The following is a 57,671-nucleotide window of genomic DNA, read 5'->3' as shown; positions in this document are numbered from 1 at the left end:
TTGAAATCAGGAGCTCATATTGTAGTTGGTACCCCAGGACGTCTATTAGATTTAATTAAGCGTAAAGCCTTAAAATTAGATCATGTTGAAACATTAATCCTTGATGAAGCAGATGAAATGCTTAATATGGGATTCCTTGAAGATATCGAAGCAATCATCAGCCGAGTTCCTGCTAATCGTCAGACTTTGCTATTTTCTGCTACTATGCCAGCTCCGATTAAACAAATTGGTGTTAAGTTCATGAAAGAACCTGAGCATGTGCAAATTAAAAATAAAGAATTAACTAACGTTAATGTTGAACAATTTTACGTTCGTGTTAAGGAACAAGAAAAATTTGATACTATGACACGTTTGATGGACGTTGATCAACCAGAACTTTCAATTGTATTTGGTCGGACAAAACGTCGTGTAGACGAGATTACTCGTGGTTTAAAATTACGTGGTTTCCGTGCTGAAGGTATTCATGGTGACCTTGATCAGAATAAACGTTTACGTGTTATTCGTGATTTTAAAGGTGACCAAGTTGATATTCTAGTAGCAACAGACGTGGCTGCGCGTGGATTAGATATTTCTGACGTTACTCACGTTTATAACTACGATATTACTCAAGATCCAGAAAGCTATGTTCACCGTATTGGACGTACTGGCCGTGCTGGTAAATCAGGTGAATCAATCACTTTCGTTTCCCCAAATGAAATGGGTTACTTAAGCATGATTGAGAACCTCACTAAGAAACAAATGACACCACTTAAACCAGCGACAGCTGAAGAAGCTTTTCAAGCTAAGAAGAAAGTGGCTCTTAAAAAGATTGAACGTGATTTTGCAGATGAAACGATTCGTTCTAACTTTGATAAATTCAAAGATGATGCCATCCAGCTTGCTTCTGAATTTACACCTGAAGAATTGGCTTTATACATCTTAAGCTTAACTGTTCAAGATCCAGCTGATCAACCAGAAGTTGAAATCGCTCGTGAAAAACCATTACCATTTAAATATGTTGGTGGTGGCCATGGTGGTGGCAAGAGTGGTAAAGGCGGACGTGGTCGTAATGATCGTGGCCGTGGTGGAAATCGTGGTAGACGTGATGACCGTCGTGGTGGATCTCGTGATGATCGTGAAGGCGACCGTCGTAAAAATAAACGTGATAGCCATGACGCAAGTTCAACTGGCTCACGTAAACCTAAACGCAATGCAAAAGATTTTTACAATAAAGATACAAAATCTTCAAGTAAAGATAAGGGATTTGTTATCCGTAACAAGTCAAACTAATAAAATGAAAGTGTTGAGTGATCTCGGCACTTTTCTTTTTAGTTTAATTCCTTTTTTATTGATAATCTGTTATAATGGTTTCAACCATTTTTTGGTATTTTATGAAATTTAGGAGGACGATTGGGATGTCTAATGCCAATCACGCTGCTTTTGATAAAGCATCGAAGGCCGGTTTTATCATTGCACTTGGAATTGTTTATGGAGATATTGGAACGAGTCCTCTTTATACAATGCAATCCTTGGTTGAAAACCAAGGTGGTTTATCTAGTGTTTCTGAAATCTTTATTCTTGGTTCTATATCTTTGATATTTTGGACCCTCACTTTAATTACAACAATTAAATATGTTTGGATTGCTTTAAAAGCTGATAACCATCATGAAGGTGGCATCTTCTCACTTTATACATTAGTAAGAAAAATGTCTCCATGGTTGATTGTACCTGCAATGATTGGTGGAGCAACACTTTTATCAGATGGTGCCCTAACACCTGCAGTCACAGTTACTTCAGCAATTGAGGGACTAAAAGCTGTACCAGGAATCAGTAGTATTTATCAAAATCAGACCAATGTTATTATTACAACTTTACTAATAATATTAAGTTTGTTTAGTATCCAACGTTTTGGTACGAGTTTGATTGGTAAGCTATTTGGACCAGTCATGTTGGTCTGGTTCAGTTTCTTAGGATTAACAGGACTATATAATGCCTTAGGAAATTTAGAAGTTTTTAAAGCTATTAATCCCTATTACGCGATACATCTTTTATTAAGTCCAGAAAATCATCGTGGGATATTTATTCTAGGCTCAATTTTTCTTGCGACAACTGGTGCAGAAGCTCTTTATTCTGACTTAGGGCATGTTGGTCGGGGTAACGTTTATTTCTCTTGGCCTTTTGTTAAAATATGTATCGTTTTATCATATTGTGGTCAAGGTGCTTGGATTTTGGCAAACCGTAATAGTGGAATTGAATTAAATCCTTTCTTTGCTGCTGTTCCAGAAAGTTTCCGAGTATTTGCGGTGCTAATTGCTACGGCTGCTGCAATCATTGCCTCACAAGCTTTAATCACTGGTTCATTTACATTGGTTGCGGAAGCAATGCGTCTTAAAATTTTTCCATTGTTTAGAGTTACTTATCCAGGTCAAAACTTGGGACAACTTTATATTCCAGTTATTAACTGGCTCTTATGTTTTATCACCTCATGTGTGGTGCTTTACTTTAAAAATTCAGCTAATATGGAAGCAGCTTATGGCTTAGCTATCACTATAACTATGTTGATGACAACCGTACTCTTAAATTATTACTTAATTAAAGAGGGGATGAACTCGGTAATAGCTCATGTTATTATGTCATTCTTTGCACTGATAGAATTCATTTTCTTTGCAGCTTCAGCTGTTAAATTTATGCACGGTGGTTACGTAGTTGTTATCCTTGCCTTAGGAATTGTGTCAGTTATGTTTATTTGGCATAAAGGGACAAAAATTGTCTTTAAATATGTTAAATCACTCAATCTATTGGATTACAGAGATCAAATCAAAGCCTTACGTGATGATAAAGCAATTGATCTTTATCAAACAAACGTTGTTTATTTGACAAATAGATTACAAGACAATATGATTGATAAATCCATTCTTTACTCAATTTTGGATAAAAGACCAAAACGTGCTAAGGTGTATTGGTTTGTTAATGTTAAGGTAACCGATGAACCATATACTGCTAAGTATAAAGTTGATATGATGGGAACAGACTACATGGTGAAGGTTGAACTTTTCCTAGGATTTAGAATGCCTCAGTCTGTACCACGTTATCTTAGAACAATTGTTCAAGACTTGATGGAAAGTGGTCGCTTGCCTCAACAAGTTCAAGAATACTCTATTACACCAGGTCGTAAAGTTGGTGACTTTAGATTTGTTATTATTGAAGAACGTGTATCTAATGCGCGTCAATTAAATGGCTTTGAACGCTTTATCATGCAAACTAAAGCAAGTATTAAACATTTCACTGCTACGCCAGCTCGCTGGTTTGGTCTTCAATACTCTGAAGTTAAAGTCGAAGTGGTTCCATTGATTCTTTCAGATATTTTGAAATTACCAATTAAAGAATTTCAAACACCAAAAGAAATTAAATAAAAAAATTGAGAGTTTAGCTCTCAATTTTTTTATGTTCATTAATATAGTTTAATTTTTGTCGTCTTGACTTTCGTTTTTTGAATAATGCTTCAGCAGACATTGCTTCTTGTTTACTGGCAAATTCTTCCACATAAAGTAGCGTTACTGGTAAACGGGCACGCGTGTATTTTGCCCCTTTACCAGCATTATGTGTTATTAATCTTTTTTCAACATCAGTCGTATAACCAGTGTACAAGGTATGGTCTGCACATTCTAAAACATACATGTAAGCTTTGGGGATTTCCTCGTTAGAGATCATTTTTCTCCTTATTTGGTTTTCCAAAATATATCTTATGGATGTGATCAGTGTAGTCGCCATTGTCCTCATGGACAATAAGGGGAGGAAGAACCTTCATCCCTTCGATAGAACCATCTTTAATTGCCTCAATTAACAATATATTTGCTTCTTTGCCCACTTTAGGGTAAACAAATTGAATGCGTTTAGGAGCTAAACCATTGCTTCTCAAGGCATCAATAATTTCAATGAAACGGTCAGGTCGATGAACCATTGCTAATCGACCATTTGACTTTAATGCATGTCGACTGATCTGGCAAATTTCTTCTAAATTAGTAGTAATTTCATGTCTTGCTAGCAAATAATGCTCAGAAAGATTCTTTTTAGATGATTCTTTAGCTTTGAAATAGGGTGGATTGCAGAGAATTAAATCGACACCTGAACGAGGAACATAATTCAATAGATTTTTTAAATCATCATTGACCATTTTCACCTGGCTTTCCAAGTTATTTAGAATTATCGACCGTTGAGCCATTTCAGCTAACCGATCCTGCAGTTCAACCTCAATAATTGGTGCATTCGTTCTTGTACTAGCAAAAAGGCCAACTGCTCCATTTCCAGAACATAAATCAACAATTAATCCTCTTGTTGGAATTATAGGAAATCTGGATAGGAGTACACTATCAATTGAGTAACTGAAAACATCTTTATTTTGTATGATTTTTACGTCTGTGGAGAAGAGTTGATCGATGCGCTCTCCATCCTTTAGTTCTATTTTATCCATTCATTTATTATATCAAAAAAGAATCTAGTCTGATAGCCACTAATGGTATCTAAAGAAAAATTAGGAAGAGAGATCAGACTTTCCGAAAGTTAGTATTCATGATACAATATACAAGATAGAAATTATAAAGGAGAATCACGTGTTCTATTCATACTTACGTGGCTTAGTAGTCTTTTTATTGTGGGTTGTTAATGGCAATACTCACTACCATAATCAAGAAAAAATCTTACCAGCTGATGAAAATTATATTTTGGTAGCACCACACCGTACTTTTTGGGATCCAGTCTATATGGCTTTTGCTGCTCGACCAAAACAATTCATTTTTATGGCTAAGAAAGAATTATTTACCAATCGTTTATTTGCTTGGTGGATAAAAATGTGCGGTGCTTTCCCAATTGATAGGGAACACCCAGGTCATGATGCCATTCGATACCCAGTTAATGTTTTAAAAAAGAAAGACAAATCATTGGTCATGTTTCCAAGTGGTAGCCGTCATTCTAAAGATGTTAAAGGTGGTGTAGCTGTAATTGCCAAGATGGCCAAGGTTCGAATTATGCCAGCCGCCTATGCTGGTCCGCTAACAGTTAAAGGGTTACTTAATAGTGAGCGTGTTGATATGAATTTCGGAAATCCAATAGACATTTCAGATATCAAGCGGATGAACGATGAGGGCATTGCAGAAGTTGCTCAAAGGATTCAAGCAGAATTTGACCGCATGGATGTTGAGATGGTTCCTTATCAGCCTGGAAAATCGCTTAATCCACTAACATATCTCTATCGTATTCCATTAGCACTTGTTTTAATTATTGTTTTACTATTGACGATGATTTTCTCATATATAGCAAGCTTCGTTTGGGATCCTGATAAACATAGAAAATAAAAATCATTCATTTGAATGATTTTTTTATTTTATTTACGAATATATATGTGAGGTGGATTATGAAAGAAATTCTAACAGATATAAAACAGTGGTATGTTAATCACTATATTCTAGGCAGAATCATCGCAATTATTGTTTGTATTTGTCTTCTTTTTTCTCTATCTCTTTTTGTTTTTGGGAATAGCACAGCCGATAAACAAAAAGAAGAAGACATGATTGAATTAAGAAAAGAAATTATAGAAGTTAAAGAAGACAAGGAGCAGAGCCAAGCAGAATCAAAGTCGACTGATACAAGTAACCAAATTATGGTTGATTTGAAAGGGGCTGTTAAGCAAGAGGGGGTCTATAAGTTACCAGCAGATAGTCGAGTGACTGATTTGGTCAAAATGGCCGGTGGGCTGACTCAAGATGCTGACAGGCAAGCCATCAATCTCGCTCAAAAATTATCCGATGCATCTGTTATTTATATTGCTAGATTGGGTGAGAATAAATCAGTTTTACCCTCATCGACAGTCCAAGCTGCAGACGCACCTAGTGATGATGAAAAGATTAATATAAATAGTGCGACAAGTGATCAACTAACTAAAATTCCAGGGATTGGCGAAAAACGAGCGCATGAAATTATCGAAGCTAGAGATAAAATGGGTGGCTTCAAAAGTCTGGAAGATTTAACCAAAATTTCTGGCATTGGTAAGAAAACACTTGAAAAAATGAAAGATAATTTAAGTATTGAATAAATACTTGCCGATTCCAGTTGCTCAGTTAGCTTTGATAACAATAATGATGTTTTACTCAATTAATTGTAGAAGTCATTTAGCAGTACTGCTTTTTATTTGTCTTTTAATATTACTAATCAACAATTATGGGAAAATAGTTTTTGTTAAAGTTTGTTTAGTTCTTACATTTTTTGCTTTCTACTTTCTTGTCAATTCTCACATTTCCGCCTACAAATTTAAGCATCAACCCAAAGTTATTTACCATATTCGGTTAATTCCTGATTCAATTAATATTAATGGAGACCTTTTATCTTTTGAAGGTGAAGAAAATGAAAATCGATATCAAATCTTTTATCAGCTGAAAACGAAAGAGGAATTCTTATTTTATCGCAATTGCAGTGATTATCTTGATATTGAAACGGAAATAAAATTAGAGCATGCTGATGGACAAAGAAATTTCAATGGATTTAACTATCAGAAGCACTTAAAAAATCATGGAATTTTTCGAATTGGTCGACTTAAAGATATTAAGAAAATGCGTATTTCAAAGGTCCGAAATCTATTTGAACACTTGGTGAAATGGCGAAGACTGGCTATTGTTACCTGTCAGCAGACTTATCCGGATCCAATGGCTCATTATATGACTGGCTTGCTATTCGGATTTTTAGATAAAAGTTTTGGACAGATGACAGATATATATAGTCAGCTAGGAATTATTCATCTCTTTGCCTTGTCAGGGATGCATGTTGGATTTTTCTTTAATAATTTTCGAAAAGTCTTAATCAAGATATCAATTCCACAAGAGTACTTCCCAGGAATTGAATTGCTCTTTTCAATTTTTTATGCTGCAATAACTGGCTATAGTATTTCTGTTTTAAGGAGTTTATCTCAAAGGAATCTAAGTAACTTAAAGGTTAGTAAGGAAGATAATATTGCATTTACAGTTTTTATACTTTTTGTCTTTTCTCCTAATTTTCTCTTAACTGTAGGAGGGGTACTGTCCTTAGCTTATGCATTTGTTATATCGATTTTGAACAATCGATATCATCATCACAAGTGTCGACAATTTATTTTCCCTCTTTCAATTGCATGTGCCGGTTTGCCATTCTTGACTTTTTACTTTTCGGTTTACCATCCAATATCTATTCTCTTAACCGCATTATTTTCCTTGCTATTTGATCAGCTCATTTTGCCGCTTTTAACAGTTGTTTATTTTTTGACTCCTATTTTACCTTTACGTACCTTGAACGGCATTTTTGAATCGATGGAAGTGGTTGTTCGCTGGTTATGTGAAAAATTTGGTCATGCATGGATTATTGGAAAACCAAATCAAATTCAACTTTTCCTAATTTTGGCTTTGCTAGTTATTTTATATGATTTTTGGAATAGGAAAAATGTGAGGTATCTCCTTATTTTTCTTCTTAGTCTTGTTTGGTTTTCAATTGCTCAGCCATTCAAAAATGAAATTACAATTGTTGATGTCGGACAAGGGGATAGTATATTGATTAGGGATATCTTTAACAAAACTATCTTAATTGACGTTGGAGGAGTCCATAAACAACAAGGAAAAATAGAATGGCAAAGAAGACATAATCTTTCTAATGCGGAGAAAACATTAATTCCATATTTGAAAAGTCAGGGTATTAACAAGATCGATCAACTATTACTAACGCATACGGATACAGACCATGTTGGTGATATGGAGGATGTTGTGAAATCAATTAATATTAAGGAAATATTGGTTAGTCAAGGTAGTTTAACGAATCAAGAGTTTGTAGACAGGCTATATAAGATGAAAAGAAAAGTGAAAGTGATTAAAAGAGGAGATGTTTTACCTGTTATGGGGAGTCAGCTTAGGGTTCTCTATCCTTTTAAAAAAGGGGATGGGAAAAATAATGATTCCATCGTATTGTATGGAAAATTGTTGAATAAGCGATTTTTATTTACTGGAGATTTAGAAGCTGATGGGGAAAAAGAAATATTGGGAAATTATCCCGATTTGAAAGCTGATATTTTGAAAGCTGGTCATCATGGGTCGAAGGGATCGTCTATTGAAGAATTCATTGATCAACTTTCACCACAAATAGCTTTATTTTCAGCTGGGAAAAACAATATTTATAAGCATCCACATCAAGAAACCATAAGTCGTTTTCATCGACGGAAAATTAATACATTACGGACTGACCAAAATGGAGCAATTCGATTTAAAGGTTTATTTAAGTGGACAATCGAATGCGTTAATCCTTAATCTAATTAGATGACAAATACTAACTAAATTTTGTTATAATATAGACATGATTGCAATTGAAGAGATAGAAAAATTAACCAAAGAGAAATTAGATTTAATTACAATAGTTACTGGTGAAGATCTTGGACAGTTTTCACAAATTAAGTCTGTCTTAATGGAAAAAATAGCCTACGATAAAGACGACTTAACCTATTCCTATTTCGATTTATCAGAAACTGACTACCAAGATGCTGAACTTGATTTGCTGAGTTTACCATTTTTTGCAGATCAAAAAGTAGTTATTTTTGATCACTTCTTAGACCTAACGACTGCTAAAAAGAATTATCTTAAAGAAAATGAGTTGAAATCATTTGAGTCATATTTGGAAAAACCTATGGATTCAACGCGTTTAATTATCTTTGCACCCGGTAAATTGGATGGCAAGCGTCGAATTGTTAAACTATTAAAAAGAGATGCCCAAGTCATTGAAGCAACTCAGCTAAAAGAAGCCGAGTCAAAGACTTATTTTCAAAAGTACAGTCACCATTTGGGCTTATCCTATGATAGTGGTGTATTTGAAAGATTACTTTTAAAATCAAACGATGACTTTAGTCAAATATTGAAAAATATTAACTTTCTAAAATCATACAAAAATGAAGGTCGTATTACTTTGTATGATGTTGACGAGGCAATCCCGAAATCCTTGCAAGATAATATCTTTGATTTAACGCGGTTTCTCTTACAAAAGAAAGTGGAAGATGCAATTAATCTTGTCCACGATTTAAGATTAACCGGAGAAGATGAAATCAAGTTAATAGCTATTATGCTTGGGCAGTTTAGACTCTTTTTACAAATTGCAATATTAAAAGGACAAGGAAAAAATGAACAACAAATTGTATTAGCTTTATCTGATGTTTTAGGTCGAAAAATTAATCCCTATCAGGTTAAGTATGCTATTAAAGATTCAAGAACTTTAAGTAAAACGTATCTACAATCTGCTGTGAAAGCACTGATAGAGACAGATTTCCAAATTAAAACTGGTACCTATGACAAGTCTTATTTATTTGATATTCTCCTTTTGAAACTGTTATCATAGCTATTCTGACAGCATTAGTTTTTCTTTATGGTCACTTAATCAAAATAGTTGAAAGCTCTCTCAAAATGAGATAATATAGACCTATAATAAAGGAAAAGAGGATTTTGACATGGCTATTATTTTACCAGAACTTCCCTACGCATATGATGCACTTGAGCCTCAATTTGACCAAGAAACAATGACTCTCCATCATGATAAACACCATGCAACTTATGTTGCAAATGCCAATGCTGCTTTAGAAAAACACCCAGAAATTGGTGAAGATCTAGAAACTCTTCTAGCAGACGTGGAATCTATTCCTTCAGATATTCGTCAAGCCCTAATTAATAATGGTGGTGGACATTTGAATCACGCACTATTTTGGGAATTATTATCTCCTGAGAATACTGAAATTTCTTCAGAAGTTGCATCTGCAATTGATGAAGCATTTGGTTCATTTGATGCCTTTAAAGAACAATTCACAGCTGCAGCAACAGGACGTTTTGGTTCTGGATGGGCATGGCTAGTTGTAAATAAAGAAGGTAAACTTGAAATTATGTCAACTGCTAATCAAGATACACCAATTTCATCAGGATTAAAACCAATTTTAGGATTGGATGTTTGGGAACATGCATATTACTTAAACTATCGTAATGTTCGTCCTAATTATATTAAAGCTTTCTTTGAAATCATTAATTGGAATAAAGTTGATGAATTATATCAATCAGCAAAAGCATAACATTATAAGCAAATTCTTTTGAATTTGCTTTTTTTATACTCTCTTGTAATATTTTTGAAATAATTTGTTGAAATTATGTCATATTAACTTGATTATTTATTAAATTATTATAAAATAATAGTGTAGGAGATATAAAATGTTAAATGAGAGAAACTATTTTTCTTTAAGAAAGACAATAGTATTACTATGTTTAGGATTGTTGGCTTTTTCAGGATTAGTATTAACAGGCTCTGCATTAGCCCAAAATACAAAAATGAAAGAGGAGAAGACAGTCAAAAAAACAAAGTCAAAACCAAAAAAAGTGAAAGAAAAAAGTCAAGCTGACAAAGATGCCACTATGGAAGTTGATAAAGATCGTATGAATGCTTTAGGGCTATACTACGATTACTCCCACCTTAGTTTGGAAGATACTGTCAAAGCTTATTTGGATGAGTTTGGGATAGCTCATGATCAAGTTGCTTTTTCATATAAAGATTTAGAATCTGGGAAAACAGCTTCTATGAATGATACGCAACCAATGACAGCTGGTTCAACCTATAAATTACCCTTAAACATGCTTGTTGTTGATGAGGTTGCTAAGGGCAAATATACCCTTGAACAACGATTTGACATCACCAATACAAACTATGAGTTACTTAATGAACACAATGCTTACATGGCACAATTCAATGGGGCAATGTCAATACCTGATATGCAAGAGTATTCCTTAGTTTATTCTGAAAATACGCCAGCCTATGCTTTAGGGGATCGCTTAGGTGGTATGGGAAAAGCATACACTAAACTTGGTAAGTATGGTAAATCAAAGGCTGAAATTAAAACGATTAAAGAAAAAGGAAATAAAACTACAAGTGATTACTATATCCAAGTGTTAGATTACCTTTGGAAACATAAAGAAAAATATAAAGATATTTTATATTATATTGGAGAATCTTTCCCTGGAGAATACTATAAAACGTATCTTCCAGCGGATGTAGTAGTTTATCAAAAACCGGGCTATGTTCGTGAAGCGTTAAATGTTGACGCTGTAGTCTGTGAGAAGAGTCCATATCTAATTGCTCTATATACTAGATATCTTGGGGGAAGCACGGAGGAATCTGACGAAATAAATGGTATCGGTTATGGACAATTAGTTTCCTTAACTTATGTCATTAATGAATGGCATCGCGTAAATCACAATAAAGTTGATCAGCCAACGCCAGCATTGGAACAAGAACCAGCTTCATTAGAGGAAGATCCAACACAAATAGTCTCATAATAAAAAACGATATGATTTCTCATATCGTTTTTATTTTTTAAAAAATACCTATTTTACAAACATTGCATCTCCGAAGCTGAAGAAGCGATATTTTTCATTGACAGCGTGCTTATAGGCTTCTAGAACAAAATCACGTCCGGCAAATGCGGATACTAACATGACAAGAGTTGATTTTGGTAAATGAAAATTGGTCGAGAAGGCATCGACAATTGTGAATTGATAGCCTGGTTTAATAAAGATATTTGTCCAACCAGAATCGGCTACAATTTCACCTTTGAATTTACTACCAATAGTCTCGAGCGTTCTAATTGAAGTAGTACCAACTGCGATCACTCGTCCACCATCAGCTTTGACTTGACGTAAGGTAGTTGCAGCTTCCTCAGAAAGACTATAAAATTCAGAATGCATATCGTGTTCATCGACATTATCAACAGAGACTGGTCTAAATGTACCTAACCCAACATGCAGTGTCAGATAAACTAGTTTGACACCTTTAGCCTCAATTTTTTCTAACAGTTCTTGGGTAAAATGCAAGCCAGCAGTCGGTGCAGCCGCAGAGCCATTTTCTTTTGCATATACTGTTTGATAACGTTCTGAATCTTCAAGTTTTTCATGGATGTAAGGCGGCAGCGGCATTTCCCCAAGGCTTTCCAAAACTTCCAGGAAAATCCCGTCGTAAGAAAATTCAACGATTCGACCACCATGCTCTAGTTCTTCAATAACAGTGGCACTAAGACGGCCATCACCAAAAGAGACTTGACTGCCAACTCTGAGTCTTTTAGCAGGTTTAGCTAAGACTTCCCATTGGTCACCAGAGGTATTTTTTAGTAGTAGTAGTTCAACATGACCTTTAGTGTCAGGTTTTTCACCATACAAGCGGGCGGGAAGAACTCGCGTATTGTTCATGACAAGTGCATCACCAGGATTAAGCTCTTTAATAATGTGATCAAAATGGCTATCAACCATCGTTTCTTTTTTATGATCAATGATTAACAGTTTTGAACTATCACGTTTTTCAAGCGGTGTTTGAGCAATTAACTCTTCGGGTAGGTCAAAATCAAAATCGTTTGTATTCATTTTTCTCCTTTGTGTAATGGCAAAGCTAAAATCTTATGCCTTGCAATAATTAGATCGTTAACTATTATATCACGTGAGGCTGGAAGCGTCATTAGATTAATTTCAAAAACATGAGTATTTGACTTGACAAAAATTGGTATATACCATATAATATAATTATAAAAGGTCTATACCAATAAAAGGAGTATGAAATGAAAGTTATTCGTGTACAAAATCAAGAAGAAGGTGGAAAAGTTGCCTTCACCTTATTAAAGGATAGTTTAGCAAAAGGCGCAAAAACTTTAGGTCTTGCAACTGGTTCAACTCCGGTAACCTTCTATAAAGAAGTTGTTGCTAGTGATTTAGATTTTTCTGAAATTACAAGTATAAACTTAGATGAATATGTTGGACTACCAGTCGAAAATGACCAATCATATGATTATTTCATGCGTGATCATTTATTTAACGAAAAACCATTCAAAAAGAATTATCTACCCAATGGTTTAGCAAGTGATTTAGATCAAGAAGTATCACGTTATAATGATGTTATTTCTGAATACCCAATCGATTTTCAAATATTAGGTATTGGACGTAATGGTCATATTGGATTCAATGAGCCAGGTACATCATTTGAAGAAAGAACACATGTTGTTGATCTTGAAGCTTCAACAATAGAAGCTAATAGTCGTTTCTTTGATTCCATTGATGATGTGCCAAAACAAGCTATCTCTATGGGTATTGCTTCAATTATGGATTCAAAAATGGTTGTCTTGCTTGCTTTTGGTAAAGAAAAAGCAGAAGCAGTGAGAGCAATGTTAACTGGTGACATTACTGAGGACTTACCAGCCTCAATTCTACAAAAACATCCAAATTGTGTTGTTATAGTCGATACGGATGCCGCTTCGCTTTTAAATTAATTAATTAATCTCGTTTCCCCTTGGGCTAAGATTCTCCTCTTAGCTCTTTTTTTGTTGAAATATGGTAAACTACCTCTATGAGAATAGATAAATTATTGGAAGAAGAAGGGATTGGCTCGCGTAATCAAGTCAAAACTCTTATAAAAAGTCAGCAAGTAAAAGTTAATGAAAAGGTCATAACGGATGGTAAAACTAATGTTGATCCTAGTTTGCAGGTAATTACTGCTTCAGGTACTCCCATTCAAGCTGAAGGCCATCATTATTTTATCTTAAATAAACCAAATGGGGTTGTATCCGCAAGAAGTGATGGACTTCATCAAACAGTTATTGATTGTCTATCTGTGGAAGATAGATATGCAAAACTCTATCCCATAGGTCGATTAGATCGTGACACTGAAGGGTTAGTCTTATTGACTGATAATGGACCACTTGGTTTTAGAATGCTTCATCCCAGCCACCATGTTTCTAAAACCTATCTGGTTCGTGTTAATGGCCAATTAAAAGATGATGCGCTCGTATTTTTTGAAGAAGGAATTGTCTTTCATGATGGGACTAAATGTAAACCAGCCCATTTGCAGATTTTGAAAAAAGATGAGAAATGTTCGGAAGCAGTTGTTACGATTTCTGAAGGAAAATTCCATCAAGTTAAGAAGATGTTTCTGGCTTATGGACTGAAAGTAATCTACTTAAAAAGAATTTCTTTTGCTGGACTTACCTTGGGTGAATTACCAGTTGGACAATACCGAAAACTGACCGAACTGGAAAAGACAGAAATAATTAAGTTTTTAGATTAACCTATTATTAGAAAAACATTCATGAAAAAAATCACAATCCTTGCATTAATACCCGACGGGCTATATACTAAGAAGGTATCATTTTTAAGGAGATTATTCATGAAAGATAAATTATCGACGAAATTGTCCATTCTGTCAATTTCAATTTTCCTCATGTCGCACCTAGCCATTGCGCCAGCTATTCCCAAATTATTTGAACTTTACCATGGTCAAAACCCACATATAGGTCTTGCATCTGTTGAGAGTTTAGTGACTATTCCAGCAATGATGATTACCATTTTTGTTATTCTTAGCAATTTAGTAGTTGCCAAAATTGGTAAGAAAAAGACAATACAACTCGGTCTAATCTTTATATTAATTTCAGGATTAGTCTCATTTATTACGACCAATTTCACAATTGTCTTAATCTGTCGCCTATTACTAGGAATTGGGATTGGTTTATATAATGCACTGTCAATTAGTATCATCAGTGACTATTATGAAGGTGAAACCAGAGCAAATATGATTGGTTTTCGGACAGCAACTTTAAATATTGGAAAAGCACTAACAACCTTTATTGTTGGATTAGCTTTGTTAATTGGAGTTAATTACACTTATCTTGTTTATTTATTGGTTATCCCAGTTTATTTCTTCTTTACGAAAATTGTTCCGGAATCAGACAAAGAAATTTTACCTTTAAAATCAGCAACAGTTTTTGATAAAAAAGCAATATTGTTAATGTTAGTAACTTTCTTTGTTGGTATTTCTTACATTGGTGCAACTATTAAATTACCTACACTATTGGTCAGTCATTATGGTTATTCTAGCTTTTTTGCAAGTAATTTATTATCGTTATTAGCTTTTAGTGGTATCTTTGTTGGTTTAGTATTTGGTCAATTGACCAAAGTCTTATCAGAAAAAACAATGCTAGTAATGATTCTCTTAATGGGGATTGGAAATTTCATCTTAACCCTTTCAAATCATAAATTTGTTTTCTTCCTTGCAGCGTTCTTAATCGGTGCAAGTTTTGTCGGAACAATGTCATCAGTTTTCAATTATATTGCAAAATACTATAGCCGTGAACATATCAATTTTGTAACTAGCTTAGCTATCACCGCTGGAAATATTGGTGTTATTTTGACGCCAGTAATTCTAACTAAACTGCCAGCGGCCTTTCATATGGAAGCCTTTATTACACCCTTCTATATAACTAGTGCCCTCATGTTTATCACTAGCCTAGTCTATCTTGCCTTACCAAAAAAATAAAAAGCTATGACTATAGCTTTTTTTTTTTTGTCATTTACGAATAATTAGATAAGAAACAGATTTGGAGAAATAATGTTAGTTGCAATTGATGATTTGGGGAATCGGCTCACCACCTTAGATAATTTACCCAAAACAGGTATCTATTACTGTCCAGTATGTAAAGGTCAAGTCTCTTTAAAGAGAGGAAAAGTGAAACAAGCACATTTTGCTCATAAGAATTTATTAAATTGTCCTAACAGCTCACTTAACGAATCAACGGAACATTTATTACTCAAGGCTAAACTCTACCAGAATCTTAAAAAGAGTGAAGAAGTGACGATTGAAACCTTTTTTCCAAGTATAAATCAAATTGCTGATTTACAAGTCAATCATAAATTAGTATTAGAAGTCCAGTGTAGTTCATTACCTCCAGATAGATTAGTGGAACGAACAAAAAATTATAGAGACAATGATCAATACATTATCTGGTTATTAGGTAAGAATCTATGGATAAAGCATAAATTAAGTTATCTTCAAAAACAATTCTTATCATTTTCTTGGTCGATAGGCTTCTATCTCTGGGAAATTGATCTAGAAAAAAATTGCCTAAGACTCTGCTATATGATTCATGAGGATTTAATGGGGAAGGTAACTTGTTTAACTAGAACTTGTCCTCTGGATGGGAACCTTATGTCATTTTTTAGAATGCCATTTCAAAAAATGAATCTAGAACCTATCAAGGTAAAAAGCGATAGCCATCTTCTGCAAAAAATTCAAAAAGCTTTGAAATATCGGAATAAGTATTGGATGCTTAGGCAGGAAAAAGCCTATCAAATGGGAATTAATCTTTTATGTTTGTCGGTTGAGGATTTTTATCCGCAATATAATCCACCTAAGTGTGAGCAAGGATTCTGTTTAATTGAGTCGGATTTAAAACCTTTTTATGATGCATTTGAGGCATATAATAAAGAAATTTCTAATAAAGACGTGCAAACGCTTCACCCTCCTAGCTTTTATGTTAAAATATGAGAGAACACAATTTTAGGAGGAACTTATGACAGACAATCGTAGTCATTTAGATGAAAAGTACACTTGGGATTTAAGTACAATTTTCAAAACAGATGAAGAATTTGAAACTGAACTAAAGGTCTTAAATCAGGATGCTGATGCAGCGCAAAAATATGCTGGTCATTTATTAGATTCAAGTAAAATGTTGTTTGAAATTACGAATAGTCAGCTTGAATTGGCGCGTCGCATTGAAAAAGTCTATGTTTATGCATCAATGAAAAACGATCAAGATACTACCGTAGCCAAATATCAAGAGTATCAAGCAAAAGCATCTAGTTTATATGCAAAATTTGGGCAAGTTTTCTCATTTTATGAGCCTGAATTTATGACCATGTCAACTGAACAATTAGATACTTTTAAAGCTGAAGAAAGTCAATTGGAACTTTACAATCACTACTTTGAAAAATTATTAAAATATAAAGAGCATGTTTTGTCTCAACGTGAGGAAGAACTTTTAGCTGGTGCACAAGAAATCTTTAATGGGGCAGAAGAAACATTTAGTATTTTGGATAATGCCGATTTGATATTCCCAATTGTGAAAGATGATAATGGTAAGGAAGTTGAAATCACACATGGTAACTTTATCAGTTTGATGGAATCAAAAGATCGTAATGTGCGCAAAGCTGCTTATGAAGCAATGTATAGTACTTATGAACAATTTCAACATACTTACGCCAAAACACTTCAAACAAATGTAAAAGTACAAAACTATCAAGCGCGTGTTCATAAATATGACTCTGCTCGCCAAGCAGCAATGTCTGCAAATTTCATTCCTGAAGCAGTTTATGACACTTTACTTTCATCAGTAAATAAACATTTACCATTATTACATCGTTACTTGAAATTAAGACAAGAAGTTCTTGGTTTGGATGAACTTAAAATGTATGATGTTTATACACCATTATCTGAGACAAATCTTGATATGACATATGATGAAGCAATTGAGAAAGTACAAACTGTTTTAGAAGTGTTTGGTAAGGAATATTCAGACCGAGTAAATCGTGCATTCACAGAACGTTGGATTGATGTTCATGTTAATAAAGGTAAACGTTCAGGTGCCTATTCAGGTGGATCATATGATACAAATGCATTTATGCTACTTAACTGGCAAGATAATCTTGATAACCTTTATACACTGATTCATGAAACTGGCCACAGCCTACATTCAACTTTAACTAGAGAAAATCAACCATATGTTTATGGTGATTATAGTATCTTCTTGGCAGAAATTGCATCGACAACAAATGAAAATATTTTAACTGAAGCTCTCTTGAAAGAAGTAGCTGATGATAAAACTCGTTTTGCCATTTTAAATAATTATTTGGATGGCTTTAGAGGTTCTGTTTTCCGTCAAACTCAATTTGCTGAGTTTGAGCATGCGATTCACCAAGCTGATCAAAATGGTGAAGTCTTAACAAGTGAATACATTAATAATTTATACGCCGAACTTAATCAAAAATATTATGGACTAGCTAAAGAAGATAATCATTTTATTCAATATGAGTGGGCTAGAATTCCACATTTCTACTATAATTATTATGTTTATCAATACTCAACTGGTTTTGCTGCGGCAAGCTATTTAGCAAATAAAATTGTCCATGGAAGTCAAGAAGATATTGATGCTTATCTGTCATATTTGAAAGCAGGAAATTCTGATTACCCATTAGAAGTCATTGCCAAAGCAGGTGTTGATATGACTCAAGAAGACTACTTGGATCAAGCATTCGCTGTTTTTGAAGCACGATTAACTGAATTAGAAGAATTAGTTGCTAAAGGCGCGCACAAATAAGTTCTGTATTTGTGATTAGTTTAACTATAACATAAGATAAATAGTGAAGTTTTATCATTTAATTTTGCTATTACAATATTGAAAAGAAGGTCATTCAATTGATAATAGTTTATTATACAGTTGAATGATTTTTTCATAAATAGAAAACGTTCTGAGTTTGAGGGGGAAATATGAAAGAATTTATTATTTTTGATATGGATGGAGTCATTGTTGATTCCGAATACACTTTTTTAAGCAGTAAAACACAAATGCTATTAGATAGAGGTATTGATACAGATGAATCTTATCAATACCAATTCATGGGAACCACATTTGAATTCATGTGGCAAAAAATGAAAACTGAATGTCAGCTAGATGATTCAGTGGAAACCTTAATTAATGAAATGAATGATCGTAGAGAAGAGATGATTTCTAGGGATGGCGTTAAAGCAATCCAACATACACCAGAATTTATCAAGTATTTACATGAAAAAGGCTACCCTTTAGCAGTTGCTTCTTCCTCACCCAGACAAGATATTGAGCGCAACTTAAAGGCGCTTAAACTTGACCATGTTTTTGATGTGTTAGTCAGTGGAGAAGAAGTAGAACACTCAAAACCTTCACCAGATGTTTTTGTGAAAGCTGCACAATTATTAGGTGCACCAGTTGAAGCTTGTATTGTATTTGAGGATACTAAGAATGGAAGCTTAGCAGCCAAGGCAGCGGGAATGACCTGTGTTGGCTTTGCTAACCCTGGTTATCCCAAACAAGACTTATCAGCTTGTGACAAACTGATATCCAGCTTTAAAGAAGCGTATGAAATGTTTTGATCGGTTTGATAATGTACGTGTTTTAATTTAAAACAAATAAATTGACAAAATGTAATAAGTTTTATAAACTAAAAACCTAACATTGCATAATTTGCTTCACTTTTATGTTCGGATTTATAGAAAGAGGTTTTTGGTGAAAAAGACAAATAGATATATCGTAGCTACTGCAGGAGTAGTTCTTCATTTAATGCTCGGATCGACTTATGCATGGAGTGTTTATCGTAATCCAATTATGATGGAAACTGGTTGGCAACAATCTTCAGTCGCATTTGCTTTTTCTTTAGCAATCTTCTGTTTAGGAATGTCTGCTGCCTTTATGGGAAAACTAGTTGAAAAGTTTGGTCCGCGTCTTACAGGTACTATTTCAGCAATTCTATATGCAGGTGGCACGATGCTTACAGGACTAGCTGTCGCTAACCACCAATTATGGTTACTTTACCTGGGCTATGGTGTTGTTGGTGGACTTGGTTTAGGAGCTGGTTATATTACTCCTGTATCGACCATTATAAAATGGTTTCCTGATAAAAGAGGCTTGGCTACAGGATTAGCAATTATGGGATTTGGATTTGCTTCATTACTTACAAGTCCAATTGCCCAATACTTAATTAATCATCGAGGACTAGTTAATACTTTTTATATATTAGGTTTAGTATATTTTGTAATTATGCTAATTTCATCGCAATTTATCAAAAAACCAAATCCTGAAGAGTTTCAACAATTAGTTGACAAAAGTAAGGATAAATCAGCAACTGATTTGACAAATGGAATGTCTGCTAGCCAAGCATTAAAAACAAAAGAATTCTATATTTTATGGTTAATTTTATTTATTAATATTGCCTGTGGACTAGGTCTTATTTCTGTAGTAGCTCCAATGGCACAAGATGTTGCTGGAATGTCTGTCGAAGCTGCAGCTGTAGTTGTTGGCTTAATGGGGGTTTTCAATGGTTTTGGTCGTTTATTATGGGCTAGCCTTTCAGATTTTATTGGCCGTCCCTTAACATTTGTCATTCTATTCATTGTTAATGTCCTCATGTCATTCTTCTTAATTATCTTCCATATACCATTTCTATTTGTCCTATCAATGGCAATTTTAATGACATGTTATGGTGCAGGCTTCTCTCTTATCCCTCCTTATTTGAGTGATATTTTCGGAGCGAAAGAATTGGCAACCCTTCATGGCTATATCTTAACTGCTTGGGGAATCGCTGCGCTTGTAGGACCAATGTTATTATCTATGATTTTTGAAATGACTAAGAGTTATACTAATACCTTAGTGGTCTTCATCGGCTTGTTTCTACTGGCTTTATCAATTTCTGTCTGGTTGAAGAATAGTTTAGCGACAGATAAAAAAGAAAGCTTAGTAGAAATAAAATAATTGATTGGAAAAAATGATAAAACAAGTATTCTTTGATTTAGATGGTGTTATCTTTGATTCTTATCAGATTTGGGATGATCTAGTTAATCATCTTCTTGTATTAAAAAGTCTAAGTCTCACTAATTAGATTCAGGACCAATTATGGTCACTATCAATGTCTGAGGCTGATACTTATCTTTCTGGTTTACTTATCTCCGAATTTCAGGCACAAGACATTGCTGATATAAAGCATCAATTATTAATCGATGGTTATGCTCATGTAACTTTAATGAAGAATGCTAAAAAAACAATCGAAAAGCTAGCTGAAATGGGATTTCAACTATACGCCATTACAAGTAACTACAAGCAGATCGCAGAAATTGGTTTGCGATCAGCTGGTATCTTTGATTATTTTACAGATGTCTTAAGTGTTATGGATACAGTTTTTGAGGATAAACATGCTGCCTATTTTCAATATATTGCAAATGAATATCATTTTGACTTAGAAAAAATTCCTTTAGTTGAGGATTCTATTTCAAATTTGAAATTAGCAAAATCTGTTAATATGAAAACAATCTACTATCAAAATAACTTGTATACCATAAAACCAGAGGATTATTCAGAGGTTGACATCATTTTGAATGATTTATCTGAATTACCTGCTATTATAGAAAAACATTTGTGAAATGAAAGCCTTGTCATTTTTCACAATATATGATATTATCTTTTTGTAAAATTTAATAGAACATTTGGGGTGCTGTTATGCTGAGATTATACCCATTGAACCTGATACAGTTAGGACTGGCGAAGGGAAATGTGTTTCACGAAACTTATTTTTGTCGTGGACTGAAGAAGAAGTTTATTTATCAAATTCTTTTTCAATGTAATCAATAGTTAAACTCCATTTATATGTAAATGGAGTTTTTTTGTTTTCCTAATTTTTATTATAAATTATATGCTTATGTTAAAAATAATGAGAGGAGTGATTACGCCTTAGATAATGTCTGGTAGTGAAAGAAAGCAAATTACTTTTATTATAAATAAAAGTGTTGTGATATACAAAAGAAATCGATACGAGGAAGAAAATGACGAATAAAGTTGTATTAAAAGATGTTTTACTAATTGCACTGATTGCAGTAATTCTAGGAGTAGTATAATTTTCAACGGGCTTATTTTCGAATATCCTAGTTCCATTTTTGGGACCAGTAGGCTGGCTAAGAAGTAATTTATGGTATCTGGTTTATGTCAGGACCAATTGCAATTTACATCTTAAAAAAACCGGGAACTGCCTTAATTACAGAGTTATTAGCAGCTTTAATTGAAGTACTAATTGGATCTGTCTTTGCTCCAAGTGGTTTAATTATTGTTTTTTACAGGGATTGGGATCAGAACTAGGCTTTCCCCTCTTAAAATATAAATGGTCTGATTGGCTACCATTTTTACTATCTGCCATTTTTACATCACTATTAAGTTACGCTTGGTCATTTTATACTAACGGATTATCTGCATTCTCTTTTAAGTACAATTTTACGATACTTATTATAAGAACCTTATCATCAGTTGCCTTCTTTTATCTCTCAAAAATGATAGGCCAACAATTAGAAAAAGGCGGAGTGCTCAACTCGTATCAAATGGATAGACGGGTAAATGAATGTTAACAATTGAAAATCTAACTTATTCATTTCCAGGAAGTAATCCTATTTTTGCGGATATCGACTTAATCGTGAATGATATGGAATCTGTTCTGATAAGTGGTTATTCACGGTGTGGAAAAAGCAGTTTGGCCATCTACTTGCTGTATTAAAAAAACCAGATCAAGGAAAGATATCATGTTTTTAGCTAGTGTTTGTTTTGTCAGTTTGCTGGTGCTTTTTTACCAATTCAGATAGAGGTAAGATGAAGGAGAACCATGTTAAAAGAAGTTATGCTTGAAAAGGCTAATAAATATATTGATATTATTTATCACAATCTATTTATTCAAGGAATTGTTGAGACAAATATTGACCCGAAAGCAATTTGTCATTATTTATAAGAGGATCATGCTTACTTGATAAATTTTTAGATAAATATGCATTGTGCTTAACTAAAGCAAATAGTAAAGATGATAAACGATTTTTCATTAATCAGATCTCAGCTATTTTGGATTATGAAATGGGGGCAGCAGAAGAGCCACACCAATCGCTTGCAAAATATACAGGGCAAAGCTATCAATCCATTATCAGTGGTAGTCAATGGTGCCCGTCGTTTGATCATTATATCAAACAGATGTAATATAATGAGCACGAATTTGGGATTGCTAGAGCATTATCAGTTATGGGACCGGGACCTTGTCCCTGGATTTATAATCAAGTAGCCAAAAAAATTATATCGGAGAATGAGATTTCAGAAGGGCATTTTTTTATGAATGGATACATTTTTATGCAGATGATTCTTCAACTGATGTCATCAAACATTATTTTAGGATGATTGATACTTATGCAGAATAATTATCAAACAGTAGTAAAATGCAACTGGTTGATAATTTTATTAAATCTCGCCAAATAGTTGCTATTGGTGGTATAGGTCAAAATGATATTGAACCAATAATTAAAGCAGGAGCAAATGGTATAGCAGTCATTTCAGCAATTGCTAGGTCTAAAGAGATTGAACAAACCTGCAAATCATTCAGAAGTCGATTGGATTTAACTTTAAAAAGTGAATAATTAGATAACAGGAAAGAATTTGATTAAGAGGTATGAAGGAGTATGTCTTCTTAATCAGATTCTATATTTTCTAAATTTCGATTCAAAGAAGAAATCCCTAGACAGCGCTCTTCTTGACACTGGTTGATTGTCTGTGATATGCTATTTTTATGGTAAATTCATATAGTAAGAATGCAAATCATAATATGCGTCGTCCTGTTATAAAGGATGACATTGTGCATTTTATGAGAAAACAACAAAAACAAAATACAGGATTTTTAGCTGAGCTCGAAGCATTCGCTCGGCAAGAAAATATTCCCATTATTCAGCACGAAGTAGTGGCTTACTTCCGATTATTAATGCAAAGCTTACAGCCTGAGAAAATTCTGGAAATTGGTACAGCGATTGGCTTTTCAGCACTTTTGATGGCTGAAAATGCACCGCAATCAAAAATAGTAACAATCGATCGTAACGAAGAAATGATTACTTTTGCTAAAGAAAACTTTGCAAAATTTGATAGACGTAATCAAATCCAATTACTTGAAGGTGATGCTGCTGACTTAATTACAAACTTGGATGAAGAGTTTGATTTTGTCTTTATGGACTCTGCCAAATCCAAGTACATTGTCTTTCTACCTGAAATTCTCAAGCATTTAAAAGTCGGTGGGATGATCGTTTTTGATGATATTTTTCAAGGTGGGGATATTGTAAAGCCGATTGAGGAAGTTCGTCGTGGGCAGCGGACAATCTACCGTGGACTGCAAAGACTGTTTGAAGCTACGTTGGACAATCCAGGACTGACCGCCACTCTTCTGCCTCTATCGGATGGTTTATTAATGGTCCGCAAAAACCAAGAGGTAATTGACTTACCAGATTAAGAAAGTTTTAAGAAAATATGTTATAATGATTTGGTTAAAGATAAAAAAGGAGCTAATAATTTAATGAAAAAATCTAATAAGTTAATTACTGGTTTTATTACACTTGCATCAGTAATGACATTAGCAGCATGTAATTCAACAAATGACAATACTAAACTGGTTTCAATGAAGGGTGATACAATCACTGTAACTGACTTTTATAATGAAGCAAAGACAACACAAGCTGCACAACAATCAATGCTCAGTTTAATTTTATCGCGTGTTTTTGAAGGCCAATATGGTAAAAAAGTATCTGATAAAGAAGTAGAAAAGTCATACAATAAAACTGCTGAACAATATGGGGCATCATTCTCTGAAGCACTTTCACAAGCTGGTATGACAACTGAAACATATAAAAAACAAATTCGTACAACCATGCTAGTCACATATGCAGTTAAGCAAGAAGCTGAAAAAGAATTAACAGATGCTAATTACAAAAAAGCCTATGATAACTACACACCTAAGATGACTACTCAAGTCATTACTTTAGATGATGAAGAAAAAGCTAAAAAAGTATTAGAAGAAACAAAAGCAGAAGGTGCTAATTTCGAAGATATTGCTAAAAAGAATACTGTTAATGAAAAGAAAAAAGTAGATTATACCTTTGATTCGTCTGACAAAAGCTTGCCAAGTGATGTTATTAAAGAAGCTAGCAAATTAAAAGCTGGTGAAAAATCAGAGTTAATTTCAGTAATGGACCCTTCTACTTATCAGAAGAAATATTACATTGTTAACATGGCTAAGAAAGAAGATAAGAAAGCTGATTGGAAAGAATATAAAACTCGTCTAAAAGAAATTATTTTGGATGAAAAAAACAATGATACTGCTTTCCAAAACAAAGTTATCGCAAAAGAGTTAGATAGAGCAAATGTCAAAATTAAAGATAAAGCATTCTCAAATATCTTATCTCAATTTGCTACTGATAAACAATCTGCTAATAGTGCATTGAAAACATCAGTTGATAAATAATCAGCTTTTGTTTGACCTTTGCTGAAAAAGACAGTATAATTAGTAAGTTAAGAATAATCTATTAAGATTTGAACCAGAAAAGTGACGGGTGATGCAAGTCATGGACAATCTGATAAATTTGCTACTTAACTATCAAATTGAATAATAACTAAAGATAATGACAAGCTCATTGAATAGAGGTGGTACCGCGGTTTTCGCCCTCTGTCCAATGGGCTTGTTTTGTTTTTAAAAATGTAAAGAAGGTAAACTTATGAAAAAATTAACATCAGCTGAAATTCGCCAGATGTGGTTAGACTTTTGGAAATCAAAAGGTCACTCAGTGGAACCATCTGCAAATCTTGTTCCTGTAAATGATCCAACACTATTGTGGATTAACTCAGGGGTTGCAACTTTAAAGAAATATTTTGATGGGTCTGTCACTCCAGAAAATCCACGTATTACAAATGCACAAAAATCAATCCGTACTAACGATATTGAAAATGTTGGCAAGACTGCTCGTCACCATACCATGTTTGAAATGCTTGGTAACTTTTCAATTGGTGATTATTTCCGTGATGAAGCTATTGAATGGGGATTTGAGTTGTTAACAAGTCCAGAATGGTTTGATTTCCCTAAAGAAAAACTATACATGACTTATTATCCAGCTGATACTGATTCTTACAACCGTTGGATTGCTCTTGGCGTTGAGCCAAGTCACTTAATTCCTTTGGAAGAAAACTTCTGGGAAATTGGTGCGGGTCCTTCAGGTCCTGATACAGAGATTTTCTTTGACCGCGGTGAATCCTTCGATCCCGAAAATATTGGTATTCGTCTTTTAGAAGAAGACTTAGAAAATGATCGTTACATTGAGATTTGGAACATTGTTTTGTCACAATTTAATGCTGATCCTGAAGTTCCTCGTTCTGAATATAAAGAATTACCTAACAAAAACATTGATACGGGTGCTGGTCTAGAACGTTTAGTAGCTGTTATGCAAGGTGCTAAAACTAACTTTGAAACAGATTTGTTTATGCCAATCATTCGTGAAGTTGAAACACTTTCTGGTAAAACTTATGATCAAGATGGCGACAATATGAGCTTTAAAGTTATTGCTGATCATATTCGTGCTCTATCTTTCGCAATTGGTGATGGGGCACTTCCTGGTAACGAAGGTCGCGGATATGTATTACGTCGCTTGCTTCGTCGTGCGGTTATGCATGGTCGTCGTCTAGGCATTAACCAAACTTTCCTTTACAAATTAGTAATGGTTGTTGGTCAAATCATGGAATCTTACTACCCTGAAATTTTAGAGAAAAAAGATTTCATTGAAAAAATCGTTAAACGTGAAGAAGAAACATTTGCTCGTACCATCGATGCTGGTTCTGGTCATTTGGATCAATTGTTAGCACAGTTAAAAGAGGAGGGTAAAGATACACTTGAAGGTAAAGATATCTTTAAACTTTACGACACTTATGGTTTCCCGGTAGAATTGACTGAGGAAATGGCAGAAGATGCCGGTTATAAGATTGATCATGATGGCTTCAAAGCTGCTATGAAAGAACAACAAGACCGAGCGCGTGCTGCTGTGGTTAAAGGTGGTTCAATGGGCATGCAAAATGAAACTCTTGCAAATATCACTGAGTTATCTGAATTTAACTATGATAGAGAAAAATTAGAAGGTCAGTTATCAGTAATTGTTGTGGATAATGAACGTAGTGAAGCCGTATCAGAAGGACAAGCCTTATTAGTATTTGACCAAACACCATTCTACGCTGAAATGGGTGGACAAGTTGCTGACCATGGTGTTATTTTAAATGATAATGGTGAAGTTATTGCTAATGTGATTGATGTACAAAAAGCACCAAATGGTCAAGCACTTCATACAGTTGAAGTTTTAGCAAACTTATCAGTTGGCACAAAATATATGCTCAAAGTGGACCACAAACGTCGCTTTGCAGTAGAGAAAAACCATACTGCAACTCACTTGCTTCATGCTGCTTTGCATAATATTATTGGCAAACATGCTACTCAAGCAGGTTCATTAAATGAAGAAGAATTCCTTCGTTTTGACTTCACTCATTTTGAGGCAGTTACTGCTGAAGAGTTACGTCGTATTGAAGAAGAAGTTAACCAACAAATTTGGAATGCTATTAAAGTTCAAACGATTGAATCTGATGTTGAAACTGCTAAATCAATGGGTGCTATGGCGCTCTTTGGTGAAAAATATGGGAAGTTAGTTCGTGTCGTTGTTATTGGCGATTATTCTGTTGAACTTTGTGGTGGAACACACGTTTCAAACACTTCTGAAATTGGTCTGTTCAAGATTGTTAAAGAAGAAGGAATTGGTTCAGGAACTCGTCGTATCCTAGCAGTAACAAGTAAGCAAGCATTTGAGGCTTATCGTAAAGAAGAAGATGCTTTGAAAGAAATTGCAAGTACTATTAAAGCTCCTCAAATTGAACAAGTCCCTACAAAAGTTGCAAGTTTGAATGAACAAGTACGTGAATTGCAAAAAGAAGTTGCTGAATTGAAAGAAAAAGCAGCAGCCGCTCAAGCTGGCGATGTCTTTAAAGATGTTAAAGAAGTTAATGGACATACTTATATTGCAACACAAGTTTCAGTTTCTGATGCAGGTGCTCTCCGTACTTTTGCTGACAATTGGAAACAAAAAGATTACTCTGATATCCTAATCTTGGTTGCAGCAATTGGTGAAAAAGTTAATGTCTTAGTTGCAAGTAAATCAAAAGAACTTCATGCAGGTAATGTGATCAAAGCTTTAGCTCCAATTGTTTCAGGTCGAGGTGGTGGTAAACCAGATATGGCTATGGCTGGTGGCTCTGATGCAAGTAAAATCAATGATCTACTAAACGAAGTTCCAAATCAGTTATAAGAAAAAAAGTAGAAAAGTTAAACTTTTCTACTTTTTTTTTGGGCAAATTTTTTTAAGAAATATATTGTAAGATATGCTGAGGCCATTGCCATAGCTACTGGAATTCCATTGATTAGTGGCTGTCCAGTAATTTCAAGTAAGAAAAGGACTGCTGCAATTGGAATATTATTGATTATAGCTAAAAATAAAGCTGCACCAATTAAGATTGCAAATTGGATGGGTATATGACTATGGAGAATCATATTTGATAATTGGGCTGTAAATAGTCCCAAAGCGCCGCCCATCATCATGGAAGGTGCAATTCTACCACCATAAGCTCCGGCATAAAAGGTAATATAAACTGCTAAGGCTTTTGCCAAAAAGAGTGGAAAAGCATATGTGGCTGAAAAGGGTTGGTTGAAATAGTAAATCAAACCTGCTTTGCCATTGCCTAAAATTTCAGGAAAATAAAGACTTAAGATAGCTACAAGGATGAAGGACAGTGGGACAAAAATCAAATAATTTTTAGATTTGGGATCTTTTTTAGGTGAACTTTCAAGTAAACTTTTGTAGGTGTAGATGATGATGGCTAGAAGACAGCCTGAGATTAGGGACCATATAAAGAGGTCAGTGTTCCATTCTAACTGCTGAATTTTATACTGAATCTCGCTACCAAATACTAAGTTTACAAAACCAACTGCAATAAAAGATGTTACACTGGCAGCATAAGCATTTTTCCAAGACCATGATAGGAGGACATTTTCCATGATAAAAATGAGGGTCGCTAAGGGAGCATTATAGACGGCACCCAAGGCCGCTCCAGAAGCACAGGCTAAGAGTAGGATGCTTTTATTTTTATCCAGCTTAATATAGGGTAACCAACTTCCAGTTATCGCCACAGCAGCTTCTCTGGAAGCACCTTCTCGACCTAAAGGTGACCCCATAGAAACGGTCGCCATCTGAAGCAGACCATGGAGAAAGTTGGCGCTGGGTTTTGGCTCCTTATCTTTATGAACTATTTCTGTAATTGTCGGACTTGGGTTTAAGTATTTACTTAAATAGTGCCAACCAAAGGCTGCCAGGAGCCCAGACAAGCAGACTGAAAAAAAACGTCGGATTGGATTGACATAAGAGATTTGGTCATCAAAACTTCCATGCGTAATTCCAAAGCTCAATCCTTGAATAAGTTCAATGAGAAAGATCATTAAACTGGCAGCAATAGCCGCACTTATTCCGGTCAGTACTAATAAAACAGTCCATTTTGTAAATTCTTTAATTTTTTTTGACATAGACCTATTATATCAAAAGGGGAGATGCATAGAAAGGATTTAGAAAAGTATAAAATTTTAATTATTCAAAATATCTCCATATTCCTAAAGTCAGATGAAAATTGCATTATAAAATTCTAAATGTTATAATGCTAAATGAAAAAGGAGAGTTATTATGAAAAAAAAGAAATCAATTTTCGGGAAATTACTTTTAGCATTAGTTGCTATTTTAGCAGTTGTAGGAATCTTTGCCTTTTATCGTTTTCAAACAGGTAGTATTGAAGGCAAATGGACGGCGACAGAACTTGGTGACCAATATTACAAAGAATTTTATAAATCTTTAGGCTCCTATGATAAAGAAATAGGTATTGAACCTAAAAAGATGGTCAAGGTACCTAAAGTTGTCATGACTGTTGAAGATGGAAAAGCAGAAGTAGTTGTAAAATCGACTTTTGATAAAAAATATCTAGTAAATGCTATTGTTAAGAAATTTGATGAAACATTGAAGAAAAGCTTCTCTGATAACAATGTTAGTTTAGATGATTTAGATGATGAAACAAGAAAAGCATTTGAATCTGCTCGACCAAAAACCCAAGAACTTGAAGATGAGCTAGATAAAGAGTTTCAAAAATCTGCTATCCAATCTAACGGCGAATATGACAAAGCAACTGGACAAATCTCATTTAAAGTCTTCTCAGGTGATGTTAACCAATTGATGCACACTGTTAAAGTAACTAGTGTCAATAAGGACGTCCCTGGAATTTCAAAAAATGATATCAACAAGAACTTACCTTATGAATTAAAAGACAAAAAATTAGTGCTGAAAGATTCTAAAGAATCAATCAATTTCAAAAAGAAATAAATAAAAACCTCAAGTAGTTAATCTACTTGAGGTTTATTAATTAATTGGAAACTATTTAATAAAGATTAAGCTTCTTTTCCGAAATCATAATCTGATTCCGTCATAGCTTCAACAGATCCGAGTAAGTATCCATTACCTACCTGTGAGAAAAAGTCATGATTTGAGGTTCCGGTAGAAATTCCGTTCATAACAATTGGATTGACATCATTTGCTGTATCAGGGAATAAAGGATCTTGACCTAGGTTCATCAAAGCTTTATTGGCATTATAGCGAAGGAATGTCATAACTTCCTCAGTCCACCCTACTTGATCATAAAGTGATTTTGTATAATTTTCTTCATTTTCATACAATTGATAAAGTAAATCATACATCCATTCTTTAAAATCCTCTTGTTTTTCTTCAGATAATTCATTGAATCCAAGTTGGAATTTGTAACCAATGTAAGTTCCGTGAACAGACTCATCACGGATGATTAATTTGATGATTTCAGCCACATTAGCTAGTTTGTTATTTCCTAGGTAATACAGAGGTGTAAAGAAACCTGAGTAAAAAAGAAATGTTTCTAGATAAGTTGAGGCAACTTTCTTTTGTAAGGCATCGCCGTTTTCATAGATGTCATTGATGATTTTAGCTTTGTTCTGTAAGAATTCATTGCTATTAGTCCAGTCAAAAATTTCTTCAATTTCTTTTTTAGTATTTAAAGTTGAAAAAATAGAGGAGTAAGATTTTGCATGAACTGATTCCATAAATTGGATATTGTTCAATACAGCTTCTTCATGAGGCGTACGAACATCAGCACGAATTGCTTCAACACCAGTTTCAGATTGCATGGTATCTAGAAGAGTTAGGCCACCAAAGACTTTTCCGACAAGGTCTTTTTCTTTGGCAGGCAATTTACGCCAGTCATCTAAGTCATTTGATAAAGGAATACGAGTATCTAACCAAAATTGTTCAGTTAATTTCTCCCATGTAGACTTGTCAATCACGTCTTCGATTTCATTCCAGTTAATTGCTTCATAATATGTTGTCATAGAAAAATGATCTCCTAAAGAGTAGTAAAGTGCGTTAATAATAACGAGATAAACCAGTAGAACCGACCAAAGTCCTACTGGTACAAATATGTTTCTATAAGTATTTTAGTACAGTTGAGAATAAATAAATTACCAACAAAAACAGACTGCCGTAGAGGTAATAGATACTTAAGCATCTATTGCTTCTATACCAATTAAATCACGCATGATTCACATTGATTTGCGCCAACTTCTTCACCATCGTCAGTAAATGTACGAATATAGTAAATGGATTTAATGCCTTTGTTAAAGGCGTAATTTCGGAGAATTGAAAGGTCACGCGTTGTTTGCTTGCTTTCAGATTTCCATTCATAAAGTTCTTTAGGTAATTCACTTCGTAAGAATAATGTTAGTGACAAACCTTGGTCAACGTGTTGCGTCGCAGCAGCATATACATCAATAACCTTACGCATATCCATATCATAAGCAGATGTGTAGTAGGGAATTGTATCAGTTGAAAGTCCATTTGCAGGGTAATAGATTTTACCAATTTTCTTCTCTTGACGTTCTTCAATTCTTTGTGTAATTGGATGAATAGAAGCGGAGCAATCATTGATATATGATATTGACCCATTAGGAGCGACAGCAAGGCGGTTTTGGTGGTAGAGACCATCTTTTTGAACAGCCTGACGTAAAGTCTCCCAGTCTGATGCCTGAGGAATAAAATGATCCTTGAAAAGATCCTTAACAAAATCAGTCTGAGGAACAAATTTACCAGTCACGTATTTATCAAAGTAACTACCATCAGCGTATTTTGAATTCTCAAAGCCTGTAAATGTGGTTTGTCTTTCACGAGCAATATTGTTCGATTCAACCAAGGTCCAGTAATTCATTAACATAAAGTAAATATCAGTGAATTCAACTGATTCAGGGCTACCATATTCAATATGATGTTGAGCCAAATAAGAATGAAGTCCCATTGCACCTAAACCAAAGGTATGTGCTTGTTGGTTACCATTTTTAATTGTTGGCACAGCTTCAATTTGTGAAGAATCCGTAACAAATGTTAGTGCACGTGTCATTGCTTTAATTGAAGCTCCAAAATCAGGAGATGTCATCATATTTAAAATATTAGTTGATCCAAGATTACATGAAATATCAGTTCCCATTTCAACAAATTCCTGTGCGTCATTAATGACACTAGGTTTTTGAATCTGAAGAATTTCAGAACACAAGTTACTCATGATAACTTTACCATCAACTGGATTTGCTTTATTTGCTGTATCAATATTAATGATATATGGGTAGCCTGATTCTTGTTGTAGTTTAGAAATTTCAGTCTCTAAATCACGAGCTTTAATTTTAGTTTTTGTAATTTTAGGATTAGCAACTAACTCATCATACATTGCAGTAATATCAATGTAATTATAAGGAATACCATATTCTTTTTCCACACTATATGGACTAAAGAGATACATATCATCATTATTACGAGCTAATTCATAAAATTTATCTGGAACAGTTAATCCAAGTGATAAGGTTTTAACACGAACCTTTTCGTCAGCATTTTCTTTTTTAGTTGATAAAAAGGCAATGATGTCTGGATGGAAAACATCTAAGTAGACAACACCAGCACCTTGACGTTGACCTAATTGATTAGAATAAGAGAAACTATCTTCGAATAATTTCATAACAGGAACAACACCTGAGGCTGCTCCAGCATATCCTTTAATAGGTGCACCAGCTTCACGCAAGTTAGAAAGTGTGATACCAACACCACCACCAATTCTTGATAATTGGAGGGCTGAGTTGATTGAGCGACCAATTGAGTTCATATCATCGGTAACTTGAATAAGGAAACAAGAAACTAATTCACCACGTCGACTACGTCCAGCATTTAAAAATGAAGGAGTAGCTGGTTGATAACGTTGATTAATCATTTCAATTGCGATTGATTTTGCTAATTCTTCATTACCATCAGCAAAATAAAGAGCATTAAACATGACACGGTCTTCAAGACTCTCTAAGTAATACTCACCATCGTTAGTCTTTAAAGCATATTGCTGATAAAACTTATAAGCAGCCATAAAGGAATTAAACTGGAAGTTTTCATTTTTGATAATACTAGCTAACTCTTCAATAAATTCTTTTGAGTATTTTGAGATAAACTCTGATTCAATGTAATCATGTTTTAAAAGGTACTCAATTTTTTTTGTAATTGAAGCGAAAGGCTTTGTGTTAGGGATTACATTTTCTTCAAAAAAAGCTTGTAATGCTTCTTTATCTTTATGTAATGGGATTTTACCATCGACTGGACGGTTTATTTCATTGTTAAGACGAAAATAAGAAATTTCGCCAATATCTTTTAAACTCATTTATTATTTCCTTAATTACTTTATTAGTTCTTTTAATTTAGCTGGTTGGAATCCAGAAAAGACAATATCGCCACTTTCAATAACAGGTGCAGAGGCAAATCCTAAACTTTTTACATACTCGACTTGTTCTGGCTGTTCATCAATGTTAATCTCTTTGTAGCTTGCTCCATTTTGATCAAGAAATTTTTTGGTCATTTTACATTGCATGCAGTTGTTTTTTGAATAAACAGTAATCATGTATCTTCTCCTTCAATTTTTTCTCAACTGAGAATTTCAATACTAATAGCATATAAAATTTAGAAATAAAAAGCAAGATTTTTCTCTGAAAAAAACACAATATTTTGGGGTTGCTTTTAATTCTAACAACTATATATTGTGTGAACCCTGTCAAATAAGGATTTGCCAATATCTTTTAAATTGAAAAAAAAAGGGATAATTTGATTAATTAAATGGTGGGCTGACATAATATCAATATAGAAAATATTTATAAGAAGTTGATAACATTTTTTCTACATTATTGTAAATCGAGATATTATTAAAACTCTCATTAATAGGAACACTATGGGAAATATGAGAATGAAATATAATTTATGAAAGATTGAAAATTTGGGAGAAAATAGCATAGCTTTTTTCCTAGAGTAGAGATTTAATCTTGAAAATTAAAACACAATATGCTATAATCTGTTATTGTAAGGGTTATCATCTGATAGCTCAAAAATACACAACTATTAAAGGAGAACCATACTATGGCTTCAAAAGATTTTCACATTGTTGCAGAAACAGGAATTCACGCACGTCCAGCTACTTTATTAGTACAAACTGCAAGCAAATTTGCTTCAGATATTACTTTAGACTACAAAGGTAAAGCAGTTAACCTTAAATCAATCATGGGCGTTATGAGCCTTGGTGTTGGTCAAGGTGCTGACGTTACAATTTCAGCTGAAGGTGCTGATGCTGAAGATGCAATCGCAGCAATCGAAGAAACAATGACAAAAGAAGGATTGGCATAATATTATGACAGAAATGCTTAAAGGAATCGCAGCCTCTGATGGTGTTGCTGTTGCTAAAGCATATCTACTAGTTCAACCGGATTTGTCATTTGAGACTGTTACAGTCGAAGATACAAACGCAGAAGAAGCTCGCCTTGATGTAGCATTACAAGCTTCACAAGACGAGCTTTCTGTTATCCGCGAAAAAGCAGTAGAGAGCTTAGGCGAAGAAGCAGCTTCAGTATTTGACGCTCACTTGATGGTATTAGCTGATCCAGAAATGATTAGCCAAATCAAAGAAACAATTCGTGCAAAACAAACTAATGCTGAAACTGGTCTTAAAGAAGTTACAGATATGTTCATCACTATTTTTGAAGGTATGGAAGATAATCCATACATGCAAGAACGTGCTGCAGATATCCGTGACGTTGCAAAACGTGTTTTAGCACATTTGCTTGGTGTTAAATTACCTAATCCTGCTACTATCGATGAAGAATCTATCGTGATTGCTCATGATTTAACTCCTTCTGATACTGCACAATTGGATAAAAAATATGTTAAAGCATTTGTAACTAATATTGGTGGACGTACAAGTCACTCAGCTATTATGGCTCGTACACTTGAAATTGCTGCCGTACTAGGAACTAACGATATCACTAAACGTGTCAGCGATGGCGATATGATTGCTGTTAATGGTATTACTGGTGAAGTTATTATCAACCCTAGCGAAGAAGAAATTACTGCATTCAAAACAGCTGGCGAAGCATATGCTAAACAAAAAGCTGAATGGGCATTACTTAAAGATGCTGAAACAGTAACTGCTGATGGCAAACATTTCGAATTAGCTGCAAATATTGGTACTCCTAAAGATGTTGAAGGTGTCAATGAAAATGGCGCTGAAGCAGTAGGACTTTACCGTACCGAGTTCTTATACATGGACTCACAAGATTTCCCAACTGAAGATGAGCAATATGAAGCATATAAAGCAGTTCTTGAAGGAATGAATGGTAAACCAGTTGTAGTTCGGACAATGGATATTGGTGGAGATAAAGAGCTTCCTTATTTTGACCTTCCAAAAGAAATGAATCCATTCTTAGGTTTCCGTGCATTACGTATTTCTATCTCAGAAACTGGAGATGGTATGTTCCGTACTCAGATGCGTGCATTATTACGTGCCTCTGTACATGGACAACTTCGTATCATGTTCCCAATGGTTGCTTTACTTAAAGAATTTAGAGCTGCAAAAGCAGTATTTGATGAAGAAAAAGCAAAACTTGTTGCTGAAGGTATCGCAGTTTCAGATGATATCCAAGTTGGTATTATGATTGAGATTCCTGCAGCAGCAATGCTTGCAGACCAATTTGCAAAGGAAGTTGATTTCTTCTCAATTGGAACAAATGACCTTATTCAATATACAATGGCTGCTGACCGTATGAACGAGCAAGTTTCATACCTTTACCAACCATACAACCCATCAATCCTACGTTTGATTAACAATGTTATCAAAGCAGCACACGCTGAAGGTAAATGGGCTGGTATGTGTGGTGAAATGGCTGGTGATCAACAAGCTGTACCATTATTAGTTGGTATGGGCTTGGATGAATTTTCAATGTCAGCTACATCAGTACTACGTACTCGAAGTTTGATGAAAACTTTAGATACGTCTAAGATGCAAGAATATGCACAACGTGCTTTAACAACATGTTCAACTGCAGAAGAAGTTCTTGAATTATCTAAAGAATATTTATAATCTGATATAAGAAGTTGGGAAACCGACTTCTTTTTATTGGTTAATATTAGCAATATTCAGATAATTGTCGTGTCAGATGTTTGAATTATCATCAAAAAGTGATAGAATAGATGTATTATCATTAAAGGAGATAACGATTTGACTAAACAATACAAAAATCTTGTTAACGGTGAATGGAAACTTTCAGAAAATGAAATCAAAATCTATGCACCTGCAACTGGTGAAGAATTAGGTTCAGTTCCAGCAATGTCAACTGAAGAAGTAGACTTCGTTTACGAATCAGCGAAAAATGCTTTTAAAGAATGGCGTGCGCTATCATACGTTGAACGAGCAGCGATTTTGCATAAAGCAGCAGACATTTTAGTTCGTGACGCTGAAAAAATTGGTTCTGTACTTTCTAAAGAAGTTGCTAAAGGTCACAAAGCAGCAGTTAGTGAAGTTATTCGTACCGCAGAAATTATTAACTATGCTGCCGAAGAAGGTATCCGCATGGAAGGTGAAGTTCTTGAAGGCGGAAGTTTTGAAGCATCAAGCAAGAAAAAAATTGCTATTGTGCGTCATGAGCCAGTTGGTCTTGTTTTAGCAATTTCACCATTCAATTATCCAGTTAACTTAGCAGGTTCAAAAATTGCTCCAGCTTTAATTGCAGGTAACGTTGTTGCCCTTAAACCACCTACACAAGGTTCAATGTCAGGACTATTACTAGCAGAAGCTTTTGCTGAAGCCGGTGTTCCCGCGGGTGTCTTCAATACAATCACAGGTCGTGGTTCAGTTATTGGTGATTATATTGTAGAACATGAAGCAGTAAACTTTATTAACTTTACAGGTTCGACTCCAGTTGGAGAACGTATTGGTCAATTGGCTGGTATGCGTCCAATTATGCTTGAGCTTGGTGGTAAAGACTCAGCTATTGTTTTGGAAGATGCAGATCTTGAAATGGCAGCTAAAAATATTGTTGCCGGTGCCTTTGGATACTCTGGACAACGTTGTACTGCTGTAAAACGTGTTCTTGTAATGGACAAAGTTGCGGACCAATTAATTGAACATGTTCACAATTTAGTGAAAAAACTTTCAGTTGGTATGCCTGAAGAAAATGCAGACATCACCCCATTGATTGATACAAAGGCAGCCGATTTTGTTGAAGGTCTTATCAATGAAGCTAGTGAAAAAGGTGCTAAAGCAATTACTGAAATCAAACGTGAAGGAAACTTAATCTGTCCAGTTATTTTTGATAACGTTAATACAGATATGCGTTTAGCTTGGGAAGAACCCTTTGGTCCTGTCCTACCATTTATCCGTATCAATTCAGTAGAAGAGGCAATTGAAATTTCTAACGCTTCTGAATACGGACTTCAAGCATCAGTATTCACAAATAATTTCCCTCGTGCATTTGCAATTGGTGAAAAACTAGAAGTTGGTACAGTTCATATTAATAACAAAACACAACGTGGAACAGATAATTTCCCATTTTTAGGTGCAAAGAAATCAGGAGCTGGTGTCCAAGGTGTTAAATACTCTATCGATGCGATGACAAACCTAAAATCAATCGTCTTTGATATTGAATAATCAAATTTTTCAATAAACAAAAAAGCAGAAACTAAATTTAGTTTCTGCTTTTTAATTTTCTTACAAAACTAATTATTTTATGGCTATAAAATTAAAAAACTAAGTAATAATTTAGCTTTCTTGTGCTATAATAATAACACAAAAGGAGTTTGAAATGAGAAAAGTTTTTTATACCTTAATTGGCTTTTTAGGAATTATATTGATTACTAGTGGTCTCTTTTTTTGGAAATCTTGGTCGATACAAAATGATTTAGTGAAAATTATTAAAAACGAAAACATTAATAATCTTACAGAAAATTCGTTTTTAAGTAAAAAAATTATTCATCGAAAGAATCAAACATATTATTATTTTGCGCCAACAGCAATCAATAAAGACTTTTACCATGAAAATCTACCATCGAGTGTCTACAAAAGCACTCAGAAAGATCAATATGTTTTTTTGAAACCAGAGTTTTCTACTACTGACTTAAAAGGTGTTAAAAATGTAAAAATCCACAAAATAGTTTATGAGGCAGGTTTCTTAAAACTAAAAAGAGTAAGCGACCATGTAGTCAGTGACTATCATATCAAAACGGATTATCAAACTTTTCATTTATCTGAATTAGTGTCTGGTCATTTAGACGACATCACTCGCATAGTAACAAAAGATTATCCTGATCAAAAGTTTGAAATTAGTGACTATTCACAAATCAGTGAAGAAAATGGTATCTTACGGGATCATTTCAAGGTGAAAGATAAAATACTTATCATAGATAAGACTATTCAAGTTCCACTACAAGAATTATTTGATGTGATTGATTCTAATTTTTTAACAGGACAATCAAAAATAGATTTTACAGAATATCAAAAAGCTAAGGAAGCTGCTTTGCACCCCAAAAAGTTAGTTGCATTAACATTTGATGATGGACCAAACCCGCTTACTAGTCCACAAGTTATAAGTATTTTGCAAAAATACAATGCTAAAGCGACATTCTTTATGATGGGTTCGAAAGTTTTGGGAAATGAAAGTATCTTAAAATCGGTCATTGCCAGTGGTTCTGAAATAGGAAACCATACATGGGATCATCCATATTTAACTAAGCAGTCTGATGAAGAAGTGAAATCACAAATTGAACGAACAAATATAGCAATAGAGAAAGCATGTGGAAAGCGTCCGATTTATCTAAGGCCACCTTATGGAGCAACTAATGCAAGAGTTGAAAAATTGTCTGGTATGACTGAAATACTATGGACTGTCGATACGAGAGATTGGGAAAATCACAATACCGAAAAAATTATGGCCAATATTAAGAGTCAATTACATCCAGGTGGCATTATCCTAATGCATGATATCCATCAAACTAGCTTACAGGCCTTGCCGACAGTACTTGACTATCTTAAAAAAGAAGGCTATCAGTGTGTAACTGTTTCAAAATTATTGGGTGATAACTAAAAAATAGAATCCAAAGGATTCTATTTTTTGTATAATTGTTGATTGTGTAATTGAATTTCAGACACATCGGCAAATTTTTTCAATTTTTTTATGTCTTCAGGGTGATTTACAAAAGTGATAACGACACCTTCTTTACCCATCCGACCTGTGCGGCCAGCGCGGTGAGTATAATTCTCTTTATCACGGGCTACTTCAAAATTGATGACATATTCAAGATTTTCAATATCAATCCCACGAGCTACTAAATCAGTGGCTAGTAGGAGGGAAATTTGGTGATCTTTAAATTTTTCTAAAATTGTTTTTCTGAATCTTACATTAACATCACTAGCTAAGGAAACAGCAGTAGAACCAGTATAGGTCAGACGTTCTTCGACAGCACCTAAATCAGATAAGCTATTGAAGAAGACTAGGGCTCTAAAATCTGTTATATTTGAAAATTTTCTTAATAAATCAAGACGATCACGTTTTTCTACTGAAATATAGAAATGTTTAATAGCTTCCAGCTTTTGGTCTGATTTGTCAATTATTTCAGTTGTTGGCTCAATGCTAGCACGATCTAGTTTATTAGTTGCACTCATGTAGATAAATTGGTGATCACGGGGAACATAATGGGTAATTTTTTGCACAAAACCATATTGTGAGTCGCCCAGCAATTCATCAAACTCATCTAAAATGATAGTGTCGACATTCATCATTTTGATTTTTTTTAGTTTAATCAGTTCGAAAATCCGGCCAGGTGTGCCAACAATAATCTGAGGTCCTTTTTTAAGGCGTTCAATTTGTCTTTTTTGACTAGTTCCTGATATAAATAATTGCGCTGTTAAGCCAATTGGTTCAGCCCATTCTTTTGTAACTTCGAAAATTTGTCCAGCAAGTTCCGTATTTGGAGATAAAATCAAAAGTTGTTGTGATTTTTTGCTAGTTATTTTTAGTAGAGTTGGGAAAAGATAAGCTAAGGTTTTTCCTGTCCCTGTTGGGCTGATTCCGAGGACGTTTTTTCCTGAATGAATTGGTTCAAATACAGATTCTTGGATATCTGTTAAAGTTGTCATTTGGCTAGTTTCTAATTGGTCTTGCCAAATTTGTGGGAATTCTTTGATCATTTTTTTTCCTTTTCAATTGTAACTGAGTCTATTATAACATGATTTCAGAGAGGCTCCTAATAAAGGAAAAAGAAAGTTTAAGGAAAATCTTATAGAAAAACTTTTTAATTTTTGGTAAAATATACAGAAGACTTTTTAGATTTGGAGTGCAAGATGCATAAAAAACCCATCATTATTGGCGTCACAGGTGGATCTGGAGGCGGGAAGACAAGCGTTTCTCGTGCGATTTTAGATAGTTTCCCAGATGCAAGAATTGCGATGATTCAACATGATTCTTATTATAAGGACCAAGCCCATTTAAGTTTTGACGAACGTATCAAAACTAATTACGACCATCCACTAGCTTTTGAAACTGATTTTATGATCGAACAGTTAAAGGAATTGCTTGAAGGACGCCCTGTTGACATTCCTATCTATGATTATACGCGACACACGAGAAGTGATAAAACCTTCCGTCAAGAGCCGCAAGATGTTATTATCGTTGAAGGCATTCTTGTCTTAGAAGACGAGAGATTAAGAGATCTGATGGACATCAAGCTGTTTGTCGACACTGATGATGATATTCGAATTATCCGACGTATTAAACGCGATATGGTTGAAAGAGGCAGAAGTTTAGACAGTATTATTGAACAATATACAACCGTGGTAAAACCAATGTATCATCAATTTATTGAACCAAGCAAACGCTATGCTGATATTATTGTTCCTGAAGGAGTAAGTAATGTCGTTGCAATTGATTTAATTACAACAAAAATTGCAAGTATCCTAGTCGATCGAGACTAGTTAAGGGAGAATGATATGTTTGTAGCACTAGCTGGTGCCATTATTATGTGGAATGTGGTTGTTTTTGCTTTATATGGGATTGACAAACGTAAGGCTGTAAAAGGGGAATGGCGCATTTCTGAAAGAACTTTATTACTAATTGCCTTCTTTTTTGGTGGGATTGGCGCAATCTTAGGCGGGAACCTATTCCATCATAAAACAAAAAAATGGTACTTTCAGGTTGTTTGGGTCTTAGGAATCTTTATGATTTTCATAGGGATTTATTTGTTATATTGGCTCTACCTCAAGGACTGGAGCGCTCTATTACCATGATTTAAAAGTTCTAGCAAATTTTGCTAGGCTTTTTAATTTTAGGCTAAAAGGAAAAGCTTATCATCTGATTAGCCTTATGGTATAATAAGAAGCATGAAAACAAGTACAAAAGAAGAAAACTATCAAGTAATGATTGCACAAGCAAATGCTTTGTTTACTAGTGAAAGTAACGTTATGGCAAATTTATCAAATGCTAGTGCCTTATTAAACATGACTTTACCAAATTCAGTTTTTACTGGATTTTATTTGCATGACGGTCAAGAATTGATTCTTGGTCCATTTCAAGGGGGCGTTTCGTGCGTCCATATTGCAATGGGTAAAGGGGTTTGTGGACAATCGGCAAGCCAGCAAGAAACAATTATCGTCGATGACGTTAGACAACACAGTAACTATATTTCCTGTGATTCACGAGCTTTGAGTGAGATAGTAGTTCCGATGATTAAAAATAATCGTTTGATTGGAGTATTAGACCTAGATTCCTCTGCCACTTGTGATTATGATCAAATTGATAAACAGTACCTGGAAGAATTTGTCTCCATTTTACTAGAAAAGACAAGGTTTAATTTTGACATGTTTGGAGTAGAAAAATAATGTATCAAGCCCTATATCGCAAATACAGAAGCCAAACCTTTGATGAAATGGTTGGCCAATCTGTCATCTCGACAACCTTGAAACAGGCTGTTGAATCCAAAAAAATTAGTCATGCCTATCTCTTTTCTGGACCAAGGGGAACAGGTAAAACCAGTGCAGCAAAGATTTTTGCTAAGGCAATGAACTGTCCGAACCAAGTTAATGGAGAGCCTTGTAATAACTGTGATATTTGTCATGATATTACAAATGGTAGTTTAGAAGATGTCATTGAAATTGATGCAGCCTCAAACAATGGTGTGGATGAAATCCGTGAAATTCGTGATAAATCAACTTATGCACCGAGTCGTGCAAACTATAAAGTTTATATCATTGATGAAGTGCACATGCTATCAACGGGTGCATTTAATGCTTTATTAAAAACCTTGGAGGAACCAACTGAAAATGTTGTTTTCATCCTCGCAACCACTGAACTTCACAAAATTCCGGCAACGATTCTGTCTCGTGTTCAACGTTTTGAATTCAAATCAATTAAACAAAAAGATATCAAGGCTCATTTGATGCATATCTTGACCTTGGAAAATATCCCTTTTGAAGAAGAAGCTTTAGGATTAATTGCGAGACGCGCTGAAGGTGGAATGCGTGATGCCCTGTCAATTTTAGACCAGGCACTTAGTTTATCCCCAGATGATCAGATCACATTATCAATTGCAGAAGAGATTACTGGGTCTATCAGCATTCTGGCTTTAGATGACTATGTGGCAAATATAATTAACCAAGAAGCACAGGCTGCTCTTTCTAATTTAGAGACTATTTTTGATAATGGTAAAAGTATGAGTCGTTTTGCGACGGACTTATTAGCCTATTTCAGAGAACTATTAATGGTTCAAAGTGGTGCTGAGAGTAGTTATCAAACAGAGCATTTTGCGGATAATTTAGCAGTTCCTCGCGAAACTATTTTTCAGATGATTGCGATTATTACTAAACATGTTCCAGAAATAAAACGGGGTTCACATCCTCGTATTTACGCAGAAATGATGACCATTGAATTGGCTCACCTTAGTCCTGTTCAGAATTCAGCTTCAGACGATAATCACTTATCAGCTGAAATCAATGCCTTAAAGATGCAAGTCGACCAATTAAAAGAGCAACTTGAATCGTTATCATCTGGTGAAGTTGCACCCGTTACAACCAAAGCTAAACCAGTTTCCAAGAAAACTTTTACTTATAAAGTTGATCGACAAAAGATTTTAACAATTATGGAAGAAACCGTTCAAGATAGTGAGCAGTCTAGACAATACTTAGATTCTTTGAAATCAGTTTGGAATGAAATCTTGGATAGTATTTCTCCACAGGATAGAGCTTTGTTGCTTGGTTCTGAACCAGTTTTGGCTAACAGTGAGAATGCTATTCTTGCATTTGAGGCTGCCTTCAATGCAGAACAAGCCATGAACCGAACAGATTTAAATGATATGTTTGGTAATATTATGAGCAAAGCAGCTGGTTTCACACCACATATTTTAGCTGTCCCTCGATCAGATTTTAATCACATTCGGAGTGAATTTGCTAAAAAAATGAAAGACAAATCTCCAGTACAGGTAAACAAAGCGGAGGAGGAATCATTTCTTCCACCAGAATTTGATTTCCTGTCTGAAAAAATAAAACAGGTAGAAGATTAAGAAAAAAAGAAAATTCTTCGTAGAATTTTCTTTTTTTTGGTAAAATACAACTATGACTTTAAGACAATTTATTTTTATGGCACTATTATGTGCTTTTGAAACCTATTTTTTTAACGACTCTGTCCTAGCAGGCGATTTCTTATTTGCACTTTTCTGGGGTATTCTCCTCTATCGTGATTTAAGGAAGGTCTATGCTATTACCAATTTTTCAAAAAAATTAATAGAGGCTGCTAAAGAGTCCAAGAAGAAAGACTGATTTCACCACTATGCAATGTTTCAAGTGTTTTATCTGTTTTTTCAACGATTAAGTAACCTTGGTCAGTGATATCAATGGCGCGTCCATGGATAATTTGATTATTTTTACTATAGGTCACTTGTTTGTTAAGAACAAGTGATTTTTCTTTGTAAACTTTTAAATGATCTTGTACTGGTATTTGGAAGAAAAGTTTCCAAATTTCAGAAATCAATTGATTTCTGGTGATAGTTGGTTGATGTCGGAAGAGTGATGTTGCTATTGAACTTAGTTCTTCAGGGAGGTCAGTCAAATGAAAATTTAAACCAGCTCCGATAATCACGTCAGTAATTAAGCCAGTTTCAACAGATGTTATAGCCTCGGTTAAAATACCAGCAATCTTTTTATCATTTAAATAGATATCATTGACCCATTTTATTTGGGTTTCAATACCAGTAAGTCGGTAAATGGCATTGACGATACTTGAGGCAACCATCATGGTATATGGTTCCATCTCTTGGTAAGTTTGGTTAGGTTTCAAATGGAGTGACATATAGATGCCACCGTTTTTTGAGGCATAAAAATCACGGCCTAAACGTCCTTTAGCTTGTTTTTGACTAGGTGATAAATAGAGATGAGGGACACTTGGATTGGTTGCAATAGCATTCTTGGCATCTAATTGCGTAGAAAGACTTGATTCATTTAGGGTAACCGATATATTCAGTTTGTCAGATATTTCTTGTGCAGATAGCAAATCTCCGCTGATTATTTTGTAGCCTTCTTTTTTGGTGGCCAAAATTTCAATTCCTTGATTTTCAAGAGATTTTATTCCTTTCCAAATGGCTGTGCGAGAAAGAGATAATTGGTCGGCGAGTTTTTCACCACTAATAAATGATTCTGATTGACTTAATATTTGATATAATTTCTCTGATGTCTTCATAGAACTAGTATAGTATATTCGCCTGATATTTCAAGTTCACATGACTGAAAAGACAGGAAAAAATCAAACTTTTACAAACCTTTTAAAAATAGTACTCGTAAAATAATTCAAAAATGTGTATAATAGAAAAGTTAATTAGTCCCGAAAAGGTAGCAGTGCAAACTGCTAGTGCTTTGTAACTTTTTGACTCGCAAGTAAAACATGTCACTAAAGTAACTATTGTTTATTCGGTAGTTGCTATATTATAAAACTTAGTTATTAGTAACTTTTCCTTGCGAAGGCTTTTTGCCATATACTTTTATTAAAAGGGGGACATTTTTATGTCAGAACGTAAATTATTTACGTCTGAATCTGTATCGGAAGGCCATCCAGATAAAATCGCGGATCAAATTTCAGATGCTATTTTAGACGAAATTCTCACTCAAGATCCTGATGCTCACGTAGCAGCAGAAACAGTTGTTTATACAGGGTCGGTTCATGTTTTTGGAGAAATTTCAACTTCAGCTTATGTTGATATCAACCGTGTTGTTCGAGATACCATTGCTGAAATTGGTTACACAAAAGCGGAATATGGTTTTTCTGCCGATTCAGTTGGTGTACATCCATCACTTGTTGAGCAATCATCAGATATTGCTCAAGGTGTCAATGAAGCCTTGGAAGTACGCGAAAGCAAGGAAGTTGATGACTTAAATTTAATTGGAGCTGGTGATCAAGGCTTGATGTTTGGGTTTGCTATTGATGAAACACCTGAACTGATGCCATTACCAATTTCTTTATCACACAAATTAGTTAAGAAATTAGCTGACTTGAGAAAATCAAACCAATTAGCTTATTTGAGACCTGATGCCAAATCACAAGTTACTGTCGAATATGATGAAAATGATCAACCACTTCGTGTTGATACTGTCGTTATTTCTACACAACATGATCCAGATGTTTCAAATGAAACCATTCATACTGATTTAATTGAAAAAGTTATCAAATCAGTTATTCCAAATCAATTTTTAGATGACCAAACTAAGTATTTCATTAATCCGACTGGTCGTTTTGTTATTGGAGGCCCTCAAGGTGATTCTGGTTTAACAGGACGTAAGATTATTGTAGATACATACGGTGGTTATTCGCGTCACGGTGGCGGGGCCTTTTCTGGTAAAGATGCTACTAAAGTTGATCGCTCTGCTTCTTACGCAGCGCGTTACATTGCTAAAAATATTGTCGCTGCTGGCTTGGCCAAGAAAGCAGAAGTTCAATTAGCTTACGCAATTGGTGTGGCACATCCTGTGTCTGTTCGTATTGATACCTTCGGCTCTGCGATTCTTCCAGAAGCAAAAATCGAAAAAGCTGTTCGTCAGTTATTTGATTTACGTCCGGCTGGTATTATCAAAATGTTAGATTTGAAACGTCCAATCTATCGTCAAACGGCAGCTTATGGTCATATGGGTCGTACTGACATTGATTTACCATGGGAAAAATGTGATAAAGTTGATGAATTGAAAAACTTCTTGTTAAAATAATAAAATTAAGAGGATGCCATATGGTGTCCTTTTTGCTTGAGTTGAAGGCAAAATTCACAAGAAGTTAGATTGTAATGTTTCTAAAATTATGATAAAATGATAAGGTTGAATTCAAGTATAAGAAAGTTTAGGATGTATGCGTAAAATTATAATTAATGGTGGAAAACCTTTATCAGGAGAAGTTGCTGTCTCCGGTGCAAAAAATAGTGTTGTTGCCTTAATCCCAGCGATTATGCTAGCTGATGATGTTGTCACATTGGATGGAGTTCCATCAATCAGTGATGTGGATAGTTTAATTGAAATCATGGAATTGATGGGTGCCAAAATTACTCGTCAGAACGATTCACTTACAATTGATCCTAGAACAGTAATTAGTCAACCAATTCCTTTTGGTAAAATTAATAGTTTGAGAGCTTCTTATTATTTTTATGGAAGTTTACTTGGACGTTTTGGTCAAGCTACTGTCGGTCTACCAGGTGGTTGTGATTTGGGGCCAAGACCAATTGACTTACATTTGAAAGCTTTTGAAGCAATGGGAGCTAAAGTATCTTATGTTGGTGAAAATATGCATATTGCCGTTAATGAAGGTGAACTGCATGGCGCACATATCTACATGGATACAGTCAGTGTAGGTGCGACAATCAATACAATGCTTGCTGCTACAAAAGCAAATGGTAAGACTGTCATTGAAAATGCCGCGCGTGAACCAGAAATTATTGATATTGCAACGCTTTTAAATAATATGGGGGCTCATATTCGTGGAGCGGGAACAGATATTATAACTATTGAAGGAGTTACAAAATTAGGCTCAACAACTCACCAAGTTATTCCTGACAGAATTGAAGCTGGTACTTATATTGCAATGGCAGCAGCAATTGGAACAGGGATAAAGGTAACAAATGTCTTATATGAACATTTAGAAAGTTTTATTGCGAAACTTGAAGAAATGGGAGTTCGGATGACTATTGAGGAAGATTCAATTTTTGTTGAAAAACAAGATAAATTGAAAGCTGTAACCATTAAAACCTCACCATATCCTGGTTTTGCAACAGATCTACAACAACCATTAACACCATTACTGCTTACAACAGAGGGCATGGGATCAATTGTTGATACGATTTATGAAAAACGGGTCAACCATGTCCCAGAAATGGCTCGTATGGGCGCTGATATTTCCCTAAAAGGTGGCAAAATTGTCTACCATGGTCCTAATCAATTAAGCGGTGCACAAGTCAAAGCTACTGACTTGCGAGCAGGTGCAGCACTAGTAACTGCGGGACTAATGGCCGAAGGCAGAACAGAAATAACGAATATAGAATTTATTTTACGTGGCTATGCTAATATCATAGAAAAACTACAAGCATTAGGCGCAGACATACAATTAATTGAAGAATAAAACAAAAGAGGACGAATGGTCCTCTTTTTTGTTGTCTGATGATAAATTTTTGAACTTAATAACATTTGTTTGTGATTATTGAATAAAATCTTGTACAATGGTGATAAGAGATAATGAAAGGTAGAGTAATATGGAAAAACCACTAGTTGGACAGAAAGTTGATCAATTATTAGACTTAATATTGGAACGAAATTATGAAACTGGAGCAAAATTGCCGAATGAGTTTGAACTAGCTGAAGATTTAAATGTCGGAAGAAGTACAATTAGAGAAGCTGTACGAACTCTAGTAGCTAGAAATATTTTAGAAGTAAAGCAAGGTTCAGGTACTTTTATTAGCCCAAAAAGGGGTGTTTCAGAAGATCCCTTTGGTTTTTCCATATTAAAGAATAGTGAAACCTTAATTTCAGATATGTTCGCTATCAGATTACTAGTTGAACCTAAAATGGCAAGTTTGGCAGCCCAAAATATAAAAACAGACCAACTTGAAGTTATTGAAAATCTGTTATTGAAAATTATACTTGCCTTGAAAAATGAACTTCCCGAGATTAAACATTTAGATACTGAATTCCATAAATTGTTAGCTAAATATAGTGAAAATATTGTTATTGAAAGGTTTTTGCCAACATTATTAGTTGCTAATACAAATTATAAAAAATATAAAAAAGAGCTGATAAATGTTTATGAAGCATTTTTGGTTGCTTTTAAAACAAAGAATTCTGTTATGGCAGAAGATTTAATGAATAAGTACCTATTTTTATATCAGTTATCCAATAAATAATGTCAAAGTCCGCTTTTGTGGGCTTTTTTTTCTGAATTAATACAGTTTACAAAAAACACTATCTGTTATAGAAAAATTATATTTTATTTGTTATAATAAAGTGATTATTAACAAATAAAAAGGGGTTAAAATGGATATTTGGACAGCTTTGGCAAAGTATTCTTATTTTGAAACAGAAAGATTACTTTTGCGTCCTCTGTCTTATTTTGACTCAGAAGATTTTTATGAAATCAGCAATGATTTTGAAAATCTTTCTTTTGTTTTCCCCGCTTGTCTCAGTAAAAATGAAAGTGATTATCTTTTTAGTCATTCATTTCTTAAATCACCATTAGGGATTTGGGCTATTACTGAAAAATCTAGTCAAAAAATGATTGGTATCATTAGACTGGAAAATTTAGATTTCAAAAAGGCTTGTTCAGAACTCGGTTACGTTTTAAATTCAGCCTATAGGAATCAGGGATTTATGACAGAAGCTGTCAAAAATATTGTTTTCTTAGCTTTTAAAGAATTAGGTTTAAAAAATTTAGTCATCATAACACATTTGGAAAATAATGCAAGTCAACAGGTTGCAGTAAAATCTGGATTTAAGCTTGTGTCTCAGTTTAAAGGAAGCGACCGTTATACACACCAAATGAAACAGTATCTCAAATATCAAATGAAAATAGGATATCATAATGAGTAAACATCAAGAAATATTAGACTATCTAGAAAAGTTAGCAATTGGCAAAAGAGTTAGTGTTAGAAGTATTTCTAACCATTTAAATGTAAGTGATGGTACTGCATATCGTGCTATTAAAGAAGCTGAAAATCGTGGAATTGTTGAAACGAAACCGCGAAGTGGCACGGTTCGGGTTGAAAAGAAATCACGTGTAGCTATTGAAAAATTAACTTTTACAGAAGTTGCTCGGATAAGTGATTCGACAGTTGTTGCAGGCCGTGAAGGTTTAAGTAATGAATTCAGTAAATTTTTTATTGGAGCAATGACTAGAAATAATGTCAGTAAGTACCTTTCAAAAGGTGGCCTACTAATTGTTGGGGACCGAGAGCATATCCAATTATTGGCCTTGGAAAGTAGGAATGCCATATTAGTTACTGGTGGTTTTGCTATTTCTAAAGCAGTTATTAAAACAGCAGATAGCTTGGGAATACCAGTTATGGTTAGTCAATATGATACATTTACTGTTGCGACCTTAATTAATCATGCTCTAATGAGTTTTAGAATTAAAACAGATTTAAAAACAGTAGATGAAATTATGCTTCCGCTGTCCCAATATGGTTTTTTATACGACGATAGTACGATTGATGATCTTAATCAATTAATTAAAAAAACTAAACAAGTACGTTTTCCAATTATTAAAAAGGATGGGACTGTTACTGGCTTTATCAGCATGCGCGATGTAGTAAATCAAAAATCAAATGTCAATATTAAAGAGGTGATGACAAAAAGTCCGATTACAACGTCACCACATACGAGCCTAGCAAATGTTAGTCAAAAAATGATATTTGAAGACTTAAATATGATGCCTGTAGTCGATGAAAATCAAAAAATATTGGGGATAATCACACGTAGATTAGCCTTGGAATATATGCAAAATAATCAATCTGAGATTAAGGATACCTACAGTAATCAATTATTATCTCATATGGAAGAAAATCAAAATGAGTTCTCGATTCATGTTGAACCAAGTATGATTGATAATTCTGGGAATTTAGCTCAAGGCGTTGTTTCTGAAATATTAAAGGAAATAACTTTAAAAGTTTTCAATCGAAAATATCAAAAAAATGTAATTATTGAACAAATGATGATATACTTTTTACATGCCGCACAGATTGATGACTTATTGACAATTCATCCAAAAATTATTTCAGAGACAAGAAGAAGCGGTACAATAGATATCGAACTATATGTAGAAGAACAGATAATTGCGAAAGCTGTTGTTTCTACTCGAATTAATTAAAATTTTTAAGGAGTATTATTTACATGATTACATTGAAATCTGCACGTGAAATTGAAGCTATGGATAAAGCTGGTGATTTTCTAGCAAGTATCCACATCGGCTTACGTGAGATTATTAAACCAGGCGCTGATATGTGGGAAGTTGAAGAATATGTCCGCAAGCGTTGTAAGGAAGAAAATGTTTTGCCATTGCAAATCGGAGTTGAAGGCCATCTTATGGATTACCCATATGCTACTTGTTGTGGTTTAAATGATGAAGTAGCACATGCTTTTCCACGTCACTATATCCTCCAAGAAGGAGATTTGTTAAAAGTAGATACTGTTTTAAGCGAACCTTTAGACAAAGAAATAGTGGATGTTTCGAAATTAGACTTTGACAACGTTGCACAATTAAAGAAGTTGACAGAACCTTATACAGGTGGTTTAGCGGATTCTTGTTGGGCCTACGCAGTTGGTAAACCATCTGAAGAAGTACAAAACTTAATGGATGTTACAAAAGAAGCAATGTACTTGGGAATTGAGAAAGCAGTCATTGGGAATCGTATTGGAGACATTGGCGCAGTTATTCAAGAGTATGCTGAAAGTCGTGGCTATGGTGTAGTCCGTGATTTAGTTGGACATGGCGTTGGACCAACAATGCACGAAGAACCTATGGTTCCTAATTATGGAATTGCAGGGCGTGGATTACGACTTAAGGAGGGGATGGTATTAACGATTGAACCAATGATCAATACTGGAACTTGGGAAATTGATACTGACATGAAAACAGGTTGGGCTCATAAAACTTTAGATGGTGGTTTATCTTGTCAATATGAACATCAATTTGTTATCACCAAAGATGGACCACGTATTCTTACAAGCCAAGGAGAAGAAAGAACTTACTAATATGGAGAAAAAAAAATTCCTTGATAAAGTCTCTTCAAAGTTTCAAAATGAGACTATAAAGGCTTTTTTGAGGCACTTTCAAAGTGCTGAAATGGATTTATCTTCGATAGCCGTAGCTTATTATTTGATTTTAACAGTCTTTCCCTTGATTGTTATCGCGGCCAATATTTTCCCTTATCTGAATATTGATATTAGGGATTTGCTTCAATTAATGAAGCAGAGTCTACCTAATGACATCTACCAATCAGCCAGATCTGTTGTCATTAATATCTTTTCTAAACCAGCAGGAGGTGTTTTGGGAGTAGCGACTTTTACTGGTCTCTGGACCATGTCTAAAAGTTTAACTTCTTTGCAGAGGGCAATCAACAAAGCCTATGATGCTTCACCACATAGGGATTTTCTGCTAGGGCACCTAGTTGGTCTCTTGGCCAGTATCTTTATTTTATTCTTACTAGCCTTTGTCCTTATTTTTTCTACCTTTTCAAAAGCAGCAATTCAAGTAATGGATAATCATTATCATTTGAGTGATGGTTTAACTAGTCTTTTTTTGACTTTAATCCAGCCAGTTACAATTATTATAATTTTGCTTGGTTTAATGGCTCTTTACTTCTTGCTACCTAATATTCGTATCAAGAAAATCCGTTACATTATGCCTGGAGCTTTATTTACAGGGTTTGTAATGACTTTCTTAAGTAATTTGATTGGTCATTATGTTGTCGTCAATGTGGAAAAAATGGTCGATATTAAAACCTTTGGTTCGGTCATGATTTTCATTATCATGTTATGGTTTATTTTTTTAGCAAGGATTTTAATTTTAGGGGCAATATTTAATGCGACTTATCAGGAAATTGATCAAGGTAAGTTAGAAGGCCGTAGTAGCGATATTGTATCGGTTTTTAAAAGAAGATTTGGTAAACACAAACAACAAAAATAAGCTATTCTATCTTGAAAAGCTTATTTTTTTCTGTAAAATAAAAGTATTAAGGTTGATGAAAGGGATTAAATGTTATTAAAAGCCACTAAAAATGGATTACATGGAAAGATTACTGTACCTGGGGATAAATCGATTAGTCACCGGTCACTCATTTTTGGAGCTATTGCTGAAGGGGTCACCGTTATTGAAGACTTATTGCTCAGTGAAGATGTTTTAGCGACGATGAAAGTATTTCAAGCAATGGGGATTAAGATTGTTCAAGAAGGACATTTGACTTATGTCTATGGTAAAGGACTAAAAGGTTTAACCAAACCTAACCAGGACTTAGATATGGGCAATTCAGGAACCTCAATGCGCTTAATTTCAGGCTTGTTAGCTGGTCAAAATTTTTCAACAAGATTAGTTGGCGATGCCAGCTTGAGTAACAGACCTATGGATCGGATTACCATTCCTTTGCAAGGAATGGGTGCCAAAATTGAAGGACAGACGCAAAAAGCTAATCCACCATTGTTTATTGAGGAAGTAGCAGAGCTTAAACCGATTACTTATCATCTTCCGATAGCTTCTGCTCAGGTGAAGTCGGCTATCTTGCTGGCTGCGATTCAGGCCAAGGGACAAACTAAAGTCATCGAAAAAGAGTTGACCCGAAACCACACAGAAGAAATGATTCGTCAGTTTGGTGGGGAAATTGCTGTGCAGGGTAAGGAAATAACCATTAATGGTCCTCAATCTTTAAAAGCGCAGAGGTTTAAAGTCCCAGGTGATATCTCAAGTGCCGCATTTTGGATTGTAGCTGCTTTGATTGTTCCGGGTTCAGATATTATGCTAACTAATGTCGGGATTAACAAGACGCGTACAGGTGTTCTAGATGTTGTTAAAGCAATGGGTGGAATGATAGAATTGACTGACGAAGACAAAGTCAACCAGTCGGCTACAATTAGAGTCCGTTATTCCCAACTTAAAGCGACTGAAATTTCTGGTCAGTTAATTCCACGCTTGATTGATGAATTACCGATTATTGCCTTGCTTGCTAGTCAAGCTAAAGGACAAACAACCATTAGTGATGCTGAGGAATTACGAGTGAAAGAATCAGATCGGATTGCACTTGTGACTGAAATCTTATCAACCTTTGGCGTTGCTATTGAAGCTAAGTCAGATGGTATGATTATTAATGGACCAAATCAATTGCGTGGTGGGAAAGTTGATGCCCATTTGGATCACCGCTTAGCAATGATGGCTGTTATTGCTAGCTTAGTTGTTAATGATGGGAGTGTCGACTTATCAGGATCTCAAGCAATTGCGACAAGCTATCCATCATTTTTAACAGATTTAGAAAGGATTAGTAATGGCTAAAGTATTATTAGGATTTATGGGTGCTGGAAAGACCACGATTGGTTCTTTCTTGGATGATAATTTTTTGGATATGGATTTAATAATTGAAGAGCGAGTAGGCATGTCGATTTCAGATTTTTTTGCTCATCAAGGGGAAGAAGCATTTCGACAGGTTGAGTCAGCTCTTCTGGAGGAATTAATGACAAAAGAAGGGAATATCATTATTTCAACAGGCGGTGGCGTTGTAATCAGTGAAAAGAATCGTCAACTACTCAGAGAAAATCGAAAAAATAATATCCTCCTTTCGGCTAGTTTTGAAGTTCTTTATGACCGAATTAAAAAAGATAAGTTTTTTCAAAGGCCACTCTTTCTCAATAATTCAAAAGAAGATTTTCATGGAATCTTTGAAAGACGCATGATGTTATATGAAGGATTGTCTGATTTAATTATTAATGTCGATCATCGAACCCCTGAAGAAATAGTGCGTATTATTAAAAGTATTTAAAAAAGAAGATTACCTTCTTTTTTTGTATTGTTAGTAAATAGTAAATAATATATTGGCAAATGGTAATTTTATAAGACAATCTAATAAATATAGGCTATAATAGAAATATTAAAGTATGATAGAATAGATATAACTATAGAATAAATATTAGTTTAGATGGATGCATTATGATAAAAAGTGGTAATGGTGGCCTTAGTCACCATGAAGAATTGAGATATTATTATCTTTTAAGAAATCTCAATTATTTAAGTGAAAATGAAAATAGAGAATTTCGATATTTAAAGTCAAAACTTGAAGCCGGTACTCCAACTTTTGAGACCCAATTTAGGCATGGGCGACACGACTACCCAGAGTATGTAGTTGACCCTGATCCATTACCTTATTCTCAAAATCCTGTACCCAATCATGAGTGGCCAGAAGAAAGTTTCCAAACGGAAAGGCTCTCAAACGGATTACCCGTATATCCAAAAGATAAACCCTTATCAAGGAGAAAACGGTCAAGTAGAAATTATCAAGAAGCTATAAACAGAGATAATCATCAAGATTTTGGCCAAGTCGAGGCACAAGATACATACGCTGTTCCTTTTTATCAGGAAACCATAGCTTCAACTGACTATTACAGTAATTCTGGTTATCAGGATCAATATGATAATAATGATAGCTTTCAAAGTTCTTTCGCTGATGATGTCTCTCCTTATCAGGACTCAAATGTAAAAAGACCTAAACGAAAAATAACAAAGAAAAATCTAAAACGTTACTTCAAATGGTTACTCTGGTTTATTCTTTTCCTTATTCTGGGAATTGTCTTTATGTTCTTTAAAGGCATGCTTGATATCTCTGGAAACAAGCAAAACTACAAACCAGCAGTTTCAGAAACCTTCAATGGTGTTGACACTAAGGATGGGACTAATATCCTAGTTCTTGGTTCAGATAAGCGTGTAACACAAGGGTCGACAGAAGCTAGGACTGATACTATTATGGTGATCAATGTTGGGAATAAGGATAAAAAAGTTAAGATAGCTAGCTTTATGCGAGATACTCTCGTTAATATTCCAGGTTATAGTTACAATGACTATACTTATGATATGAAGTTAAATTCCTCTTTTAATCTCGGTGAACAAGATAATCATAAAGGTGCTGACTTAGTTCGGAAGACACTGAAAGCTAATTATGACATTGATTGTAAGTATTATGTTATGGTCGATTTTGAAACATTCGCGGAAGCTATTGATACGCTTTTTCCGGGGGGTGTAAAAATTGATGCTAAATTTGCAACGGTTGACGGCGAAGCAGTTCCTTCGGTAAAAGTTCCTGACGACTTAAGAATGAAGGATGGTGTCGTTCCTCAACAGACCATCAAAGTTGGCGAACAAAAGATGGATGGTCGGACGCTTCTAAATTATGCGCGTTTCCGTAAGGATGACGATGGTGATTATGGTCGGACTGTCCGTCAGCAACAAGTGATGGCGGCAATCATGTCTCAGGTTAAAAATCCAGCAAGACTCTTTACTGGGTCGGCGGCAATTGGTAAGATTTATGCCTTAACATCGACCAATGTATCCTTTCCATTTGTGGCGCAAAAAGGCTTGTCAGTGATGTCGAATGGCAAGGGCGTTGAACATGTGACTGTTCCTGAAAATGGCGATTGGATTGATGAGTATGATATGTATGGAGGCCAAGCCCTTCAGGTAGATTTTGTGAAATATCAAAAGCAACTGAAAAGAATGGGTTTACGTTAAATATGTTATAATGAAGGGGACTTAGGTTACCCTTCTTTTTATGGGCAAGACTAAAGTGAGAAAAGGAAAATAGATGTTAAAGAAAAATGATGTTGTCGAAGTAGAAATTGTTGATTTAAGCCATGAAGGTTCTGGAGTCGCAAAGTATGATGGTTTTGTCTTCTTTGTAGAGAATGCTCTTCCTGGCGAAAAAATCCAAATGCGTGTTTTGAAATTAAACAAAAAAATTGGTTTTGGTAAAGTTGAAAGCTATCTTGAAAAATCTGAGTTTCGTAATGATGACTTGGATGCCGCTTATTTACGTACCGGGATTGCCGATTTTGGGCACTTGGCTTATTCAGAACAATTAAAATTCAAAGCTAAACAAGTTACTGACAATCTTTATAAAACAGCAGGCTTAACTGATGTTGAAGTTGCAGAAACAATCGGCATGGAAAATCCATTTGCCTACAGAAATAAAGCACAGATTCCAGTTCGTCGTGTTAATGGTAAATTAGAAACTGGTTTCTTCAGAAAAAATTCACATGATTTATTACCTATTTCTGATTATCTGATTCAAGATAAAGAGATTGATCGTCTAATCAACTATACACGTGACTTGTTGATACGTTTTGAAGTTAGCCCTTATGATGAGAAGGAAAAAACTGGATTAATCAAAAATCTAGTTGTTCGTCGTGGTCAAAACTCTGGTGAAATGATGTTAATTTTTGTTACATCTCGACCAAAAGTTTTCCGTGTTGATCAAATAATTGCTAAAATTACGGAAGAATTTCCAGCTATCGTATCAGTAATGCAAAATATCAATGATCAAAATGGTAATGCTATTTTTGGAAAAGAATTCCGCACCCTTTATGGAAAAGATACTATTACAGATAGCATGCTTGGTAACACTTACGAGATTTCTGCCCAATCATTCTATCAAGTTAATACTGAAATGGCTGAGAAGTTATATCAAACAGCTATTGATTTTTCAAATTTGACTAAAGACGATATCGTCATTGATGCTTATTCTGGTATTGGGACAATTGGTTTATCTTTCGCGAAATCTGTTAAAAAGGTTTATGGTGTTGAAGTCATTGAACAAGCTGTTCTCGATGCACGTAAAAATGCTGAACTTAATGGTATTAAGAATGTTCAATTTGTGACAGATATTGCAGAGGCAGCTATGGAAAAATGGTCTAAAGAAGGCATTCATCCAAATGTTATCTTAGTAGATCCACCAAGAAAAGGCCTAACAGAAAGCTTTATCAGAGCTTCAGTTGAAATGAATCCAGAAAAAATTACTTATGTCTCATGTAACCCAGCTACCATGGCACGTGACATCAAACTATACCAAGAACTAGGTTATGACCTTAAAAAAGTACAGCCGGTGGATTTATTTCCACAAACGCACCACGTGGAGTGTGTGAGCTTGTTAGAGAAACGCAACTAATTCATGGTGCTTTCCAGTTTCAAGGCACCATGCTAAAAAGGTCCCCCGGATCTTTTTACTCCCACAAACGCACCACGTGGAGTGTGTGAGCTTGTTAGAGAAACGCAACTAATTCATGCCGCCATCCTAATTATGACAAGTTATAAACAGCCTGACTTTTATATCAGGCTTTTTTAACTGCAAATATTGTTGACTTTGGTATAATGGAAATAGAGATATATGTTAGGAGGTTTCAGTAATGGAATGGCATAATGTATTTTTAATGATTTTACCAGTAATCATTTTCATCGTTTTTATTATTTATATCAGCAATAAAAAATCTAAAGAAGAAGCAACTAAAGAGGACGTTGAAAGTAATATTGAACAGGTAGCAGATGACAATTATATGTCATTAGGTATGGCAATTGGGCTTTCCCTCGGTGCAGCTTTGGGAGCATTGACTAAAAATTTAGCCACTGGTGTTTCGCTTGGAATGCTGATTGGCTTGGTAATTGGAATGTCTATTAAGAAATCATAAACCAATAGTTAACACAAAAAAGGCT

53 protein-coding genes, 1 pseudogene and 1 riboswitch (1 of these 55 running past the window's edge) are annotated in these 57,671 nt (G+C 34.6%); of the genes and pseudogenes, 45 read left to right on the top strand and 9 right to left on the bottom strand.

Annotated features, from left to right (window positions below; translation table 11 throughout):
• Positions 1–1,269, top strand: partial view of a degradosome RNA helicase CshA gene (gene cshA / locus SPB_RS04620; protein ID WP_003104600.1) — the 3' portion only. It extends 345 nt beyond the left edge of the window; the window shows 1,269 of its 1,614 coding nt (coding positions 346–1,614); the start codon falls outside the window, past its left edge; its stop codon occupies positions 1,267–1,269.
• 125 nt (positions 1,270–1,394) lie between these two features.
• A complete protein-coding gene (locus SPB_RS04615) occupies positions 1,395–3,392 on the top strand; it encodes a KUP/HAK/KT family potassium transporter (RefSeq protein ID WP_003103019.1) in 1,998 nt (665 codons plus the stop codon).
• Positions 3,393–3,405: 13 nt separating this feature from the next.
• On the opposite strand, the gene SPB_RS04610 is transcribed toward SPB_RS04615, so the two are convergent.
• Both SPB_RS04610 and SPB_RS04605 read right to left on the bottom strand, forming a co-directional pair.
• A complete protein-coding gene (locus SPB_RS04610; RefSeq protein ID WP_003102955.1) occupies positions 3,406–3,690 on the bottom strand; it encodes a GIY-YIG nuclease family protein in 285 nt (94 codons plus the stop codon).
• Positions 3,680–4,450 (bottom strand): tRNA1(Val) (adenine(37)-N6)-methyltransferase, encoded by a 771-nt coding sequence (locus SPB_RS04605; protein WP_003104782.1) that lies wholly within the window; start codon positions 4,448–4,450, stop codon positions 3,680–3,682. Before SPB_RS04605 ends, SPB_RS04610 begins: the two co-directional genes overlap by 11 nt.
• A gap of 139 nt (positions 4,451–4,589) precedes the next feature.
• Between SPB_RS04605 and SPB_RS04600 the strand changes: the two genes are divergently transcribed.
• From SPB_RS04600 to SPB_RS04575, 6 genes are all read left to right on the top strand, one after another.
• Positions 4,590–5,330, top strand: coding sequence for a lysophospholipid acyltransferase family protein (locus SPB_RS04600; RefSeq protein WP_003103832.1), 741 nt, complete (start codon positions 4,590–4,592; stop codon positions 5,328–5,330).
• A gap of 59 nt (positions 5,331–5,389) precedes the next feature.
• The gene (locus SPB_RS04595; protein ID WP_003106056.1) at positions 5,390–6,067 is read left to right on the top strand and encodes a helix-hairpin-helix domain-containing protein; all 678 of its coding nucleotides are present in this window, start codon (positions 5,390–5,392) and stop codon (positions 6,065–6,067) included.
• Positions 6,060–8,294: a DNA internalization-related competence protein ComEC/Rec2 gene (locus SPB_RS04590; RefSeq protein WP_254655067.1), complete on the top strand. Its 2,235-nt coding sequence runs from the start codon at positions 6,060–6,062 to the stop codon at positions 8,292–8,294. The genes SPB_RS04595 and SPB_RS04590 overlap by 8 nt, the downstream gene beginning before the upstream one ends.
• A 46-nt stretch (positions 8,295–8,340) precedes the next feature.
• Entirely contained in the window at positions 8,341–9,369 is a 1,029-nt protein-coding gene (holA, locus tag SPB_RS04585) for a DNA polymerase III subunit delta (RefSeq protein WP_003104123.1), read from the top strand.
• A gap of 109 nt (positions 9,370–9,478) precedes the next feature.
• Positions 9,479–10,087, top strand: coding sequence for a superoxide dismutase SodA (gene sodA, locus SPB_RS04580; protein WP_003102930.1), 609 nt, complete (start codon positions 9,479–9,481; stop codon positions 10,085–10,087).
• A 136-nt stretch (positions 10,088–10,223) separates the two neighbouring features.
• Positions 10,224–11,342 (top strand): serine hydrolase, encoded by a 1,119-nt coding sequence (locus SPB_RS04575; RefSeq protein WP_003105674.1) that lies wholly within the window; start codon positions 10,224–10,226, stop codon positions 11,340–11,342.
• A gap of 48 nt (positions 11,343–11,390) precedes the next feature.
• Here SPB_RS04575 and queA read toward each other — a convergent pair whose 3' ends face one another.
• The gene (gene queA / locus SPB_RS04570; RefSeq protein ID WP_003104379.1) at positions 11,391–12,419 is read right to left on the bottom strand and encodes a tRNA preQ1(34) S-adenosylmethionine ribosyltransferase-isomerase QueA; all 1,029 of its coding nucleotides are present in this window, start codon (positions 12,417–12,419) and stop codon (positions 11,391–11,393) included.
• 191 nt (positions 12,420–12,610) lie between these two features.
• Between queA and nagB the strand changes: the two genes are divergently transcribed.
• The 15 genes and pseudogenes from nagB to alaS all read left to right on the top strand — a co-directional run bounded on the left by nagB (position 12,611) and on the right by alaS (position 27,789).
• Positions 12,611–13,315, top strand: a complete 705-nt coding sequence (gene nagB / locus SPB_RS04565; protein ID WP_003104983.1) for a glucosamine-6-phosphate deaminase — start codon at positions 12,611–12,613, stop codon at positions 13,313–13,315.
• A 77-nt stretch (positions 13,316–13,392) separates the two neighbouring features.
• Entirely contained in the window at positions 13,393–14,109 is a 717-nt protein-coding gene (locus SPB_RS04560; RefSeq protein WP_003105924.1) for a pseudouridine synthase, read from the top strand.
• Between the two features lie 99 nt (positions 14,110–14,208).
• Complete coding sequence (locus SPB_RS04555) at positions 14,209–15,354, top strand: MFS transporter (protein WP_003102523.1); 1,146 nt, start codon at positions 14,209–14,211, stop codon at positions 15,352–15,354.
• Between the two features lie 72 nt (positions 15,355–15,426).
• Positions 15,427–16,362: a competence protein CoiA gene (locus SPB_RS04550; RefSeq protein WP_003103858.1), complete on the top strand. Its 936-nt coding sequence runs from the start codon at positions 15,427–15,429 to the stop codon at positions 16,360–16,362.
• A gap of 25 nt (positions 16,363–16,387) precedes the next feature.
• On the top strand, positions 16,388–18,190 hold the full coding sequence (gene pepF, locus SPB_RS04545; RefSeq protein WP_003105486.1) for an oligoendopeptidase F: 1,803 nt from the start codon (positions 16,388–16,390) through the stop codon (positions 18,188–18,190).
• 170 nt (positions 18,191–18,360) lie between these two features.
• Positions 18,361–18,999 (top strand): HAD family hydrolase, encoded by a 639-nt coding sequence (locus tag SPB_RS04540; RefSeq protein ID WP_003106091.1) that lies wholly within the window; start codon positions 18,361–18,363, stop codon positions 18,997–18,999.
• 133 nt (positions 19,000–19,132) lie between these two features.
• Positions 19,133–20,374, top strand: coding sequence for an L-lactate MFS transporter (locus tag SPB_RS04535; RefSeq protein WP_037621160.1), 1,242 nt, complete (start codon positions 19,133–19,135; stop codon positions 20,372–20,374).
• A gap of 154 nt (positions 20,375–20,528) precedes the next feature.
• Positions 20,529–21,038: an HAD family hydrolase gene (locus SPB_RS04530; protein ID WP_003103921.1), complete on the top strand. Its 510-nt coding sequence runs from the start codon at positions 20,529–20,531 to the stop codon at positions 21,036–21,038.
• Between the two features lie 55 nt (positions 21,039–21,093).
• A riboswitch (TPP riboswitch) is annotated at positions 21,094–21,183 on the top strand.
• Between the two features lie 255 nt (positions 21,184–21,438).
• Positions 21,439–22,011: pseudogene (locus tag SPB_RS11630) on the top strand (ECF transporter S component).
• Positions 22,012–22,262: 251 nt separating this feature from the next.
• Positions 22,263–22,385 carry a hypothetical protein gene (locus tag SPB_RS11585; RefSeq protein ID WP_003104426.1) on the top strand — a complete coding sequence of 41 codons (123 nt, stop codon included), beginning with the start codon at positions 22,263–22,265 and terminating at the stop codon, positions 22,383–22,385.
• On the top strand, positions 22,370–22,624 hold the full coding sequence (locus SPB_RS11480) for a TenA family protein (protein ID WP_254655066.1): 255 nt from the start codon (positions 22,370–22,372) through the stop codon (positions 22,622–22,624). Before SPB_RS11585 ends, SPB_RS11480 begins: the two co-directional genes overlap by 16 nt.
• A gap of 233 nt (positions 22,625–22,857) precedes the next feature.
• Positions 22,858–23,055, top strand: a complete 198-nt coding sequence (locus SPB_RS04515) for a thiamine phosphate synthase (protein WP_003106105.1) — start codon at positions 22,858–22,860, stop codon at positions 23,053–23,055.
• 149 nt (positions 23,056–23,204) lie between these two features.
• A complete protein-coding gene (locus SPB_RS04510; protein ID WP_013794129.1) occupies positions 23,205–23,912 on the top strand; it encodes an O-methyltransferase in 708 nt (235 codons plus the stop codon).
• A 63-nt stretch (positions 23,913–23,975) separates the two neighbouring features.
• Complete coding sequence (gene prsA, locus SPB_RS04505) at positions 23,976–24,920, top strand: peptidylprolyl isomerase PrsA (protein WP_003105130.1); 945 nt, start codon at positions 23,976–23,978, stop codon at positions 24,918–24,920.
• A gap of 250 nt (positions 24,921–25,170) precedes the next feature.
• On the top strand, positions 25,171–27,789 hold the full coding sequence (gene alaS, locus SPB_RS04500; protein ID WP_003103535.1) for an alanine--tRNA ligase: 2,619 nt from the start codon (positions 25,171–25,173) through the stop codon (positions 27,787–27,789).
• A gap of 17 nt (positions 27,790–27,806) precedes the next feature.
• On the opposite strand, the gene SPB_RS04495 is transcribed toward alaS, so the two are convergent.
• The gene (locus tag SPB_RS04495; protein ID WP_003102424.1) at positions 27,807–29,057 is read right to left on the bottom strand and encodes a chloride channel protein; all 1,251 of its coding nucleotides are present in this window, start codon (positions 29,055–29,057) and stop codon (positions 27,807–27,809) included.
• Positions 29,058–29,211: 154 nt separating this feature from the next.
• Between SPB_RS04495 and SPB_RS04490 the strand changes: the two genes are divergently transcribed.
• The gene (locus tag SPB_RS04490; protein ID WP_003105830.1) at positions 29,212–29,898 is read left to right on the top strand and encodes a hypothetical protein; all 687 of its coding nucleotides are present in this window, start codon (positions 29,212–29,214) and stop codon (positions 29,896–29,898) included.
• A gap of 65 nt (positions 29,899–29,963) precedes the next feature.
• Here the strand turns inward: SPB_RS04490 and nrdF are convergent, their stop codons facing one another.
• The 3 genes from nrdF to nrdH form a co-directional block, all read right to left on the bottom strand.
• Positions 29,964–30,929 carry a class 1b ribonucleoside-diphosphate reductase subunit beta gene (gene nrdF, locus SPB_RS04485; protein ID WP_003105294.1) on the bottom strand — a complete coding sequence of 322 codons (966 nt, stop codon included), beginning with the start codon at positions 30,927–30,929 and terminating at the stop codon, positions 29,964–29,966.
• Positions 30,930–31,123: 194 nt separating this feature from the next.
• Positions 31,124–33,283, bottom strand: a complete 2,160-nt coding sequence (nrdE, locus tag SPB_RS04480) for a class 1b ribonucleoside-diphosphate reductase subunit alpha (RefSeq protein WP_003103551.1) — start codon at positions 33,281–33,283, stop codon at positions 31,124–31,126.
• A 15-nt stretch (positions 33,284–33,298) separates the two neighbouring features.
• On the bottom strand, positions 33,299–33,520 hold the full coding sequence (gene nrdH, locus SPB_RS04475) for a glutaredoxin-like protein NrdH (protein WP_003104527.1): 222 nt from the start codon (positions 33,518–33,520) through the stop codon (positions 33,299–33,301).
• A gap of 509 nt (positions 33,521–34,029) precedes the next feature.
• Here nrdH and SPB_RS04470 point away from each other — a divergent pair.
• From SPB_RS04470 to SPB_RS04455, 4 genes are all read left to right on the top strand, one after another.
• Positions 34,030–34,293, top strand: a complete 264-nt coding sequence (locus SPB_RS04470) for a phosphocarrier protein HPr (protein WP_002984031.1) — start codon at positions 34,030–34,032, stop codon at positions 34,291–34,293.
• A 4-nt stretch (positions 34,294–34,297) separates the two neighbouring features.
• Positions 34,298–36,022 carry a phosphoenolpyruvate--protein phosphotransferase gene (gene ptsP / locus SPB_RS04465; protein ID WP_003103270.1) on the top strand — a complete coding sequence of 575 codons (1,725 nt, stop codon included), beginning with the start codon at positions 34,298–34,300 and terminating at the stop codon, positions 36,020–36,022.
• 138 nt (positions 36,023–36,160) lie between these two features.
• Positions 36,161–37,588, top strand: coding sequence for an NADP-dependent glyceraldehyde-3-phosphate dehydrogenase (locus SPB_RS04460; RefSeq protein ID WP_003104175.1), 1,428 nt, complete (start codon positions 36,161–36,163; stop codon positions 37,586–37,588).
• A gap of 154 nt (positions 37,589–37,742) precedes the next feature.
• Entirely contained in the window at positions 37,743–39,020 is a 1,278-nt protein-coding gene (locus SPB_RS04455; RefSeq protein WP_003102928.1) for a polysaccharide deacetylase family protein, read from the top strand.
• 20 nt (positions 39,021–39,040) lie between these two features.
• Here SPB_RS04455 and SPB_RS04450 read toward each other — a convergent pair whose 3' ends face one another.
• Positions 39,041–40,123 (bottom strand): DEAD/DEAH box helicase, encoded by a 1,083-nt coding sequence (locus SPB_RS04450; protein WP_003105885.1) that lies wholly within the window; start codon positions 40,121–40,123, stop codon positions 39,041–39,043.
• Positions 40,124–40,276: 153 nt separating this feature from the next.
• On the opposite strand from SPB_RS04450, the gene udk reads away from it, so the two are divergent.
• The 5 genes from udk to SPB_RS04425 all read left to right on the top strand — a co-directional run bounded on the left by udk (position 40,277) and on the right by SPB_RS04425 (position 43,741).
• Positions 40,277–40,906 carry a uridine kinase gene (udk, locus tag SPB_RS04445; protein WP_003104936.1) on the top strand — a complete coding sequence of 210 codons (630 nt, stop codon included), beginning with the start codon at positions 40,277–40,279 and terminating at the stop codon, positions 40,904–40,906.
• Positions 40,907–40,921: 15 nt separating this feature from the next.
• The gene (locus SPB_RS04440; RefSeq protein WP_003104755.1) at positions 40,922–41,218 is read left to right on the top strand and encodes a DUF1294 domain-containing protein; all 297 of its coding nucleotides are present in this window, start codon (positions 40,922–40,924) and stop codon (positions 41,216–41,218) included.
• Between the two features lie 93 nt (positions 41,219–41,311).
• Positions 41,312–41,809: a GAF domain-containing protein gene (locus SPB_RS04435; protein ID WP_003103631.1), complete on the top strand. Its 498-nt coding sequence runs from the start codon at positions 41,312–41,314 to the stop codon at positions 41,807–41,809.
• A complete protein-coding gene (dnaX, locus tag SPB_RS04430; RefSeq protein WP_003103253.1) occupies positions 41,809–43,485 on the top strand; it encodes a DNA polymerase III subunit gamma/tau in 1,677 nt (558 codons plus the stop codon). The genes SPB_RS04435 and dnaX overlap by 1 nt, the downstream gene beginning before the upstream one ends.
• A 52-nt stretch (positions 43,486–43,537) precedes the next feature.
• A complete protein-coding gene (locus SPB_RS04425; RefSeq protein WP_003103383.1) occupies positions 43,538–43,741 on the top strand; it encodes a DUF3272 family protein in 204 nt (67 codons plus the stop codon).
• Here SPB_RS04425 and birA read toward each other — a convergent pair.
• Positions 43,716–44,657, bottom strand: coding sequence for a bifunctional biotin--[acetyl-CoA-carboxylase] ligase/biotin operon repressor BirA (gene birA / locus SPB_RS04420; protein WP_003104797.1), 942 nt, complete (start codon positions 44,655–44,657; stop codon positions 43,716–43,718). The genes SPB_RS04425 and birA overlap by 26 nt on opposite strands.
• Positions 44,658–44,977: 320 nt before the next feature.
• Between birA and metK the strand changes: the two genes are divergently transcribed.
• From metK to SPB_RS04360, 12 genes are all read left to right on the top strand, one after another.
• Entirely contained in the window at positions 44,978–46,171 is a 1,194-nt protein-coding gene (gene metK, locus SPB_RS04415; protein WP_003104206.1) for a methionine adenosyltransferase, read from the top strand.
• A 136-nt stretch (positions 46,172–46,307) separates the two neighbouring features.
• A complete protein-coding gene (murA, locus tag SPB_RS04410) occupies positions 46,308–47,567 on the top strand; it encodes a UDP-N-acetylglucosamine 1-carboxyvinyltransferase (RefSeq protein WP_003105319.1) in 1,260 nt (419 codons plus the stop codon).
• Between the two features lie 130 nt (positions 47,568–47,697).
• Positions 47,698–48,345, top strand: a complete 648-nt coding sequence (locus SPB_RS04405; RefSeq protein WP_003104164.1) for a FadR/GntR family transcriptional regulator — start codon at positions 47,698–47,700, stop codon at positions 48,343–48,345.
• A 130-nt stretch (positions 48,346–48,475) separates the two neighbouring features.
• Positions 48,476–49,027, top strand: a complete 552-nt coding sequence (locus SPB_RS04400) for a GNAT family N-acetyltransferase (RefSeq protein ID WP_003105507.1) — start codon at positions 48,476–48,478, stop codon at positions 49,025–49,027.
• The gene (gene spxR / locus SPB_RS04395; RefSeq protein WP_003104455.1) at positions 49,020–50,303 is read left to right on the top strand and encodes a CBS-HotDog domain-containing transcription factor SpxR; all 1,284 of its coding nucleotides are present in this window, start codon (positions 49,020–49,022) and stop codon (positions 50,301–50,303) included. Before SPB_RS04400 ends, spxR begins: the two co-directional genes overlap by 8 nt.
• Before the next feature lie 23 nt (positions 50,304–50,326).
• On the top strand, positions 50,327–51,187 hold the full coding sequence (locus SPB_RS04390; RefSeq protein ID WP_003104772.1) for a methionyl aminopeptidase: 861 nt from the start codon (positions 50,327–50,329) through the stop codon (positions 51,185–51,187).
• A gap of 1 nt (position 51,188) precedes the next feature.
• Positions 51,189–52,121 carry a YihY/virulence factor BrkB family protein gene (locus tag SPB_RS04385; RefSeq protein WP_003103605.1) on the top strand — a complete coding sequence of 311 codons (933 nt, stop codon included), beginning with the start codon at positions 51,189–51,191 and terminating at the stop codon, positions 52,119–52,121.
• A 69-nt stretch (positions 52,122–52,190) separates the two neighbouring features.
• Positions 52,191–53,474, top strand: a complete 1,284-nt coding sequence (aroA, locus tag SPB_RS04380) for a 3-phosphoshikimate 1-carboxyvinyltransferase (protein WP_003102998.1) — start codon at positions 52,191–52,193, stop codon at positions 53,472–53,474.
• Complete coding sequence (locus SPB_RS04375) at positions 53,467–53,958, top strand: shikimate kinase (RefSeq protein WP_003104377.1); 492 nt, start codon at positions 53,467–53,469, stop codon at positions 53,956–53,958. The genes aroA and SPB_RS04375 overlap by 8 nt, the downstream gene beginning before the upstream one ends.
• Before the next feature lie 167 nt (positions 53,959–54,125).
• A complete protein-coding gene (locus SPB_RS04370; RefSeq protein WP_003103880.1) occupies positions 54,126–55,697 on the top strand; it encodes an LCP family protein in 1,572 nt (523 codons plus the stop codon).
• Between the two features lie 73 nt (positions 55,698–55,770).
• Positions 55,771–57,129: a 23S rRNA (uracil(1939)-C(5))-methyltransferase RlmD gene (gene rlmD / locus SPB_RS04365; protein WP_003103550.1), complete on the top strand. Its 1,359-nt coding sequence runs from the start codon at positions 55,771–55,773 to the stop codon at positions 57,127–57,129.
• A gap of 238 nt (positions 57,130–57,367) precedes the next feature.
• Positions 57,368–57,646, top strand: coding sequence for a glycine zipper domain-containing protein (locus tag SPB_RS04360; RefSeq protein WP_003102408.1), 279 nt, complete (start codon positions 57,368–57,370; stop codon positions 57,644–57,646).
• The last annotated feature ends 25 nt before the right edge of the window (positions 57,647–57,671 follow it).

The organism is Streptococcus parauberis NCFD 2020 (genome assembly GCF_000187935.1).
In the GTDB taxonomy this organism is placed as follows: domain Bacteria; phylum Bacillota; class Bacilli; order Lactobacillales; family Streptococcaceae; genus Streptococcus; species Streptococcus parauberis.
Note: the sequence above shows the minus strand (reverse complement) of the source record. Positions and strands in the feature narration are given on the sequence as shown.

Coding starts and splice junctions, on each gene's coding strand:
- SPB_RS04425 (WP_003103383.1), top strand. CDS start 43,538: ATGACTTTAAGACAATTTATTTTTATGGCACTATTATGTGCTTTTGAA.
- nagB (WP_003104983.1), top strand. CDS start 12,611: ATGAAAGTTATTCGTGTACAAAATCAAGAAGAAGGTGGAAAAGTTGCC.
- SPB_RS04495 (WP_003102424.1), bottom strand. CDS start 29,057: ATGTCAAAAAAAATTAAAGAATTTACAAAATGGACTGTTTTATTAGTA.
- SPB_RS11585 (WP_003104426.1), top strand. CDS start 22,263: ATGTTAAAAGAAGTTATGCTTGAAAAGGCTAATAAATATATTGATATT.
- SPB_RS04555 (WP_003102523.1), top strand. CDS start 14,209: ATGAAAGATAAATTATCGACGAAATTGTCCATTCTGTCAATTTCAATT.
- SPB_RS04510 (WP_013794129.1), top strand. CDS start 23,205: ATGGTAAATTCATATAGTAAGAATGCAAATCATAATATGCGTCGTCCT.
- SPB_RS04390 (WP_003104772.1), top strand. CDS start 50,327: ATGATTACATTGAAATCTGCACGTGAAATTGAAGCTATGGATAAAGCT.
- SPB_RS04540 (WP_003106091.1), top strand. CDS start 18,361: ATGAAAGAATTTATTATTTTTGATATGGATGGAGTCATTGTTGATTCC.
- ptsP (WP_003103270.1), top strand. CDS start 34,298: ATGACAGAAATGCTTAAAGGAATCGCAGCCTCTGATGGTGTTGCTGTT.
- SPB_RS04575 (WP_003105674.1), top strand. CDS start 10,224: ATGTTAAATGAGAGAAACTATTTTTCTTTAAGAAAGACAATAGTATTA.
- SPB_RS04470 (WP_002984031.1), top strand. CDS start 34,030: ATGGCTTCAAAAGATTTTCACATTGTTGCAGAAACAGGAATTCACGCA.
- nrdE (WP_003103551.1), bottom strand. CDS start 33,283: ATGAGTTTAAAAGATATTGGCGAAATTTCTTATTTTCGTCTTAACAAT.
- murA (WP_003105319.1), top strand. CDS start 46,308: ATGCGTAAAATTATAATTAATGGTGGAAAACCTTTATCAGGAGAAGTT.
- SPB_RS04385 (WP_003103605.1), top strand. CDS start 51,189: ATGGAGAAAAAAAAATTCCTTGATAAAGTCTCTTCAAAGTTTCAAAAT.
- udk (WP_003104936.1), top strand. CDS start 40,277: ATGCATAAAAAACCCATCATTATTGGCGTCACAGGTGGATCTGGAGGC.
- queA (WP_003104379.1), bottom strand. CDS start 12,419: ATGAATACAAACGATTTTGATTTTGACCTACCCGAAGAGTTAATTGCT.
- SPB_RS04435 (WP_003103631.1), top strand. CDS start 41,312: ATGAAAACAAGTACAAAAGAAGAAAACTATCAAGTAATGATTGCACAA.
- prsA (WP_003105130.1), top strand. CDS start 23,976: ATGAAAAAATCTAATAAGTTAATTACTGGTTTTATTACACTTGCATCA.
- SPB_RS04615 (WP_003103019.1), top strand. CDS start 1,395: ATGTCTAATGCCAATCACGCTGCTTTTGATAAAGCATCGAAGGCCGGT.
- pepF (WP_003105486.1), top strand. CDS start 16,388: ATGACAGACAATCGTAGTCATTTAGATGAAAAGTACACTTGGGATTTA.
- birA (WP_003104797.1), bottom strand. CDS start 44,657: ATGAAGACATCAGAGAAATTATATCAAATATTAAGTCAATCAGAATCA.
- spxR (WP_003104455.1), top strand. CDS start 49,020: ATGAGTAAACATCAAGAAATATTAGACTATCTAGAAAAGTTAGCAATT.
- nrdF (WP_003105294.1), bottom strand. CDS start 30,929: ATGACAACATATTATGAAGCAATTAACTGGAATGAAATCGAAGACGTG.
- metK (WP_003104206.1), top strand. CDS start 44,978: ATGTCAGAACGTAAATTATTTACGTCTGAATCTGTATCGGAAGGCCAT.
- SPB_RS04610 (WP_003102955.1), bottom strand. CDS start 3,690: ATGATCTCTAACGAGGAAATCCCCAAAGCTTACATGTATGTTTTAGAA.
- SPB_RS04450 (WP_003105885.1), bottom strand. CDS start 40,123: ATGATCAAAGAATTCCCACAAATTTGGCAAGACCAATTAGAAACTAGC.
- SPB_RS04605 (WP_003104782.1), bottom strand. CDS start 4,450: ATGGATAAAATAGAACTAAAGGATGGAGAGCGCATCGATCAACTCTTC.
- SPB_RS04550 (WP_003103858.1), top strand. CDS start 15,427: ATGTTAGTTGCAATTGATGATTTGGGGAATCGGCTCACCACCTTAGAT.
- SPB_RS04455 (WP_003102928.1), top strand. CDS start 37,743: ATGAGAAAAGTTTTTTATACCTTAATTGGCTTTTTAGGAATTATATTG.
- alaS (WP_003103535.1), top strand. CDS start 25,171: ATGAAAAAATTAACATCAGCTGAAATTCGCCAGATGTGGTTAGACTTT.
- nrdH (WP_003104527.1), bottom strand. CDS start 33,520: ATGATTACTGTTTATTCAAAAAACAACTGCATGCAATGTAAAATGACC.
- SPB_RS04515 (WP_003106105.1), top strand. CDS start 22,858: ATGCAACTGGTTGATAATTTTATTAAATCTCGCCAAATAGTTGCTATT.
- holA (WP_003104123.1), top strand. CDS start 8,341: ATGATTGCAATTGAAGAGATAGAAAAATTAACCAAAGAGAAATTAGAT.
- SPB_RS04370 (WP_003103880.1), top strand. CDS start 54,126: ATGATAAAAAGTGGTAATGGTGGCCTTAGTCACCATGAAGAATTGAGA.
- SPB_RS04490 (WP_003105830.1), top strand. CDS start 29,212: ATGAAAAAAAAGAAATCAATTTTCGGGAAATTACTTTTAGCATTAGTT.
- SPB_RS04595 (WP_003106056.1), top strand. CDS start 5,390: ATGAAAGAAATTCTAACAGATATAAAACAGTGGTATGTTAATCACTAT.
- dnaX (WP_003103253.1), top strand. CDS start 41,809: ATGTATCAAGCCCTATATCGCAAATACAGAAGCCAAACCTTTGATGAA.
- SPB_RS04400 (WP_003105507.1), top strand. CDS start 48,476: ATGGATATTTGGACAGCTTTGGCAAAGTATTCTTATTTTGAAACAGAA.
- SPB_RS04360 (WP_003102408.1), top strand. CDS start 57,368: ATGGAATGGCATAATGTATTTTTAATGATTTTACCAGTAATCATTTTC.
- SPB_RS04440 (WP_003104755.1), top strand. CDS start 40,922: ATGTTTGTAGCACTAGCTGGTGCCATTATTATGTGGAATGTGGTTGTT.
- sodA (WP_003102930.1), top strand. CDS start 9,479: ATGGCTATTATTTTACCAGAACTTCCCTACGCATATGATGCACTTGAG.
- SPB_RS04405 (WP_003104164.1), top strand. CDS start 47,698: ATGGAAAAACCACTAGTTGGACAGAAAGTTGATCAATTATTAGACTTA.
- SPB_RS04375 (WP_003104377.1), top strand. CDS start 53,467: ATGGCTAAAGTATTATTAGGATTTATGGGTGCTGGAAAGACCACGATT.
- aroA (WP_003102998.1), top strand. CDS start 52,191: ATGTTATTAAAAGCCACTAAAAATGGATTACATGGAAAGATTACTGTA.
- rlmD (WP_003103550.1), top strand. CDS start 55,771: ATGTTAAAGAAAAATGATGTTGTCGAAGTAGAAATTGTTGATTTAAGC.
- SPB_RS04530 (WP_003103921.1), top strand. CDS start 20,529: ATGTCTGAGGCTGATACTTATCTTTCTGGTTTACTTATCTCCGAATTT.
- SPB_RS04560 (WP_003105924.1), top strand. CDS start 13,393: ATGAGAATAGATAAATTATTGGAAGAAGAAGGGATTGGCTCGCGTAAT.